Raw genomic sequence first — 50,701 nt, forward strand, 5'->3', positions numbered from 1 at the left:
TGGATTGAATTAAAATAGTTAAGGGCTATTTGAAAATTAAAATATATTCAGTTCAAAAATTCAAAAAATGTGTCTACTTTATTGACATAGATCCAGTATGTTCAATGTGAAGACATAGTATTCTTGATTTAAATGATATCTTATTTAATGGTAGATCATAACAAAAATGCTGGAATTTTTATTCATGACTTTAATTTTATGAGACATAAAATTAAAAAAGAAGTATACGGGGTCATGGCCGAGATTATTTTATAGGTGCGTACGAGAAATGAATGTAGTAGAGCTAGGATGCGGCGGAATTGTACTGCATTGAATATAAGGAATAGTGAAAGCGTCCTAAAGCTCTAAACAATGCCTTTTAAAAGATGGAAGTTGGCCTTCTATGTTCGGCACACAGGTGCAGATCATAAGACCGTAAATCAATTATGGGTATTGTAATCAAAAGTTATAATAATAAGTGCATAGTGTGAAAGCCAGCGTCATTTAGGCGCTGGAAATATCACGCCTTTGTATGGCTTATGCAAACCACTTCCTTTAGGAGCGGTTATGGATACAAATCTTTAAAAATTAGAAAATGTCTTCAGGAATTTTTAAAGAGCTTTACGGGATACCTTCATTATAGTTTTATATGTTATATTACTCTCAACAATATGAGGATAATTACGAAAAATTACATTAAAGTAATACTTAATTAAAGGGTATTGATCGTAATTGCCCAGGGAATTACTATTTTGTTTCTATTTTGCTAATTTTCGCAACTTCCATAGCAGACTGTACAACGGATTTAAGATGTGCTTTTAAAGTCATCTTACACTTATCCAAATTGTGCTCACGAAGGTAATGAATAATTTTTAAATGTTCATGATAAGAGAGTTCAGCACGCTTTTTATTTTTAGCACTAATATAGCGGATACGCTCTATTTGCGAATTTAAAATATTCATAAAAGCGATTAAACGTTTGCTGAGAGATTTATTAATAATAAGATTGTGAAGAGCTCGATCAGCTTGGTGTAAGGCCTCCCAGTCACTCTCACGGAAGGCAGTTTTGAAATCATGCTCCAAGTTGTCAAGTTCTTCCGATGTGATACGGGAAATACTGCGCTTTAAAGCCCAACTTTCTAATAATATCCGAAGTTCGTAAATTTCTTCAACATCATAGGGTGAAATGGAAGCAACAAAGGAGCCCTGCCCTGGATGACTAACAATTAATCCTTCCATCTCAAGTTCACGCATAGCCTCCCTAATTGGAGAGCGGCTCATCTTTAATTTTGATGCAATCTCCATTTCTATGATTGGTGTCTCAGGGCGAAATCTATTTGTAATGATTTCATTTTTTAAATATTCATATGCTTGTTTCTTTCTGTTCATGTAAATCCTCCATATACTTTAGTATAACACTATTTTGTATGCGAGCTGTCGATAAAGCATATATATATTATGGTATATAATTAAATAGAGATTGTCAAGAAAAAACATGTTCTATTTTCAAGTTTAAACATCAGTTATTTTTTAGGGCAAATTAAAGACTTGTATGTAGGATTTAATGTGAAAATAGTTTTTAAATTTTATGCAAAGTAAAATTTAATTGAAAAAAGTTAAGATACTATTGACAATCTACTGAAATGATGCTAGGATTTTTAATGTAGACAAATTGTCGACAATTGAATGCTAAAAGACAACTATAAAAATGAGTATGAAAAAGGGGGCATAATAATGGGTTTTATTGCTTTGAAGTAAACGGTTAAACGAATAAATGATTTGTAGCTATGACTGCTTAAAGAGTATTTTAGCTTTTTTACGCAATAAAAACATAGTTTACGTATTCAACTATATTATAAGATATTTGGTATAGTAGGATGTTCTAATTGTATGTAATTGAAAGTACCAAACTAAAACTCTTTATCAGAGAAGAAATTTATTACATAGCAAATTTAATCTTATTCGAGGAAGCGAATAACGTATTTTGATGTCGACATATTGACGACAAAAATTAAAATTACAGAGCAAAAAATAAAAAACGTGATAATTGTAAATGAGAATAATTCAGTGAGCATTGATATGATATACCGAGCAATAAAATTTACAAATGAAAGATATTCGTAATGCTATCTGCTGGAGAGTATTATTATGAAAACTTACAATTAAAATAGGGGGAGTTTATCGTGAATAAATCGTCACAAATTGGAGAGCCAAATCAATTGACGAAAAAAACTAATATAAGATGGCTTGGCGGAAGTTTAGTTATGTGGTTATGTTTTGTTGCATATTTAGATAGATCAGCATTTTCTGTATCAGCAACACCTATTATGAATATATTTAAAATTTCGCCTATTCAGTTTGGTTTAGCAACTACTGCTTTTTCTATAGGATATTTTATTTTTCAAATTCCAGGAGCTATGCTTGTTGAAAAAAAAGGCTCACGAACTATGTTAACTATTTCACTGGTATTTTGGTCCATATTTACAGTGGCAACTGGTTCCGTATGGTCGTTTTTATCACTAATATTTGTTCGTTTTTTCTTTGGCATTGGAGAAGCTCCATTATTTCCTGCAGGAAATAACTTTTTTGCAAATTGGTTCCCTAAAAATGAAAGAGGCCGTGCTAATTCTTTGATGAATGGAGGATCATTCTTTGCCAATATTGTAGGGCCTCCAATTATCGTTGCCATTGTAAGTCTATTAGGATGGAGATCACCATTTTATGTTATTGGAATTATTGGCATTATAAGTGCAATCTTCGCTTATAAATTTTTACGTAATCATCCCGAAGAACATCCTCTAGTTGGAAAATTAGAGCTGAGTTATATTCAAGGAAATAATTTTGACAACAAATCTAAAGGAAACGAAAAGCCAAAATCCCAGTGGACAGCGTTTCTAAAGCAGCGTTCATTTTGGATGATAGCAGTTGGTTATTTTGCAACCCTATGGGTCGTTCAGTTTTTCATGTTTTGGTTACCATACTATCTGCAGGCAACAAGGAATCTAACATTTAAGTCGATGGGATTTTATACAAGTATTCCATGGATTGCAATTACAATATCTGTTTTTATTGCAGGTTTAATTAGTGATAATTTATTAAAGCGAGGTTTTTCTCGTTATAAATCACGAAATTTTATTTGCGCTATAACTCTTACTATTTCTGGAATTGCTTTATTATTAAGTCGTACAGCAATTACAGCAGTTGGTAATATTTTGTGGATTAGCTTAGCACTTGGTATGGCAGGATTTTCTCAAACTCTTGCTTGGTCTATTGCTACTGACATTGGGCAGAAATATACGTCAACAGTAAGTGGATGGATGAATATGTGGGGATTTATAGCTGCTAGTATTGTACCTACTGTTGCCCCAGTTGTTGCCAAACTGTGGGGTTGGAATTCTGTACTATTAGTTAATGCTGGCGTCACTTTATTAGGTATTGTAGGATATCTTACGATTAATACCGATAAACCATTATGTACTAGGTAAATAATATTTTGAAATTACAAAAATAACTGTAAGAAGATTTAGTAAAAAACAAAATATAATATTTTGAAGGGAGATTGTGTTATAAATGAATATAGCTGATTTATTTAAGGGAATACCAACTGGTAATATTTGCGATTCGAACAATAGAGAAGGAAGTATGAATGAGGAAATTAAACCTCTTCATTATAAATTTGAGGTTACAGGCTATGCTATGACAGTAACCTGTGTACCTGGTGATAATCTTACTATACACAAAGCGATTACAGAAGCTAAACCGGGTTCAGTTTTGGTTATTGATTGCAAAGGATATACCGGGGCAGGCGTATTTGGCGAACTTTTTGCTACTTCCTGTAAAGCTTATGGTATTAAAGGAGTTGTTATTGACGGAGCATGTAGAGACAAAAAAGATATAATAGAAATGAACTTTCCCGTTTTTTCAAGGGGTGTAAATCCAAATGGAACACTAAAGGAAACCTGTGGAGAGATAAATTCAGTAATTGAATGCGGAGGATGTATTGTAAAACCTGGTGATATTATTGTGGGTGATGCTGATGGTATAGTTGTTATACCTCAGGAAAAAGCTCAGGAAGTTCTAGAAAAGTCACAGACAAAGAAAGCCAAAGAAGACAAATTAAAGGTTCTTTTAACTCAAGGCAAAACAACAGCGGAGCTTATGGGATTCGATAAAAAATGGAATAAGTAATTAATAGAATAAAGATCACGATATTATTAATTTAGCTAGAAAAAAGCCAAATTTTATTATTATTAAAAGAGTTATCAAATAGATATATAGAAGAATGTAAAAGCTGGCTTTTTATCCTATATTCAAAGTATTAGCATTTTATCTTAAAAAAATTTGCTAAAAAGTTAAAAAAGAAAAGTAATAGAAGAGTTGACACTGATACAGGAATGATTATTAGTGTAAGAGCTAAGAAAATGAGAGATTCAATTTAAAATATATATAAAGAAATAAGGAGAGTATAAATATAAAATGAAAATTAGAAGATTACCAATAGAAATAATTAAAGAATATAAAAAATTAGACACATCATCTATTACTGATGCCCTCGATAAACAGGGGATTGTTGGAGGATTGCTTGGGATCAAAGGAGTGGTAAATGACACTAGAGCATGTGGACAAGCATTTACAGTACACTATGTGCCATGTGGAATAAATAAAGGTACTGTTGGAGATTTCTTAGATGATGTACAAGAGGGAGATGTTGTAGTAATTGATAACAGTGGTAGAGAATACTGTACTGTCTGGGGAGATATAATGTCACAAGTTGCAAAAGAAAAAAGAATTGCAGGGACAGTTATTGATGGTGTTTGCCGTGATGTAAAAACGATACGTGAAATTAAGTATCCTATTTTCACAAAGGGAATTTATATGATGACAGGTAAGGATCGTGTTGAAGCAGATGCTATAAACATTCCTGTTGGTATCTCAGGAGTTAAAGTATGTCCTGGCGATTTAATTGTTGCAGATGAAAATGGTGTTGTATGTATTCCAATATCATCTGTAAAAGAAACATTAGAAATTGCAAAATCAATTGAAGCAACTGAAGTTCATATAGTAAATGCAGTTAAAGGCGGAAAAACTTTAAAAGAAGCCAGGGCTGAAATGGGATATCATACATTGCAAACTAAGGCCATAGATTGATTATTAATGAATTTGTTAAATTTAGTGAATGTATATGTGCAAACAGGGAAATTATCAAAATCCTTAGAAATTAATTTATATGAAGGTCTTTGGATAATTGTACTCAACTTGTTTGGGGCTGTAGTAAAAAGAACTGCAGCCTCTTCTTAATTTTAATTGTATAATGCAGGATACAATATAACTCAAATAATAAAAGTGCGAAACCCTCGCACTTTTGCTTTAAATAGTAGAACCTAAATGTTATTCATCAAATGCAGATAATGCAATGGGTAATGCCTGAATTACAATATTTCCGACAGCAGGAAGTCCCACTAAAATACTACTTATAATTTCTTCTCTCGTTGCTCCTAACTTTTTAGCATGTTTAACATGAAATGGTATACCACTTTCAAGCCCTGTAGAGGCTAGTACTGCTAAATAAGCAAGTGCTTCTGTTTTCTTATCAAGTTTACACGCAGTACCAAGTTTCTCAATAAGTTCCCCCACGCTTTTTGCTGTTCAGGTGCTTCTTTGGCAAAAGTCAAAAATGAATTACTTATACTCATAATGAACATATCCTCCTAATTTACAATGTCTTATAAAATTCTTTTAATTCTTGTTTTATATCGTTAGACAGAGAATGCCATCTAATTCCTTTTATTGCTCCTTTCAAAGCGTAAAGCATATTAATACAAGTTGTATCATCTTCTAATCTAATTCTACTAAGCGCTTCCTTGCTTCCAATATTCATAAGTGATTGAGGTGTATCTACACCTGCTTCAATGAGTTTTTTCTCAATTACTTTACTAATATTAGGAAGTTCGTGAAGTGTATTCATAATTTTACCTCCTTTTAAAAAAGCTATCATAATGTTCTGTAAAAGGTGTTCTTTTTATTGTAATTAATTTTTCGTAAAGTGGCAAATTATATTTATATAAGCATTATATCAGCACTTGTGATCTTAACACAAACTTTATATCCATGGTGATAATATTAAAAATGAAAATTGAAGGAGGGATGGAATGTGCTGGATATTTTATTTATTGTCGTGATTGTAGCGGGATTTTTATCATTTAAATATTTTACAAACTGGTGCGAAAAACAAATCAGTAAAAAATAATTTTGGATGGGAGGCCAATTTATGATTTTATTGGGTATTGTAGTTATTTTATTGTTTGTATATTTGTGCTATGCATTGTTCAATCCTGAAAAATTTTAATTAAGAGGAGGTTGTTGGTAATTATGGGAATACTGGAAACTGTAATTATACTTATTATTTTTGTCCTGCTGTGTATTCCAATGGGAAAATATATTTATAAAGTAGCAGAACACAAGAAGACTTTTTTGGATCCCGTGCTTGATAAGGTGGACAATTGTATTTACAGGATTTCGGGAATAACAAAGGAAGAGATGACCTGGAAGCAGTATATAATTGCCCTGTTGATTTGCAATGCCCTTCCGGCTGTGATAGCCTATATAATTTTGAGGCTTCAGTTTGTTCATTTATTGAACCCCAACCATATAGGCAGCATGGAACAAGGGCTTACCTTCAATACTGTAATAAGTTTTTTAACTAATACAAATCTTCAGGACTACAGTGGTGAATGGGGTCTCTCCTATTTCAGCCAGATGATTGTTATTACGTTTTTTATGTTTATCTCTGCGGCTACAGGATTTTCTGTGGCGCTGGCATTTATACGGGGGCTTGCAGGAAAGAAAAAGTCAGTTGGAAATTTTTATGTGGATTTTGTGAGAATTATAACCAGAGTACTTCTTCCACTATGTATTGTAGTGGCCATATTTTATATTCAGCAGGGTGTTCCCCAGACGCTGTCACCTAATAAAACCGTCACTACCATAGAAGGCAAACTGCAGGATATTCCACTGGGACCCGTGGCAAGCCTTGAATCCGTAAAACTGATTGGAACCAACGGCGGTGGATTCTTTGGAGGCAATTCAGCCCATCCATTTGAAAATCCCACACCCCTTACCAATATTATTCAAATACTTTCAATGCTGCTTTTGCCAGGGTCGATTGTGGTATGTTTTGGACACATGATTAAAAAGAAAAAGCAGGCTGTCGCCATATTTGCAGCCATGGGAATACTGTTTATTATTGGTATAGCAGTTTGCTATGCGTCTGAAAAAGCAGGCAACCCAGTTCTTTCACAAATCGGGCTCAGTCAGTCCATGGGAAATATGGAAGGCAAGGAAGTCAGATTTGGCATACCCATGTCGTCACTTTTTACCACAGTTACCACAGCGGCTACAACTGGAGCTGTAAACAACATGCATGACTCCCTGACACCAATAGGCGGAACAGTACCACTTGTAAACATGATGCTCAATGTGGTATTTGGTGGAAAAGGCGTGGGCTTCATGAACATGATCATGTATGCCATACTCACTGTTTTTCTCTGCGGTCTCATGGTGGGAAGAACCCCGGAATATCTGTCAAAGAAGCTTGAGGGCAGAGAGATAAAATTAATTGCACTTGCCATAATCATACATCCATTTTTGATATTGATGTTTTCAGCCCTGGCGCTGGTACTGCCGCAGGGTGTGGCAGGTATATCAAATCCGGGCTTTCACGGGCTTACACAGATAGTGTACCAGTATGCAAGCTCCGCAGCCAATAATGGCTCGGGATTTGAGGGACTTGCGGACAACACCATGTTCTGGAACACTACGGCAGGTTTGGCAATGCTGTTTGGAAGGTACCTTTCAATAATAATTTTGATGGCAGTAGCAGGATCTTTGGCCTCGAAAAAGGCGGTGCCTGTCAGTGAGGGAACATTTAGGACAGATAATGCAGTATTTACTTTTACATTGATATTTATTGTGATTATAATTGGGGCTCTTACGTTTTTCCCGGCATTGTCTCTGGGACCAATTGCAGAACAGCTTACACTGTAAATATCAAAAGGAGTGATGTGATTATGAAGAATAATAAATCTAAGTTTATTACAAGTGATATATTAAAGGATGCCATTATTGAGTCTTTTAAAAAATTGAACCCCAGGTATATGTTTAAGAACCCTGTTATGTTCGTAGTGGAAATTGGTTTTTTCATATCCCTGATAAGTATCATCTTCCCCGGTATATTTGGAGATGTGGGGAATAACCTGAGAATTTATGATTTTATAGTAGCTGTAATTCTGTTTATAACTCTTCTGTTTGCAAACTTTGCTGAAGCAATAGCTGAAGGTAGAGGAAGGGCGCAGGCGGAAACCCTGAAGAAAACCCGTAAAGATACCAAGGCAAAGCTTTTGGATTCCAGGGGAAATATAAAAGTTATAAGTGCTGGAGAACTTAAAAAGAATGATATGGTTCTAGTGGAAAACGGGGATATAATTCCCAATGACGGTGAGGTTGTAGAGGGAATAGCATCTGTTGATGAATCTGCAATTACCGGTGAATCGGCTCCTGTTGTAAAAGAATCAGGAGGAGATTTTGCCTCGGTGACAGGGGGTACCAAGGTTGTAAGCGACTGGTTCAAAGTAAGAATAACAGCAGTTCCGGGAAAGTCCTTCCTTGATAAAATGATAAGTCTTGTGGAAGGGGCCTCGAGGCAGAAAACTCCCAATGAAATTGCACTCAATACTGTACTTGTAAGTCTTACTCTTATTTTTCTCATAGTGTTGGTGGCTCTTTATCCTATGGCCGCTTATATGGGAGTCAGTATTCCAATGTCCACATTTGTAGCACTGCTTGTTTGCCTTATACCCACTACAATAGGGGCACTTTTATCTGCTATCGGCATAGCAGGCATGGACAGGGTTACCAGATTCAATGTAATAGCCATGTCCGGAAAGGCGGTGGAATCCTGCGGTGATGTGGATACCACGATACTTGACAAAACGGGAACCATAACCTTTGGAAATAGGTTGGCCGCAGAATTTATCCCGGTTAAGGGTGCAGATAAAAAGGAGCTTATAGATTATTCTGTCATATGTTCCTTTAAAGATGACACGCCGGAGGGAAAATCCACAGTAGAGCTTGGCTATAAACAGGGTTCCAATATAGATGAAACTGAATATGATGGTGCAGAATTTGAAGAATTTACGGCCCAGACAAGGATGAGCGGAGTGGATTTGAAGGATGGCACTTCTATAAGGAAAGGTGCCTATGATGCTGTAAGAGACAGGGTAGAAAAATTGAAGGGAAGTATTCCAGAGGATCTTCAATCAATAGTTGATAAAGTGGCAAGTCTTGGTGGTACACCTCTTGTACTATGTGTGGACAATAGGATATATGGAGTTATCTATCTCAAGGACACGGTTAAACCAGGACTTGTGGAGAGATTTAAAAGACTGCGTGAAATTGGAATCAAGACCATAATGTGTACAGGGGACAATCCGCTTACTGCAGCAACCATTGCCAAGGAAGCCGGAGTAGATGGATTTATTGCCGAGTGTAAACCGGAAGACAAAATAGTGGCAATAAAAAAGGAGCAGTCAGAAGGAAGGCTTGTAGCCATGACCGGAGACGGTACAAATGATGCACCGGCATTGGCCCAGGCTGATGTTGGCCTGGCAATGAACAGTGGAACCACTGCTGCAAAGGAAGCTGCAAATATGGTGGATTTGGATTCGGATCCCACCAAAATACTTGAAGTGGTTGAAATAGGAAAACAGCTTCTTATAACGAGGGGGGCGCTGACTACCTTCAGTATTGCCAATGATGTAGCCAAGTATTTTGCCATAATACCTGCCATGTTTATGGTTGTTATACCTAAAATGCAGGTCCTAAATATAATGGGATTGTCAACACCTTATAGTGCCATACTGTCAGCACTGATATTCAATGCAGTAATAATTCCATTGCTTATACATACTGCCATGAGAGGTGTAAAATATAAGCCCATGAAATCAGAGGCAATGCTTTTGAGAAATATGTTTATTTTCGGACTTGGCGGGATAATTGCACCTTTTATAGGAATAAAAATTATAGATATGATTATAACTCCGCTGGTTAGAGTTCTCAACCTGGGTTAGATATTTATGAAAGGATGGTTTTAAAATGAAAAATTTTCAAAAGGCCCTTCGGGTGACCATTGCAATGATGATAATTTGTGGAATTATCTTTCCGCTTTTTATAACGGTGGTGGGTCAGGTTTTCTTTCACAAGCAGGCAAATGGCAGTATTGTAACTGTGGGCGGCAAAGAGGTAGGCTCTGAACTACTGGGCCAGAATTTCACCGATCCCAGATTTTTTAGAGGAAGGGTTTCATCTGTAAATTACAATACTTATACAAAAGAGGATACAAAACCGGGTAAAGACGGCAAAGCAGCTTATTCCGGAGTATCCTCCGGATCACAGAATCTGGCACCTTCCAACAAGGCACTGAAGGAAAGAGTTCAAAAAGATATAAATGATTTCTTGAAATTGCATCCAGGAGTGAAAAAAGAGGATATACCTACAGATCTTCTTACAAGCTCAGGTTCCGGGCTTGATCCGGACATAAGTCCTCAAGCTGCGGAGATACAGATACCTGCGGTATCAAAAGCAACCGGTATAGATCAAAACAGGCTGCGTCAGATAGTTAAAAAGTACACTAAAGGTGATACTTCCGTAAGCTTAGGTGAACCCAGAGTAAATGTACTTAAAGTAAATCTTGAAATAGCTTCAATTTTAAATAAATAATATTCATATTTAAAAATTGTGAGGAAAGTAAGTGAATGCCATTATGAAAAAGATCATCATTGTATTGCTCTTTTTAACTGTAATTGGTTGTATTTTGATTTTTTCCAATAGAGGATATTATAAAAATGACTACACAGGAAAGTATGAATGTCCTAAAAATAATGTACTGCTTATATTGTCTGCGAATAATAATTGTACTTTGATAAACACCTTATCTAGAGGTGCGGTATATATTGAAGCAAAATACAGCATAGAGGATAATGATATCAAGTTGATTCTAAATGAAGGAAGCTTGGGTTCATATAGAAAAATATACCTTAATGGCAGGATTAAAGGGCATAGTATTGAACTGTATAATTTTTATAATAACGGCACTGCTGTGTTCTATCTGAAAAATAGATTTGTACTGTTTAAGTGAAACGCTAGTGATATAATTGGATGTGCGGGTAAGGGTTAATTTTTAAATAATAGGAGTTGTTTTTTATGAACCAGTATAGAGGTCCAGATCCTGACTATCTTTTAAAGGAAGTTCAAAAAGATCAGATTGAAAATAAACGGGGAAAATTGAAAATATTTTTTGGATATGCGGCAGGAGTGGGGAAAACCTATTCAATGTTGAGGGAAGCCCGTGAAGTAAAGCAGCTTAAAAAAGATGTGGTAATAGGATATATAGAGCCTCACGGAAGAAAAGATACCATGGAACTGACCAAAGGGATTGAAAGTATAGCTCCAAGGGTGATCAATTACAGAGGTATGATCCTAAAGGAATTTGATTTGGATAAAGCGCTTTTGAGAAAGCCTGATATAATACTTGTGGATGAACTGGCTCATACCAATACAAAAGGCAAGAGAAACAAAAAGAGGTGGCAGGATGTATATGAGCTTCTGGATGCGGGAATTGACGTATACACCACACTTAATGTGCAGCATATTGAAAGTTTAAATGATGTAGTGGAGAGCATAACTCACGTGACTGTGAGGGAGACTATTCCCGACAAGGTATTTGAAGATGCAGACAAGGTGGAAATAATAGATATAGAACCAGATGAGCTCTTGAAGAGGTTCAGCGATGGAAAAATATACGGCAGGGATCAGGTAAGAAGGGCTTTTGATCATTTTTTCACCAAAAATAATCTGTATGCCCTGAGGGAAATTGCACTCAGGAAGATTGCAGACAGGGTAAATTATGAGGTGGAAATTGACAGACTTTCCAGGGGTCAGATTACCGTAGTGCCTACTTCGGATCAGATAATGGCATGCATAAGCTCTTCTCCTTCTTCTGCCAGAGTAATACGTACTGCGGCCAGAATGGCTGAAGTCTATCACTCAAAGTGGATAGTGCTTTATGTAAAAACTACCCAAAATCATGAAAATGAAAAGGATGATGTAAAAAGGCTGAATTCTTATTTCAATTTAACAGAACAGCTGGGCGGAGAAGTAGCTACCATATATGGAGACGATATATCTGACCAGATAATAGAATATGCCAAGTTCAGGAATATAACAAAAATTATAATAGGAAAGAACAATAAAAAGACCAGCAGATTGTTTCACTTTTATGCCAAAGATGTGGTTGACAAACTCATGGATTCCAATTCTTATATTGATGTCTATGTTATACCTAATTCATTATATGAGGAAAAAAAGAAAAGATTCTTTACAAAATTGAGTTTTAATTTTGATCTATCTCTGAGGGATATTTTGGAAGCCGCTGTAATTATACTGATTACAACTTTTATTGCCCTGTTTTGTGAATATGTTGGATTTTCTGAATCAAATGTATTTATGATCTTAATTTTGGGCGTTATAATTGTATACATTAAGACAAAAGGGTATTTCCTGGGAATAATATCGTCAATAATAGGGGTGGCCCTGTTTAATTATCTCTTTATTGAACCGAAGCATTCATTTCAATTTTATGATAAAAACTATTTGATTACTTTTGTAATAATGCTTGTCGTGGCATTTATTATTGGAAATTTAACCAACAGAATTCAAAAGAATGCTTCCGATTCGAATACCAGGGAAAGAAGGACACAGACCCTCTATAGAGTCAGCAGTAAGCTGCTCAGTGCAGTTGGGAATTCGGATGTGGCGTCAATAGGAATAAAGTATATTTCCAGGCTTATAGCAAGGACTATTGTGTGTTATCTATCAAAAGATGGAAAGCTATCTGCCCCTTTTGTTTATAATGATGATAATGGAAAATCTAAATTTTCTTTTTCAGATAAAAACGAGAATGCTGCAGCCTATTGGAGCTTTTTAAAGGGAAGAGAGGCTGGGGCAGGTACGGATACCTTTTATGGGGCTCAGGGGTATTATATACCTATAAAAGTCAGTGGAAAAATATTGGGAATCATAGGGGTGTCTTGCTCTGAAGGACTCCTTGAGCCGGATCAAAAATTCATAATTGAAACTATTACGAGTCAGATGGCCATTGCACTTGACAGGGAAATTCTTGTAAGCCAGCAGGAGGCTTCAAAGGTGGCTATCGACAGGGAGAGGCTTAGAAGCAGTCTTTTAAGGTCTATTTCTCATGATTTGAGAAGTCCGCTGGCGGGAATTAAAGGTGCTGTGAGTACAATTTTGGAGGATGGCAAATCCATAACTGAAGAAGTCAAGCAGAATCTTTTAAAGGGTGTTTATGACGATACTGAATGGCTTATAAGGCTGGTGGAAAACCTGCTCAGCATGACCAGATTTGATGATGGCAGTGTGAAAATCAATAAGAATTTGGAATTGGTGGAGGAAGTTCTTGCAGAGGCAGCACAGAGAAGTTCCAAGTATTTTAAAGATCATGAAATAAAAATAAGTGTTCCCGGTGAAATGATAATGGCCCCTATGGATGGAAAATTGATTGAACAGGTACTTATAAATTTAATAGACAATGCTGCAAAATTTTCTCCAAAGAAATCTCTTATACAGGTAAAGGCTTATGGAAAGGACAATGATGTATTTTTTGAAGTCATTGATGATGGAATAGGTATAGATGATAAAATATTACCACATATATTCGACAGGTTTTTTACAAATGGAAGTAAGATATCTGATTCCAGAAGGGGAGTTGGATTGGGGCTTGCTATATGTAAATCCATTGTGGAAATTCACGGTGGAAAAATTGTGGCTTTTAATAGAAAAAATGGAGGTTCCATTTTTAGATTCAATATTCCCGGTAAAAAGGTAATAGAGTAGAGAAAGGAGAATGACAGGTGGATAATAAACCGTATATTCTAGTAGTTGAAGATGACAAAATTATAAGAAGATTCATAACTACGTCACTGTCAGCTCAAAATTACAAGTACATTGAAACGGATAAGGGAAATGAGGCTGTGGCTCTTTCCATGTCAAATAATCCGGATCTCATAATACTTGATCTTGGCCTTCCGGATATTGATGGAATTGAAGTTATATCTAGAATAAGGGAATGGTCAAAAGTTCCCATTATAATTGTTTCCGCTAGAGAAAATGAAAGACAGAAGGTTGAAGCACTGGACAGAGGAGCAGATGATTATCTGACAAAACCTTTTGGAATAGGAGAGCTGCTTGCCAGGATTCGCGTGTCATTGAGACACAGTGGTATGAACAGTGTTCAGGGAAAAAAGATGAAGGAATTTAGAGTTAAGGATCTGTATATTGATTTTGAAAAAAGAAAAGTGGTTGCAGCAGGCAAAAATATACATCTGACTCCTACGGAATTCAAAATAATGGAACTTTTATGCAGATATTCAGGCAAAGTGCTGACCCATAATTTTATTATAAACGAAATTTGGGGATCCGTTCTGGGCAGTGAAACCCAATCTCTCAGAGTATTTATGGCAAATTTGAGAAGAAAACTCGAAAAAGATCCTACACGACCTGAATATATATATACGGAAGTTGGAGTTGGTTACAGGCTTGTTGAGCAATAAATATGAAGCAAATTAACAATTAAATAACAAAACCCCGCTGTAAATTTTTATAAAAAAGGAATATAATTTAAAAAGAGAAGTCAATATTAAATAGGGGGTTTTCTTATGTTAAACGGAAAAAAAATTCGTGATATAAGGGTAGGCTTAGGATATACTACCTTAGATATTCAAAATCTTACTAAGGATACCAGTTTTGAAACTTCAATTTCAAAATCTTATTTAGAAGAACTGGAGAGGGGAGATAAGAAAAATCCAAGTCTTGACAAAGTTTCAGTAATAGCAAAAGTACTTGGCTGTAAGGTTGACGACTTAATATTGAGTGCATGATGGCTAGAAACTTCTCATAAATTTATTTGAATATTTTCAGAAATTTAAACAAAGAAAACAGAGCAGTTATAAAGTTGTATAGGAGATTTTATAGCTGCCTTTTATATTTTAATCTGTATTTTATTGTTAATTGACTTTTCCCAATATTTATTCTATAATATGGATAATAATTAGTAATTATTTATATTCTTACATAATTGAGATGATTTCATGTATGAGAAAAATACGGTATATGTAGTGGGCAATGCCAAAACAAATACCGACAATGCCATTACACTCAGATTTAATTCATTTTATATAGGTTTTGTAGTGGATTTAAAAACAGATAGGATAATTGATTCGAGTTCATCTTCTACACTGAGGACTACAGATGAATTTATAAAATCCCTTTTGATGGGCAGAAGCCTTAAAACCTTTGATGATAAGTTGAAGGAAGAGGTTATAAAGCGATATCACGGCTCTTCTCAAAAGGCTATTATTGTAGCCTACAAAGATGGAGTCAAAAAATATAATGAAATGAAGAAAAGATATTTTTGATTTACTGTTTTATTTATGGTAAATGAGTTATCCTTATTTTAAAGTAAATGAAAGCCAGTAAAAGCAACAATGTGTGCTTTTGCTGGCTTTTTTGTATTATTTCAAGGAGGTATTTTAAATGAAAATACAAGATCTAAAAATAAAAAAGATATCCGTTCCACTTAAAACTCCCTTTAAAACAGCACTTCGCACTGTGGAAAAGGTAGAAGATGTTATAGTTGAAATATATACGGATACGGGGAATATAGGTTTTGGAGAGGCTCCACCTACAGGAGTAATAACCGGTGATACTACTGGAGCTATAATGGGAGCCATAGAGGATCACATAAAAAAAGCTATTGTAGGTATGGATATAGAAAACTTTGAAGCTGTAATACGGAAATTGAATGGGTGTATTATAAAAAACACCAGTGCAAAAGCTGCAGTGGACATAGCTCTTTACGATTTATACGGGCAGCTGTATAGAGCACCGTTGTATAAACTTTTGGGAGGATTTAGGAAAGAGATAAGTACAGATATAACGATAAGTGTAAACGATATTGAAAAAATGGTAAAAGATAGTTTGGATGCTGTAAAAAGGGGATACAAAACCTTAAAAATAAAAGTCGGAGAGAATTCTGAAAAAGATCTGGAAAGAATGAAAGCTATAAGACAAGCTGTAGGATATGATATTGACCTTAGAATAGATGCAAACCAGGGATGGAAACCCAAGGAAGCTGTAAAAGTATTGAGAAAAATGGAAGATGCAGAGCTCGATCTTGAATTTGTAGAACAGCCTGTTATAGCACAGGATATCGAGGGGCTAAAATTCGTCACAGATAATGTGTCCATTCCGGTTTTGGCAGATGAAAGCATGTTTTCACCAAGAGATGCTCTAAATATATTGCAGAAGAGGGCAGCGGATATGATAAATATAAAACTTATGAAAAGTGGTATGCTTCATATGTTGTCCTTATAGTTGATATGTGTTCGCTTATATGGATTCCACTTTCAAATTTAATATTTGGCAGAGATATAACAGCCACATGGGGGTTCTGGGGACTTAAATCCACTCAGGTTATAGGAATTTTCAGTATTATTTTTATAGTAACCATGACATTTATAGCTACCAAGGGACTGAAAAATATTTCGAAAGTTACTTCAGTTGGAGGTACTGCAGTTATGCTTCTAAATGTTCTCTTGATCATAGGTGCTCTGATTGTTCTTGCGGCAAACCATGGACAACTTGCACAACCTCTTAGTTTTACAGTATCTCCAAATCCTAAATATCACAGCACTCTTTCAATTTTATCTTTTATAGTTTTTGCCATATTTGCCTATGGAGGAATTGAAGTTGTAGCAGGGCTTGTAGATCAGACCGAAAAACCCGAAAAAAATTTCTCAAAGGGTATGACTATATCTGCGATAGTAATAACATTGGGCTATTCCATAGGTATATTTATGTGTGGAATCTTTACAAACTGGAAACAGGTACTTTCAAATCCGGATGTTCATTTGGCCAATGTTGCATATGTCATAATGCAGAATTTGGGTTATCAGCTTGGTATCAGTCTGAATTTAAGTCAGTCTGCAGCACTTTCATTAGGTGCCTGGGTAGCAAGATTTGTTGGCCTATCCATGTTCCTGGCATTGACGGGAAGCATTATAACACTGTTGTATGGTCCGCTTAAGCAGATAATAGAAGGTACTCCAAAAGGACTGTTCCCTGAAAAAATGACTGAGATAAAAGATGACATGCCCAAAAATGCAATGTGGATACAGTGTATTATAGTTGTTTTGCTTTTAGGACTGCTTACAGTTGGAGGGGAAGGTGCATCCAAGTTTTTTAACATAGTTGTAAGTATGACAAATGTGGCGTTGACAATTCCCTATATGTTTATAGCAGGAGCTTTTGTACCTTTTAAAAGGAAAAAGGAAATCAACAAGCCCTTTGTAATTTTTAAGAGCCATAGATCATCTCTGATCTGGGAAATAATTGTTGTATTTACTATAGGTTTTGCAAATTTGTTTACCATAATTACACCGGCATTTCAAGGTGATATGCAAAGCACCATATGGATGGCTGTAGGCCCTATATTTTTCTCTATTGTGGCATTTATAATGTATTCCAATTATGAAAAAAAGAATAAAATTTCAAAACAAAAAGTAGAAAGTCAGGAGGAATAAAGAATGCTGTATGAACAAATGCTAAGTGCAATGGATTTTAAAAAATTGAATTGTGCATTTATGGTGGAAAATCTTAAGACAGGAGAAAAAGCTGCCTATAATGAAAAAGTGGTTGTACCTTCTGCAAGCCTTATAAAAATACCTATAATGATGGAAGTATTTAAACAAGTTAAGGAGGGCAAACTTTCACTTAAGCAGAGAATAACAGTAGAAAATGATGTAAAAGTACCTTTTAGCATACTCAATCTTTTGGAAAGCGGCAGCAGTTATACTTTAAAGGATATAATAACTTTGATGATAATTCAAAGCGATAATACTGCAGCAAACATATTGATAGATCTTGCAGGCATGGATAATGTAAATGATTATATCAAAAGTTTAAAAATCAAAGATACGACGCTTCAGAGAAAAATGATGGATTCGTTGGCTAGAAAAGAGGGAAGAGAAAATAAAACAACTGCCTCAGATATGGTAAAATTTTTTGAGATCATCTATAGAGGTGAGAAGTCTGGAGAACCTTACAGTATTATGATGAAAGACATATTGATAAATCAGCTGGATAATAGTGTTATGAGGCTTGATGTTCCAGATGAAACTACTATTGCCCACAAGACGGGAGATTTGGATGGAATAAGCCATGATGTGGGCATAGTGTATCTTCCTAATGTGGATTATATTTTCTGCGGGCTTACCTGGAATGCTGTCACCAATAATTTTGCAAGGAAGACAATTGGAAGAATTTCCAGGATAGCTTATGATTATTTTATATCACTACAATAAGATTTAATCTAATAACTGGCTGCTGTTAAAAAGAAGCCAGTTATTAATATTTAAAGAATATGGGAAATTAATTTGAATTTATGTTATTATGTTATATACTAAATTCAGGAAGAAGGTAGGCTTATGTTGGATTTATGTTTACTTGGATGTGGAGGAAGTATGCCGGTCCCGGGCAGATACCTTACTTCAATGATAGTTTCCTATAAGGGAAGAAAACTTCTTATAGATTGTGGTGAAGGTACACAGCTGAGCTTGAAAATTTTAGGGTGGAAAATAAAGAATATAGATGTTATTTTATTTACACATTTTCATGCAGATCATATAGCAGGATTGCCGGGGCTGTTACTTACAATAGCTAATTCAGGAAGGACGGAACCCATTAGCATAATAGGACCTGAGGGCCTTTTGAAAGTGATAAATGGACTTAGGGTTATAGCACCCGTGCTTCCGTATAAAATGAATCTGATTGAACTTTATGGAAAGGGCAGCTGTTATAAAAAAATAGGAGACTTTAATATAAATATATTATCGGTAGATCACGGTATACCCTGTCTTGCATATTCTTTAGATATAGTTAGAAATAGAAAGTTTGACAGAGAAAAAGCTATTAAAAATAAAATACCCAGGAGATTTTGGAGTAAACTTCAAAAAGGGGAGGTTGTAAGGAATAAGGACTATATATACACTCCAGACATGGTGCTTGGACATAAGAGAAGGGGACTAAAGATATCCTATTGTACGGATTCCAGGCCCGTCGAAGAACTGGTGAAATTTATTCAATATTCTAATGTGTTTATTTGTGAGGGGATGTACGGTGATGATGAAAGCATTGAGAAGGCCATTCGGTATAAACACATGGTATTTTCAGAAGCGGCACTTCTTGCCAGAAGGGCAGAAGTAGGGGAATTGTGGCTTACTCATTTCAGCCCTTCCATGCCTGAACCACAGCTGTATTTGGAAAATGCCAGAGAAATATTTGAAAATACTATAATAGGAGAAGACAGATATGTAAAAAGTATCAACTTCGAGGATTCACAAGAATAACTAAATGTAAAATAAATAGATTTAATCCTGTAGAAATATTGTATATTTTACCGTATAATAGAATATGTAATTATCAGAAATAAAATAATGCCAGTCCTGAGGTGATTTTACTGTGATAGAATATCATAAGGATATAGAAAGTTTACTGGAAAATTTGAAGGATGATGTGATTTCTTCAAAAAACAGCTCCCTGATGACTATTAATAAGAACATGTTTATGCTTTACTGGAAAATTGGAAATTTAATTTTAATGAGGCAAAACGAAGATTGTGAAGATGAGTTTATAAGTACTGCAGCTCAATATTTTAGAACTCAATTCCCAAATAATTTAGGTTTTTCAGAAAAAAATTTAAAAAATATGCTTAATTTTGCTGTGGAGTATGAGTCTCAGAATCTTGTACAAAATATAGCCTCTAAGATAAGCTGGTCTTGCAGCGTAGTTCTCATAGATAAGATAAGATATGCAGATAAAAGAATGGAGTATATGAATGAGGTTATAAAAAAAGGTTGGACCATGGAAAGATTAGTTAAGGAAATAGATCTACACTGTGGTATGGCAGGAAATGACGAAGAAGATACTCATGAAGAGAAAAAACAGGATGGAGAAGAACAGTTTTTTGAAAATAAAGATATTATTACATCAAAAGTGGACAACTTTTCCCAGAATGACGATAATGATAAAAAGGAAAGTATAAACGATTCACCTTTCATAAAAGATATAATTTCAAGTGAAGAGATGGATCAAACATCTAAAAATGAAGTGAAGGATTATTCTTTAATATTAAGGGATGAATATTTAATAGATTTCATGGGTTATTTAAATGAGGGAAAAAGAGAATATTTTCAGGAACAATTCATAAAGTGCACAATAGAATTTTTTTTAGGATTAAATTCTGGATTTGCATTAATTGGCAGCAGATACCATGTGGAATTTTCTGGAGGAGATTATTATATAGACTTACTTTTCTATAATTTAAAGCTGAAATGCTACATAGCAGTTGAATTGAAAATTGGAAAATTTAGGCCTGAATATATGGGCATTTTAACTTTTCATCTTTCCATATTGGATGAGTCAGTCAAAGGTAAAGATGATAGCAGTTCCATAGGCATAATTATCTGCAAGGATGATGAAAAATTAATTGTACAGTATGCTTTTAAGGATATGGAAAAACCTGAAGATGCCGAGTATAGGTTGAATGAAGATATCCCACCACAGCTTCAGGGAATGTTGCCTACAGTAGAGGAAATAGGCTGTGAAATTAGGGAGAGATTGAAATTTGTATAATTTTCAAGCAAGTATATTGATGTCAGGCTTCAGGTAAATGTATAAACCTGAAGTTTTTTTATCCGAATTAGCAAACTCCATCTAAACCTAGGAATTACTTGATTAAAGAAAGTAGGATTTAATATGGAATCAATGAAGAGAAATATAATTATTGCAACAATGGTGGCCATGTTTCTTGCAGCTGTAGAAGGGACTGTGGTAACTATTGCTGTTCCCACCATAATAGAAGATTTAAACGGATTTGCGCTCATAAGCTGGGTGTTTTCCAGCTATCTGCTTACCTCTGCTGTAACAACTCCTATATATGGTAAGCTGGCGGATCTGTATGGTAGAAAAAATACCTTGACAGCTGGAATAGCAATATTTTTAGTTGGAAGTTTTTTATGTGGACTTTCTCAGAATATATATTCACTTATAATGTTTAGAGCTCTGCAGGGAATTGGAGCAGGTTCCATATTTACGATTACATATACCATAGTGGGAGATGTATTTTCAATTTCGGAAAGGGCAAAGGTTCAAGGGTGGCTGAGTACGGTATGGGGTATAGCTAGTTTGATAGGTCCTTTTTTTGGAGGATTTTTAATAGATACTTTATCCTGGCACTGGATATTTTTTATAAATATACCATTTGGTGTAGTATCCATAGCTCTTATTCAAAAAAATCTTCAGGAGAATTTTGAAAAGAGAAAGAGAAAAATTGATTATCTCGGCGCTGTAATTTTGACAGCTGCCATTGTACTCCTTTTATATGGATTTTTAGCAGGAGGAGATGGTAAGAACGAAAATATAATTTTATCTGTGATATGCATAGTATTGTCTTTGATTTTTTTAATTCTTTTCTATTTTAAGGAGAAAAAATCAGAAGAACCCATTGTTCCCTTTGAAATATTTACAAGACTCAATATTATTGCAAATATTATAAGTTTTTTGGAATCTGCTTCATTAATGGCAATTGATGTTTATGTACCCTTGTACATTCAAAATGTACTGGGATTTGGAGCAACTATCTCGGGACTCTGTATGTCGCCTATGTCGTTTACATGGCTTTTATCTTCAATATTTTTGGCGAAATGTATAGAAAAATATAGAGAAAGATATATTATTTTGATATGTTCAATTATAGTACTTGTGGGCAGTGTACTGATGCCTGGATTTAATATTGATTCCTCTCTATTTTTAGTCATGCTGTGTGTATCTGTTCTAGGGTTTGGTTTTGGTGGAAATTTTACTACACTCACTATAGTAGTACAATCTTCTGTGGGTTATTTTATGAGAGGTGCTGCCACTGCATCCAACTCACTTTTGCGTAATTTAGGTCAAACTATAGGAATAAGTGTATTTGGAAGCATATTTAATTTGAATATACTGAGGTATTTTAACAATATGGGCATTTCGGGGATAGATTCAAACAACTTGTATTCCAATGCAGCTGTCCATATTAAAGTGCCTTTACAGCTTGTAAAGGAATCTTTGAATTCAAGTCTTTACGTAGTCTTTATAGGTGTTATTGTATTAAACGTGGTATCTTTACTTCTTTCTTTATTTTTACCGAAGGATTTTAAAAAATGTGATTAAAAATTTGAATCTAATAAAATGAAGCCGGAAAGATCTTTACTTTCTGGCTTTTTATTTAAGTTATTATCAAATTATTGCACTTAGGTTCATACAATATAATAATAGCAATTATAGAAAGGTTTGTTTATGGGCAAAAGAGATGGTTACTATATTGAACTGGATGAAATAGCTGAAAATATGCTAAGAGGTGCAAATTTTCTTGGCTGTGGTCATAATGGTATAGTTTATTTACTTGAAGATAATAAAGTCATTAAAATATTTAGAAATAAATATGTGTGTAAAAATGAGTATGATATATTGAAAAAAACAAGTAAAAGCAAGTATTTTCCTGAAGTATATTTTCACGGGGATTACTATATTGTGAGAAGTTATATAAGTGGAGAAAGGCTTGATTATTATATTAAGCAGAATGGATTGAATAAGGAGATAGCAGTAAATATAATTCAGCTCATAAAAGAATTTAAAAAATTAGGATTCACCAAATTGGATATAAGATGCAAGGATTTATATTTAGATGATGATTTTTCTATAAAAGTGATAGATCCAAAAAATAATTATTCCAAGAATTGCGATTATCCTCGACATCTTATGAAGGGATTGAGCAAATTGGGAGTACTTGATAATTTTCTAGAGATTGTAAAGAAAGAGTACAGTGAGGATTATGGAAAATGGAATTTCAAGATACGGAGATACTTAAGAAGAGGGATAAAATAGATAGAAGAATAAATTGGATTTTATTATAAAATATGCTATAATTAGCATGGATATTTTGTCAATTTAATTATTTATTTAATAGTATAAAAAAAGTATCAAAAAAGACCTTGTAATAGGACTAATTTATTCAAAAATTTTCCACATATGTATAATAACATACAAAAGAGGAGGGTAAACAGTTATGGAAAATAATAATGAGCAAAGAACTCATCTGAAATTCAAAATTTTGTCTGCACCTATGATTATAATAGCTGTAGTTATTGTATTAATAGCATCTATATCGATATGGATAGCCAGAAGTAAAGTCATGTCGCAGTTGGAAACTGACGGGGTAATGATTACTAATCATATATCAAGCAGCATGACCAGTAACGCAGATGCTGTAGAAACGTTAAATAGTTCTATAGAGACCAGGATAAGTACTTTGGCAGGATTTATAAAAGACAATAGAGATAAAATAAATAATAATTATTTAACTGTCCTGGCAAAAGAGTTTCAAGTAGATGAGATAAATGTAACAGATCCGAAGGGGAAAATAATATATTCAAATCTACCTGCCAGTTTGGGCTATGTGTATAAAGATGGAGATGCTTCTTATAAAATATTAAAGGGTGGACAGAATGTTGTCATGGAGGATATGAGGAAGAGTACTAAGGGTGACAATTATTATAAATATGGGGCTATAAAAAATGCAGATGGTGGAATTATTCAGATAGGAGTGCTGGCAAATAAAGTACAGAGTTTAACATCTGAAATGCAGCCGCAAAATATAGTGAATATGTTGGGCAAGGATGAATCCATAGTATATGCACTTTATATGGACAATAATTTAAAGGTAGTAGCTCATACGGATAAAAGCAGAATAGGAATCAAGCTAAACAACGTAGGGAGCAAGACTGCTGCAGTAGATGGAAAGCCTTACTCATCTAAATTTAAATATAAAAATCAAGTTTCTGTATACGATGTGATATACCCTGTAAAAGTCGATGGAAAAACAGTTGGCGCCATAGATGTAGGCATTTCAATGGAAAATGCCAATAAAGCTGTTTATAACATCATTGGAATAATTGCAGTGTTATCCATTATAGCTTTTGCTATCTGTGCGTTTATATTGATTAAAATATCCGGAAGCATAACAAAACCATTGGAGGAGTTAGTTGGTGTATCTAAAAAGATATCAGAGGGAGATTTGGATGTTAAAATAAAAGTGGACAGCCATGATGAAATTGGAATACTGGCAGATAGCTTTAAGAATATGAGTGAAAGTCTTAAAAATACCATTGGAACTATAAAGAATAATTCACTGAAGGTAAGTTCAATGTCTTCGGATCTGAAGACAAATGCTGGTCAGATGACCGGGGCTGCAAATGATGTAGCGAGTGCAGTACAGGAGGTAACCAAAGGCACTACCCAGCAGGCAAACGATTTGGTAGGCATATCAAACAGCATGGCAGGGCTGGCAGATGAGCTGCAGAACATATATGGTAAACTTTCAGAGGTTAAGGAGAGCTCAAATACAGCTGATGCTGCAGTGGGAGAAGGAAGGCAGCAGATAGATCGTCTTCTAGAATCGATAAATGATGTAAGAGAATCCTTTGGAGTGGTTTCTGAGAAGATAAATGGACTCGGAAGCAGTGTATCAAAAGTTGGAAGTATAACGGATGTAATAAATGGAATACTGGATCAGACCAATTTGCTGGCATTAAATGCAGCGATAGAAGCTGCAAGAGCAGGAGAAGCGGGAAAAGGGTTTGCAGTAGTGGCAGAAGAAGTAAGACAACTGGCAGAGAAATCCAAGGAATCCACGGAGCAGATACAACATATCATACAGTCCATAAGCAGTGAAACAAAAGATGTAATTTCGACTTCAGATAAGGTAAAGGGCCTTGTTGAAAATCAGGAGGGTACGGCAAAAGTAGCTAAGAACTCTTTTGAAAAAATATCGGATGCAGTTGGGAACATAAGGCCTCTTCTGGAAAACACTTATAATTCCTTGAAAGCAACTGTCAAATCAAAAGATGACGTTTTGAGTAAAGTTGAATCCGTAACTGCGGTTTCTGAGGAAACGTCTGCCTCTTCACAGGAAATATCTGCCTCTTCAGAGGAGATGTATGCATCTTCGGAAAATGTAGATAAATATGCATCCGAGCTTAATGATATTGTAGATAAATTGAGTGAAGAGACAAATAAGTTTAAAATATAAATAATTAAATTAGCTTATTTTGTAAAAAAGAACCTTGAATTTATTGGGGTTCTTTTTTATCATATATTGTAGAACTCATATTCTCAAATATAAAAGATCGGAGGAAAGAATCTTGATTTTTATATCAACAACATTGTACTGTGAGGCAGAGCCATTCATAAAGAAATTTTCTCTAAAAAAATATAATGTTATAAAAAAATTTCAGGTTTTTAAAAATGATGAAATTGCAGTTATAATAAGTAAAAGAGGTGCTTTAAATATAGCCAGTGCCTGTGCTTATATTGCGGGCAAGTTTGATATAACTGAGTATGATACTTTTATAAATATAGGACTGTGTGCAAGTAAAAATAAGAACTTAAAAACAGGCGCCACAGTGCTTTGCAATAAGATAGTGGACAGTGGCACCAATAGAGATTTTTATCCTGATATGATATTTAGGCACCCTTTTGAGGAAGGATGCCTGGAAAGCTGTTCTGGAATTTTAAATAATGAGCGGTTTGAGGAATTAAAAGGGGATATTGCAGATATAGAAGGAGAAGGAGCTGCTTTTTTTCAATCTGTATCTATATTTCTGCCACCTCATAGGATTTATTGTTTGAAAATAGTGTCTGGACAATTAGGAGACAGTGAACCGGAGTCAAAAAAAACAAGTGGTTTGATTGAAGAAAATTTAGAGAAAATTTGCAGCTGGATACTTGATATTGCCTGTGGGTGTGCAGAGCCCAGCGATGTATTGGATGAAAACGACATGAATTATATAAATGAAATTGCATGTAATTTCAATTTGTCGGTGTCTATGCAGCAGAAACTTAAAAAATTGGCAAAATCCTATAAAATAAGAAATGATAATTTATTACTTGCCCTTGAGCCTTTTACCCAGATTTACTGTAAAAACAAAGGAGAGAGGAAGATATATTTTGACAAATTGGAAGAACAACTTAAATTTATCTAAGTTTTCTCATATTTATGTAGAAGATAGAGTTCTTCAGCATGAAAATACTAAAATCATTCTTTCAAAGCTAAAAAATTCAAAGATAATAAGGATAAAGCATTATAAAGATGTTTTCTGCAGACACAACCAAACTTTTTCAGTGCAGAAAAGGTCTGCTAAATTGATATTGGCATATAATGATGGAAATTTAATTTATGAAGGTGCTAAAGTCTGTGATGATTTTGGAAACAAATATTTTTATTATACATCATCCATAATGAATTGTGTGTATAATTGTGAATACTGCTACCTTCAGGGCATGTATTCTTCGGCCAATATAGTTGTATTTGTGAATATAGAGGATGTTTTCTATCAGATAAGCTGTATTTTAAAGAAACATCCTGCATATATATGTATATCCTATGATACGGATATGATGGCTCTTGAAGGCATAACAGGATTTTTGAAAAAATGGATGAAATTTGTTGGGGAAAATGATAATTTAAAAATAGAAGTTAGAACTAAAAGCTCTAATTTTAAAAGTATAGAAAATATTAAGCCCATGGATAATGTGATACTTGCATGGACAATTTCGCCTAATGAAATTGTTCGGAACTATGAGGCAGGTACTCCAGACTTAGATTCAAGGTTGAAATCCGCTAAGAATGCGCTGGATAATGGGTGGAGAGTTAGAATATGTTTTGACCCCATATTGTATGTTGAAAATTGGGATAAATATTATAAAAAGTGTATAGAAGAGACCTTTAGGGTTATTCCGGCAAATAAAATACAGGATGTGAGTATAGGGGTTTTCAGGGTTTCAAAAAATTATTTTAAAAATATGGTAAGGTTGAATCCCAGATCTCTTTTGCTGGCCTATCCTTTTGAGATACAGGATGGTGTGTGTACTTATTCAGAGATGCATCATAGGAAAATGACGAATTTTGTATACAGCATAGTTTCGAATTATGTCGATAGGAATAAAATATTTGTGCAATAGCAGGCAGTCTTGAGATCTTGTATTCATCCATTGAAATGAAAAAGTCAAAAATTTCTGTATTTTATAAAAATATATTTTGGTATATAATATATATAGATTGTTAAAAATAACCGTAATCAAAGGGGTGATTAAAAATGTCAAGAATTATCATTTCCACAGGGAAATATATACAGGGAAATGGAGAACTCAATAGAATAGCTAGCTATGTTAAGGAACTTGGAGATAACTTTTTTATAATAGCCAGTGAAAATGGAATCAAGAGAACGAAAGAGAAAATAGAGGAGAGCTTTAAAGGAAAAAACTGTTCGCTGTATTTTGAAGCTTTTAATGGAGAGTGTTCTAAGAATGAGATAGACAGACTACAGGGAAAATTAAAACAGAATAACAGCAATGTTGTAGTTGGAATAGGCGGGGGTAAGATATTTGACACTGCAAAGGCAGTGGCTTATTATTCAGGCACTCCAGTTGTAATAGTTCCAACTATAGCAGCTACTGATGCACCTTGCAGTGCGCTTTCTGTGATATATACAGATGAAGGTGTATTTAGTGAATACCTAGTACTTCCCAAAAATCCAGATATGGTACTCGTAGATTCATCAATAGTGGCAAAAGCCCCAGTGAGGCTTCTTGTTTCAGGAATGGGGGATGCTATGGCAACTTATTTTGAAGCCAGAGCCTGCGTTAGATCAGGAGCGGTTACTATGGCAGGGGGTAAAGCTACAAAGGCTGCTTTTGCACTTTCGAGGTTGTGTTATGATACATTATTGGAAGATGGACTTAAAGCTAAATTATCTGTTATAAATAAAGTACCTACAAAGGCACTGGAAAACATAATTGAGGCAAACACTTATTTGAGTGGAGTTGGATTTGAAAGCAGCGGCTTGGCAGCTGCCCATGCTATTCACAATGGATTTACAGCAATCAAAGAGTGTCATAGTCTATACCATGGAGAAAAAGTTGCCTTTGGTACTTTAGTCCAACTGGTTTTAGAAAATAGCCCTATGGAAGAAATAGAAGAGGTAATGGATTTCTGTGTTGAAGTCGGGCTTCCAATTACTTTGGCGGATCTGGGAATCAATGAAATAAATGAGGAGGATATAATGAAAGTGGCGGAGATTTCCTGCGATAAGAATGATACTATGGGAAATATGCCATTTGAAGTTACAAAAGAAGATGTCTATTCGGCAATACTTACTGCTGATGAGCTCGGAAAGGTGTATAAGTAGATAATGACAGCCATTGTATAACAAATAACCGCCAGCTTCTGATCATACTTTAAATCAAAAGCTGGCGGTTATTTGTTTGTAGATTATGTTGTCAATTAACTACAAATAAATGCTTATTACTGCAAAATGTCCAGAGTGAGTTCAGTTATTATTTTTGCAAGCACGCTTTCAGCACCTTCATTTAAATTTACATGGTTCTTCATTATTCCATCATAGCTTCCATGAGTGAATTCATCTACCAGAGTTTTGCCGCTTGAGTTTTTTCCAAGAAACCATTCATAGCAGGCATAGGCTTTATCCAGATATTTTTGATCTTTGAATATGTTATAGGCTTCTGTATACATGATACATGTTCCACATGCCTCTAGCGGCTGTTCGTCAAATTCGGAGGGAGTTGCATCTCCCTTTTTAAACCAGGTATTGCTGCCAATAGGTTTGAAATAATCTTTTGCAAAACAGAGTTTTTCTAAAAAATTTAAAGACTCAATTGCTGTATCCAAATAGCTCTTGTTATTTAAAGTGCTTCCGCTTTTTAATAAACTCAAGGGAAGTATGGCGTTTCCGTAAGTTAAGCTATTCTCGAACCAATGCCAGGAATTTTCAGAATGAGTTTGAAAATTATCCATAAGGTATTGACATATTTCTACTATCTCGTTTTTTAAAATATCAATTAGATCGTCCGTGCTTCTTATTGGGGTATTGTTGACCTCTACAATTTCAATGCCATTCAAATACTTATCTAGAAGCTCGTTACTTATTGAAGAGTGTTTTTTCTCCAGAAGAGCTTTGTAAATAAGATTTAGTCCCAGCAGGGAATAAACTTTTCCTCTCATGTGAGTTAATGAAGATATATTGGGAATCGCCCTATATATCATAGTTAAAATTGCAGATTTTATGGATTCTGGTACACCTTTTGATTTAAAGGTATATCCCAGTGCCCACAAACATCTTCCAAAGCAGTCTTCAGATCCTTCTTCTTCCATGAAGTTTCTATTATAATCCATGAAATTTTTAAAAGTTCCTTTTTTGTTTTGAGCATATAATAAAAAGGAAGTATATGTGAAGATTAATTTTAAATATTTTTTACTTTTGAATTTTTCATAGAGCATTACAGCCGCAATTAAAGCTCTCGAGTTGTCATCTGTAGTATAACCGGAATTTGGATCTGGCGCTGAAAATACACTGTGCTGAATAATTCCAGTATCATCAGTCATTATAAAAATAGGTATTGAATGTTCCTCCTCAAAAATACGCATGTAATTTACACCACCTGTTTTGTAATTTTACTAGCTTTAATTGTATTTAAAAATAAATTTTCATATTGTTTTGCAACATAGGGCCATTTCATTTTTTTACCTAAGTTAGACATATTTTTTTCCATGTTTCTCATGACTGTTGGATTGTCTAGTAAATATGTTATAGCCTGGGCTAGGGAAGTTGAATTCTTGAATTTTGCAAGTATTCCCCTATTGTCATTTAACATTTCCTCTGCATATCTATAGGGAGTGGATACTATTACTTTTCCATATCCAGCAGCATAGGCCAGTGTACCACTTACGGCCTGCTCACTTGCCAAATATGGTGTCATATATATGTCTGATAAAGTTAAATACTGTACTATTTCTCTCTTGGTAAGATATTTGTTAACAAATTTTACGTTGTTCTCTATATGAAATTTTGAAACTAAATTCTGCAGCTTGTTTCTATAAGCTTCTCCCTCAACTTTTTTTACACAAGGATGAGTCTGACCAAGTATTAGATAAAGCACTTCAGGATGGGTTTTAACCACTTGATTTATAGCTTCTATGCCGTATTCTATACCTTTTCCGGAGCTTAAGAGCCCAAAAGTACTTATGATATTTCTGCCATCATACCCCAAACTCCTCTTTAAAACATCTTTATTTTCTACAGTAATATCCGGTACTCCATGGGGTATTACTATGATTTTATTTTCCGGTATATCATATACTTGATTTAAAATTTTTATGGAATTTTCTCCCATGGTAATAATTTTTTTGCTTTTACCGCCCAGTATTTTAAGTATTTCCCTCTGCTTTTCATTTGGATTTGACAGTATGGTGTGAAAAGTTGTTATGAAAGGAATTTTTAAGCCCCTAATAAAATCCAGTAAATACTCCCCGCAGTCTCCACCGTATATTCCATACTCGTGTTCTATTACAACTAGATTCGTATCGGAATTATTTATCAAATTTGCAAGATGTATATAGGTTTTTCTATCAAATTGATTTACAGTAAACCATATGTCATTCCCATATTTATAATTTTCGTCATTGACAGCAGCTATTTTATAATTGTTAGAGGGAAATGCATCTCCCAGATTTTTAATTAAATCAGCAGTAAAAGTAGCTATTCCACATGCCCTGGGTGGATAAGTACTTAAAAAAATTATGTTTTTATCCAATGGTATCACCTCTTTAGTTTTCTTATATAGCAAGCAGATTATTATCATAATCCTTTGAAACATAGGCTGTATTGAGAAGGTTACAATATTTGTCTATAATGCAATCTGAGCCTATTACAGAATTTGTTATATTTACATTCTCGTTTATTTTTATTCTATCCCAAAGTATACTTCTACTTATGGTGCTCATTTGGTCTATTAGACAATTGTTTCCTATAACGGTGTAAGGGCCTATTTGGGCATTGGAGTCTATAATAGAATTATTGCCAATAAACACCGGTCCTATTATTTTTGCATTTGGATGTATTTTTACATTTTTACTTTTAAAGATTATGTTCTTTATATCTGAAATATTATTGTTTTTTATAAATTTTTCACAGCTGCTGTGAAGTATATCTATATGTGCCTGTATATATTTCTTCAAAGTTCCAATGTCAATCCAATAGTCGTTGTATTTATAAGCAGCCATTTTGTAATGTTTTTTAAGTAATAGAGGATAAACGTCCTTTTCTACAGAAACCACTTTGTTTTTTGGAATTTCTTTAAAGACATCTGGTTCAAATACATAGACTCCAGCATTTATCCATTTTGAATCTGTTTCCCCTTCTTTAGGTTTTTCTTTAAAAGCATTTATATAATTATTTTTATCAAATTCTATTACTCCATATTGAGAAGGATCTTTAACCTTTGTCATAGCTATGGAAACTGAGGCTTTCTTTTTTTTATGATATCGTACAAGCTCTCTGTAGGATATGTTATTTACTATATCAGAATTTAAAACTATAAAAGTATCGTCAAAAAATTTTTCGGAATTTTTTATGGCACCGCCTGTGCCCAGGGGAATATCCTCAGATACATAATCTATTTTTATTCCTAATTTTGAACCATTATCCAAATAATTTTTAATGTAATTTGATTTGTAGCACGTACTCAGGACTACTTCAGTTACTCCAGCTTCCTTTAACTTTGTTATCACCCTTTCTATAAGCGGTTTTCCCATAATTGGAACCATGGGTTTTGGCAACTTGTTTGTTAGAGGTCTTAGTCTGGTACCTTTACCCCCAGCTAAAAGTAATGCTTTCATGTTGATTCCTCCCTTATGTTAATTAAATTTCTTATATTGAATAAACACTCTTATTTTATAAAGAATGTTATCTATCAAGTAAATTTAAATTATCACATATAATTGTATATATTAATGGAAAGCATATAATATTCATGAATAGTATCTTCAGGTAGCATTTATAACTATTGCTGAGTCTTCTGTATATAGTAGAAAGACCAGTTTAAGATATGAATTTACAGCTATGAAATTAAGAGTTTTTCAAATCATCACGATATTATCACTATTTACTGCCATGAATTGCTAATAAACATATTGTAATATAATAATATTATTATGTCAACAACAAATTTTTCCTTTACTGGTTATTTAATTCTCTATTTTTAATTTTAGCACTTCACTGTAATTGGAATTTAAAAATAATGTTATAATAAAGTAAAGAATAGTAACTATGTTTACAAAATTATATTGTTTAAGGGGGATTTTTATGAAAAAGAAAATAAGTGTATTTATTATGGCATTAGTACTTATAGTATCAACTTTATTTGCAGCAGGTTGTTCCAATGGATCCGACAGTACTTCATCTGAGCCTAAAAAACAGGCAATTAAAATTGCGGCTTTGAAGGGCCCTACCGGGATGGGAATGGCAAAACTTATGGAAGATAAGCAGGATTACAGCATAACCTTATATGATTCACCGGATCAGATAACATCAAAACTTATAAATGGAGAGATAGACGGGGCAGCAGTCCCTTCTAACTTGGCTTCTATTTTATATAATAAAACTAAAGGTGCAGTGAGACTAGTTGGAATAAATACTTTAGGTGTCTTATATATTGTTGAAAATGGCAGTACAGTAAAGAGCATAGAGGATTTAAGAGGGAAAACCATTTATTCAAGTGATAAAGGTGCTACTCCTGAATTCATATTGAACTACATATTGAGAAAAAACGGTCTGGAACCAGGGAAGGACGTAATTGTTGACTATAAGATGAATCACAGCGATCTGGCGGCAGCAGTGGCATCTAAAAAAGTAAATTTGGCAGTACTTCCGGAGCCTTTTGTAACTACTACAAAGATGAAAGACAGTAGTTTGCAAGTCCCCATAAATCTTACTAAGGAATGGGATAAGGCCTCCAATGGACAGAGTAAGCTGGCTATGGGTACTGTTGTCTTTAGAAAATCTTTTATAGATAAAAGGGGAAAAGATCTAGATAATTTTTTAAATAAATATAAGGAATCTGTGAATTTTGTAAATTCCAATAAGCAAGAGGCAGGAAAGCTTATTGAAAAATATGGCATAATACCAAAAACTAAAGTGGCTGAAATGGCTATCCCAGGCAGCAATATAGTATTTATAAATGCCAAAGATGGAAAACAAATTCTTCAGAAGTTTTATGAAGTTTTATATGACAGTGATCCAAAATCTGTTGGAGGAAAGGTACCAGATGAAAATTTCTATTACATTGGAGACAAGGACAATTAGAAGATCATGCATACTATTGTTTTGGCTGTTTATATGGGAGCTCTGCTCTCTTTTTATAAATAATCCCCTTATTTTGCCATCACCTTTTGAAGTTATAAAAACACTTTTTATTCTGGCGAAGGGAATTTATTTCTGGAAAAGTGTTTTTAATAGCATAATAAGGGTGATTTCAGGAATCCTAATATCCATAATTGTAGGCATTGTGCTGGGAGTAGCCGCAGGTTTGAATAAATTTATAGAGGAAATTCTGGATCCCATTATAATTACCATGAAAGCGACTCCCGTTATGTCTATAATTATTATAGCTTTAATTTGGTTTACTTCATCCTATGTAGTTATTTTTACAGCTATTTTAATATGTTTTCCAATAGTATATACGAATGTAATTCAGGGAATAAAGTCGGTGGACAAAAATTTAATTCAAATGGCGAGTGTGTATAGGGTTAAGAAAAAATACTTATTAAAAGATATATATCTTCCAAGTATAAAAAATTATGTTGTATCAGGTATACTCATGTGTCTTGGAATTGGATGGAAAGTTTCGGTGGCATCAGAGGTATTGAGTACACCTAATTACTCCATAGGATTGAATCTTTTGAATTCGAAGAACACACTTGAGACCCCTGAACTGTTTGCCTGGACTATTGTAGTTGTAATACTGAGTTTTGCTTTCGAAAAGATATTTAAGTATTATTTATCAAAGAGGACGTTTATATGAAAGATGATGGTAAATATGAAGTTATAATTAAAAATTTGAACAAATCCTATGGGAAACTTCCTGTGTTTATAAACTTAAATCTTAGCTTTTTAAAGGACAAAATTACAGTTATATTTGGACCCTCGGGCTGTGGGAAAACCACTCTTTTAAATATTATAAGTGGAATTGAAAAAGATTATGATGGACAGGTATATTTGAAAAGCGATAGATTGTCTTATGTTTTTCAGGAAGATAGGCTTATCTCCCATTTGACAGTATATGAAAATGTGGCTTTTGTACTAAAATCTGTAATGAATAGAGATGAAATAGAATCGACTGTAAATAAATTTTTAAATATGGTGGAACTGTCAGATTGCAGAGATAAATTTCCCGGGGAATTAAGTGGAGGTATGAAGAGAAGAGTTGCACTTGCCAGAGCTTTTGCCTATAGAAGTGATCTGCTCCTGATGGATGAACCTTTTAAGGGCCTGGATAATAGGTTAAAGGGTGACATAATAGAGAAGTTTTTATTGCTTTACAGGGAAAATAAAAGAACAGTTATAATGGTGACTCATGATAAAGAAGAAGCCAGAGAACTAGGTAATGTAATTTATTCGCTAGAGTAAATACGACGGAAATATTGATTAATTTCAATTATTGTAGTAATATAATTGGTGTCTGTGCAATATATAAAATTAAATAGTTTTATATATCCCAGGGGTGCTGGTGTTACCGGCTGAGAGTGAGGATTGAATCCTTAGACCCTAGTTGTACCTGATCTGGTCAATGCCAGCGTAGGAAGAGGTTGCAATATAATTTAGTCGATAAAGGTACAAACATTTTTTTAAAAGTTTGTACCTTTTTTATGAGAATAATTGTGCATTGTGAATTGAAAAGGCGGGATTGTATGAGAACATCTATAAAATTATATGATAGTGTAAAGGTTATATGGGATTCTTATTACGAGCATCCTTTTATAAGGGGAATAGCAGATGGAAGTTTGAATGTGGAGAAATTCAAATTTTACATGATTCAGGATTATATATATCTTCTGGATTATGTAAAAGTATATGCACTTGGAATAGTTAAAGCCCAAGATGAGAGTATCATGCGGGGTTTCTCGAAGATGGTGGACAATATATTGAATGGAGAGATGAATATACATAGAAATTATATGAAAAGATTGGGCATAAGAAAAGAGAATATAGAGAATACCGAAGCTGCCATTGAAAATATTTCCTATACAAATTACATGCTGTCAGTGTCGCAGATGGGAGATCTGATGGATTTAACAGCTTCCCTTCTAGCCTGTATGTGGAGTTATCTTTTGATTGGTAAAAGACTGAGTAAAATAGAGGGAGCCGTGGAAGATAAATTTTATGGACAGTGGATAAGGGGGTACTCTTCAGAAGATTACGAAAGGGAAACGAGGTGGCTGATTGAACTGTTTGATCAGTTGACTGCAGATATATCGGAAAAGAAATTTGAGAGATTGAAAGAAATTTTTATAAATACCAGTAAATATGAAAGTATGTTTTGGGATATGGCTATGACAGGAGGATGTAATTGTGCTGGAATTTAAAAATATAAGCTTTAAATATGATGAAGACCCGGATTTTATAATAAAAAGTTTGAGTTTCAGAGTAGATAAAGGGGAGTTCATAAGTATAGTGGGTCCCAGCGGATGCGGAAAAAGCACTGTGTTCAGGCTTATCTGCAAATTGGAGAGACCTTTTGAAGGAGATATATTTTTAGAGGGCAGAAATATAAACGTTTTGGGAAAGGGCTACATAGGATATATGCCTCAGAATGATCTTTTAATACCCTGGAGAACCATACTTCAAAATTCTTCACTGCCCCTTGAGATCAAAGGTGGAGATATGAAAAGGGTCAGGAACGAGGCAGAAGAAATGCTGCAAAGTTTCGGCCTGGAAAAATATAAAGATAAATATCCCAGGGATTTGTCCGGAGGTATGCGCCAGAGGGTAGCCTTTACAAGAACTCTTCTTACAGGCTCAGAACTGCTCCTTTTGGATGAGCCCTTTAGTGCACTGGATGCAATAACAAGACTCTCTATGCAGGAATGGCTTTTGGATAAGTGGTCCAAATTAAACAAGACTGTATTGTTTATAACTCATGATGTGGAGGAAGCACTTTTTTTGTCTACAAGAATATTTGTAACAGATGGAAGTCCTATAAGAAAATTTAAGGAAATAAAGGTTGATTTAAACTATCCCAGAACAAGAGATATGCTTGACAATCCTGATATTTTGAGGATAAAGGCACAGCTTATAGAAGAACTTAAAAGGGGGATAAGGTTGTGAAAAAATACAGATCCTCCATAATAATATGCCTGTTGTTTTTTGCAGTCTGGGAAGCAATTGCCAGATATATAGATGCTATGTACATCCTCCCATCTCCTACAGCAATTGTGAAAAAAATATGGGAGCTGAAGGACATCTTATTTTTGGTACATTTGCCGGCTACCCTTGCTGTGACTTTTGAAGGGCTTGGAATATCCATAGTATTTGGGGTTCTTCTTGCTGCGGCTATGAATATAAGTGAAAGAGTACAGAGAGCTCTTTATCCTATTGTAATTGTAACGCAGACAGTGCCCATAACTGCACTTGCTCCTATATTTGTGCTGTGGTTTGGATATGGCATATGGAGCAAAGTGCTGGTAACCATACTCATAACTTTTTTCCCAATAACCATAAATGTATATGACGGACTTCGTTCCACTAGGAGGGATATGGAGGAACTTCTGTTTACCTATGGTGCCAGCAAAGGAGATATATTTATAAAATTGAAGTTTCCAGCATCACTTCCTTACTTCTTTTCCGCCCTTAAGATAGCAGTACCATTGAGTGTGGTAGGTGCAGCCATAAGTGAGTGGCTGGGAGCCCAGGCAGGACTTGGATATTTTAGTAAGAGAATGATGACACAGCTGGACGGTGCTGGGGTTTTTGCACCTATTGTAATATTGTCTGTAGTCGCATTGATTATGGTTAAAATTATAAGCATACTCGAAAATAAAATAGTAAAGGGGAGGAATGAAATTTGAGGAAAATAAAGATCTTAGCTTTTATAATGTCAGTCTTAATGTTGGTGGGTTTAGCAGGGTGCGGCAGTAAATCATCACAAAATGGCAATGGACAGCTTGAAAACGTGGATTTGGTGCTTGACTGGTATCCAAACGCCATACACAGTTTTATATATGCAGCTATTGAGAAAGGGTATTTTAAAGAGGAAGGACTTAAAGTGAATATAAAATTTCCGTCGGATCCTACAGATCCACTCACTCTTCCAGCAGCAGGAAAGGCGACACTTGGGATTTACTATCAGCCGGATCTTGTAATTGCAAGAGCTAACCAGGGAGTACCTGTAAAATCTGTTGGAGCGGTAGTACATACACCTTTGAATGTTATAATAGCACTGAAGTCAAATAATATAAATTCACCTAAGGATCTTCAGGGAAAAACCGTGGGCTATTCAGGGAATCCGCTGAATACCGAGTACGTAAAGACCATGGTTAAAAAAGATGGTGGAAATCCGGATACTGTTAAGATGGTGGATGTAGGATTTGATCTTCTGTCATCCATGGTAACTAAAAAAGTAGATGCCACTACAGGTGGACTTATAAATCATGAAGTTCTCATGATGGAAAATGAAAATCATCCTGTAAATTATTTTGATCCTTCCAAATATGGAGTCCCAAATTATTATGAAGAAGTACTTGTAACCAGCGATAAAACTCTAAAGGAAAAGCCTGAAACCATTAAAAAATTTATGAAGGCCGCCCAGAAGGGATTTGAGTATACCAAAAATAATCCGGATGAGGCCCTGAAAATACTCATGGACAATCAACAAAAAGGCAGTTTTCCTCTTAAGGAAGCTGTTGAAAAGAAAAGTTTGAGTATACTTTTGCCTAAGATGGAATCAAAAAATGAGCCTTTTCTGAGTCAGGATAAAGGCGTATGGCAGAACAATATAAACTGGCTTAAAAAACAGGGACTTTTAAAAAAAGATGTAAATGCTGAGGATTTTTATGTGAATGTTCTGGAAAATGATAAATGATGGGAAAGAGGAGTATCTAATATATAAAGGGTTAATAGGGTTAAATAATAAGTACCTATTAACCCTTTTATCAGTTTTTTGTAATTTTTTTAAGGTTAAAATACCAATTAGTAACAAGCTTGAACGCTGGCATAATATTTGCTCATTGTAATTATCGTAAAATAGTATGTCAGGAATGTTTTGTACAAGAGTTGGAGGAGGAAAAACATGATATTTAAGAATTTTACAGAACTGATCAAAAATGTTCAGGGTTTCCAAGAAAAAAGAAGGGCAGCAGTAGTTGCTGCACAGGATGAACACACCTTAAGGGTTGTATTTAAAGCAAAAAGAAATAATATTGTAGAACCTATATTAATAGGTGATAAGGTGAAAATAAAGAAAGTTTTAGACAATTTAAAAGAGAAGTTAGATAATAGTGCGATTATTGATGTGGAAAATGACAATGCTGCAGCAGAGAAGGCTGTAGAATTTATACATCAGAATAAAGCAGATTTTATTATGAAGGGAAAAATCCAGACTGCGGATATTTTAAGAGCGGTAGTAAATAAAGAAAAAGGACTTGAAACAGGAAATGTCATGTCTCATTTTGTTTTTAATGAAGTGCCTAGCTATCACAAGTTAATGGTAACTACAGATGGTGGAATGATGATGTACCCAAATTTGGATGAGAAAAGGCAAATTATTGAAAATGCTGTTAACACACTTATTACTATGGGATATGAAAATCCCAAGGTTGCCGTTTTAGCCGCTGTTGAAAAGGTCAATCCTAAAATGCCCGAATCTGTTGATGCAGGTCTGTTAAAGGAAATGAATAAAAACGGAAAAATCAAAAATTGCATTGTAGAAGGGCCTATTTCTTATGACTTAGCTGTGAGCAAGAAATCAGCTGAATTAAAAGGTTACAATAGCCCTGTGGCAGGAGATGCAGATATTTTAATCTCTCCTAATATCACAGCAGGAAATATATTGGGAAAATCTCTACTATGTTCTGCAGGTGCAAAAATGGCAGGATTTATTGTGGGGGCCAAAGTTCCCATTGTTTTAACATCAAGAGGCTCCTCTGCTGAAGAAAAGTACCTATCTCTGGTATTGTCTGCGGCAGCCCTTAAATAGTAAATTTATTGATACAGGGATGAAATTAGCAGATCAATTTTAATTATACCTACCAAGAAAGGAGTATAGTTACGTCTTATCATGATATTCGTAACTAGATAAAAAATGAGTTATAAAATATTGGCAATTAACCCTGGTTCTACTTCTACAAAAATAGCTTTATATGAAGATGAAAAAGAAGTATTATGTGAAACACTGGAACACCCAGTTGAGGAAATTGAAAAGTATAATAAAGTTGCAGATCAATTTGATATGAGAAAAGAAGTCGTTCTTTCGTTTTTAAAAGAAAGAGAATATGAAGTTCATGAATTAGATGCAGTTGTGGGAAGAGGAGGAATGCTTCCAAAAGTAAAGTCGGGAGCTTATATAGTCAATAAAGCAATACTGGATAGGTTAAAAAATAAACCAGTAGTGGAGCATGCTTCAAATTTAGGAGCACTAATTGCTTATGAGATAGCAAATTCCATTGGAGTATCGGCCTATATATATGACTCAGTCAGGGTGGATGAGTTGAGAGACATAGCCCGTATATCAGGTATGTCGGATATACCAAGGGAAAGTACTAGTCATGCGTTAAACTCAAGAGCAATGGCAATGAAAACTGCAAAAAAGTATGGAAAAAAATACAGAGACATGAATTTTATTGTTGCCCATTTAGGCGGCGGAATATCGTTAAGTGTTCATGAAAGAGGGCGAATGGTTGATGTAATGCCTGATGATGATGGACCATTTTCCCCTGAAAGAGCTGGGAAAGTTCCCTGCAAGGCGCTTATAGACCTTTGCTATTCTGGAAAGTTTAATAAAAAAACCATGCATAAAAAGCTTAGGGGGAATGGTGGATTAAAGGATTATCTTAATACAAATGACGCTAGAAAAGTTGAAAAAATGATTGACAGTGGAGATCAAAAGGCAAAATTGGTGTATGAGGCTATGGCTTATCAAGTTGCCAAGAGAATAGGTGAGCTTGCAACAGTGGTAGAGGGAAATGTAGATGTCATTATTATTACAGGTGGTATAGCATATTCAAATATGCTGACTACCTGGATAAAAAAAAGAGTGGAATTTATTGCACCGGTAGAAATTATGCCTGGTGAGAATGAAATGGAAGCTTTGGCATTGGGTACACTTACACTTAGAGTGCTAAAAGGTGAAGAAGATGCCAGAGAATATGATTTGGATTAAAAATTTGGTCAATTAACGCTTGTGAAATTTTGCAGGCCGCTGGCTATTAGGCCGTTTAAAAGGAGTGATATGATAATGGTATCAAAAGAGATGTATGAATTAGGAGCAAAACGCTCTGTAATCAGAGAGCTATTTGAGTATGGAAAGCAGCAGGCTGCAATTGTTGGGAAAGAAAATGTGTTTGACTTCAGTATTGGAAATCCAACTGTTCCAGCACCGAAATGTGTAAGAGAAGCTATAATAAATTTGTTGGAAACAAAAAGGTCAGATGAAATTCATGGTTATACTTCTGCACAGGGAGATTTTGAAGTGAGGAAAGGTATAGCTGATTATATGAACAGCAGATTTAATTGTCAGCTTAAAGCAGAAAATTGTTATATGATGGACTTAGTAAAATGGATTATCAATGTGTTAGACCAGATGGCGCATTTTATTTGTTTATAAAGTCACTAGAAGAAAATGCAGTTAATTTTTCTGAGAATGCAAAGAAATTCAACCTTCTCATCGTGCCGGTAGATGATTTTGGATGCCAAGGATATGTAAGAATATCTTATTGTGTTGACCCAGAGATGATAAAAAGATCTTTTAGTGCATTTCAGAAATTGAGAGATTTATATAAAAGATAATATTTTATCTTAAATTGCTTTTAAAAACAGGTAGTTCCAAACTACCTGTTTTTAGTAATGTCCTTTAGAGCGTATCAAAAGAATACCCTTGTGAACGGAAATACTCTATAATCTGTGGGAGAGCTTGTACAGTAGTAACCTTTTCGGGTGCGTCATGCATCAATATAACCAAATGATCATGATTAGCATACTGCTTAACCTTACTAATTAAGTTTACTACAGGAACTATGTTATGTTCAGCATCGCCAGTTAAGTCATTCCAATCGACATATCGGTACCCATTTTTTTTTGCTTCTTCTCTAAATGGCTCCAGTTTTCTGCCGAAAGATCCTCCCGGAAACCGTATAAGCTTTGAATTATAATTACTGCCCAAAATGGATTTTAACACTTCATCACATTTTTTAATATTGCTTATAAATACTTTTGGATCTGAATATATATACCTCATATTATGAGAATAGGTATGGTTCCCAATCGCATGCCCTTCTGCAGCTTCTTCTTTTACGAGTTTCTTATTTTGTTCCGCATTTTCTCCGATTAAGAAAAATGTAGCTTTTACATTATAATTTTTCAATACAGCCAGTATTTTAGGTGTATTATTTGAAGAAGGTCCGTCATCGAAAGTCAGATATACCACTTTTCTTCCATCTGATTTATAAGGGTTAAAATTGCTTAAATCCTTTGAATTAAAAGTTTGTACCTTACTTTCCCTTTTATTCATGTATTTTTGAGATTCTGTGGAAGAGCTCTTAGTTGAATTAGAAATATTGCTGGGTGAACTAGAAATATTGTTGGCTGCCACAGTTTTTGATTTTTTGTAAGACACGCTTGCTCCAGAAATAAATCCAAGAGAAAATAAAAATAGAATTGATACTGAAAGTATTAGTATATTTTTCCTCTTTTTACTGGATATTTTTTTATGTTTCATTATTCCATCTCCCCTATGTACATTCATATATATTATATATCGTAAAGTGCCGTAATCTATTAAATTTCATTAATTATTTTAAATTGAAGGTTAAGTTTAAGTTAAGATATTGGAAATATTTAAATACCACAAAAGTGAAGCTAATATCTAATAATAATTATTATTAAGTGTGTTGATAGATTCTGACAAATATGATATTATAGATCTGAAATGGAAATATTACAAGGAGATGATTTCATGAGTAAGGTTGATATATTTACAACCAGTACCTGTCAATACTGCCATAGTGCAAAAGAGTTTTTTACAAAGCATAATATAGATTTTACAGAACACAATATAACTACGGATCCAGATGCCAGAAAACAACTTATGGCAAAGGGATACAGATCTGTTCCAGTTATAGTGATAAATGGCGAATACCTGGTGGGATTCAATGAAGCAAAAGTAGCAAATCTTTTGGGTATTTAGATATAGATATACTTGTCAAACTTGAAAGGGACCTATCAAGGAAGAAAAAAGGAAGTAATAACAGAAAAAAAACTAGATTAAAATTATCTAAATTACACGAGAAGATAGTGAATCAAAGGGCAGATTTCTTAAATAAGTTATCAATAAAACTAATCAGAGAAAACCAATCTATAGTTATTGAGGACTTAAAAATTAAAAATATGCAGCAGAATCACAGGCTGGCAAAGGCAATAAGCGAAGCAAGCTGGAGTGAATTCAGAAGAATGCTGGAATACAAGGCTGGATGGTACGGCAGAAAAATAATAGTGGCACCCGGTAATTATGCAAGTAGTCAATTGTGTTCAGTTTGTGGATATAAAAATAGAGAAGTAAAAAATCTTGCACTCAGGGAATGGACTTGTCCTAAATGCGGCACATACCATGACAGGGATATAAACGCCAGCAAAAATCTGCTGAAATTAGCCATATAATTTTGGTAATACACTGAGGTTGGTTCGACCTTTAGAGCTTAGGTAAACTTGTTCCATTAGGAATATTGACTAAGAAGCCATCCACTTCTATAAGTGGTGGTAGTTCACAATGAGATAAATGTACTTTTGGCCGCGATTTGGAGATAACTCCAAGCAGTCTAGGATTCTGCTAAAGCGTATGATAATGCCGCTTTACAGTGAAGCTTGAGGGTGCCAATCAGTGGGAGTTTCATATCTTTCTGATTTAGAAGCAAGGGTAATTCGGTACAGCCTAAAATTACACCATCCACATCATAGCTGGACAAGATTTCCCTGAAATTTTCTCTGGTATTTTCCGTTACCCTATTTAAAACAAGTTCACTGAAAATTATTGAGTTTATTTTATCCTGATGTTTTTCTGACGGGGTCAATACCTCTATGCCGAAGGATTCAAATCCCTTTTGATAAAAGGAGCTTTGCATGGTGTACTTTATCCCTGTCAATAATACTTTTTTCAATTTAAGTCTGCTGCATTCTTCAGCAGCTGCATCCACAATACTCAGCACAGGCAGATCTATTTGCTGCTTTATACTGTGAAATACTGAGTGGGGGGAGTTTGCAGCCATTATGACGAAATCGGCACCGGATTTTTGTAAGCTGTTTATACCGTTTATTATATAATTTATATATTCAGAGGTTTTATGCTCATTTTCTAAATCCGTAAAATATTGAAAATTCAAACTGTTGATTATTATTTCAGGGTAATAGTAATCCGAGAATTTTTTATAGTACATATCAAGTATGGTTTTATAATATTGAATTGTGGAGGCGGAACTGATTCCGCCCAGAATTCCTATTTTTTTCATAATTTCTTATACTCCTTTGTTTTTTAGATAGAAGGATCTGTTGTCTATAGCTCTCATTGTTGCCAGTATTCCATCCAGGTGATCATATTCATGCTGTATCAGTTCTGATAGATCTCCTTGAAATTTTATTGTTTTATCCGTGAAATTTATATCTTTGTACATCACGGTACATTCTTTATAGCGTTTGACTTTTACCAGCAGATTTGGAAAGGACATGCAATCATCCATAACTTCCATCATCTGGTTATTGTCAAATTTAAGTATGGGATTGATAAAAACCATGGGCCTGTGAATATACATGTATATCAGCCTTTTAAATATTCCAATCTGCGGAGCTGCAATTGCTCTTCCTGCATTATATTTTTTGCGGAAATCAATTAAGGTATCATGCAAATCCGAAACAGTCTTCTCTACTGCATCCATTTCCCCCTTCTCAACAGAAAGACTTTTTTTGTATAGATCCTCATTTCCAAGTAACAATATTTCTTTTATCATAAAACGATCTCCTTTACATGTGATATATATTTGATACAATATTACTATATAATTGTTACTGTAAAAAGGTATAATTTTTATAAAAATTATGGGGATGATTTTATGGAAATACCGGTGTTCATCGAAAAGGACAGTAAAAAACCGCTGTATATCCAGATATATGGATGCTACAAAAAAGCTATACTGGAAGGGATACTTAAAAAAGACGACAGGCTGGAATCTATAGTACAGCTTAAGAACAGGCTTTGTATCAGCAGAAATACAGTTCAGGAGGCTTATAACCAGCTGCTGTGTGAAGGATATGTTTATAGTAGAAAGGGCAGTGGTTATTATGTGGAAGCTATAGATAAGCAGATAAAAACCGTCAAGAGAGAAAATATACCCTTAAAGCTTAAACCGTTGAGAAGTATTCATATAGATGATAGAGCATATCCCTGTAATTTTAAACCCGGCTCGGTGGATCACGGCAGTTTTCCATTTGCAAGCTGGAGAAAAATTGAGCAGGGTATTATGAAAAAAGAAAATATAGACATATTGACCTATTCGGATCCCAGAGGTGAATTTGAATTAAGAAATCAGATTGCAGATTATGTCAAAAGTTCAAGAGGAGTGGCCTGCTGTTCTGAACAGATAATTGTAGGTGCGGGGACACAGACTTTGATGGCTATATTATGTGACCTGCTTAGTGAGCGTTGTAATAGGAACGTTGCTTTTGAAGAACCGGGCTTTTCTCCTGTGAGAAAGGTTTTTGAATGGTATGGATATAACATAGAGCCTGTTGAATTAACGCAGTCCGGAATGGATATAAAAAAACTTGAAGGCCTTGAAACAGTTCCAGGGTTGATATATGTAACACCGTCCAATCAGCATCCCATGGGTATGATCATGCCTGTCTCAAGCCGCATAAGACTTCTCAATTTTATTGATAGATGCGGTGGATATGTTATTGAGGATGATTATGACAGCGAATTTAGATATAATGTAAATCCAATACCTTCACTTCAAAGCCTGGATAATGAAAATAGAGTGATCTATCTTGGAACTTTTTCAAAAACTCTTTTTCCAGGAATGCATGTTGGATACATGATTTTACCTGAAAGCATAATGAATCTTTTTATTGAAAAAGGAAGCTTTATAAATCAAACTGCATCCAAAATTCATCAGCTGACAATTGCAGAATTTATGAGAAAAGGATTATTTGAAGCCCATCTCAGGAAAATGAGAAATATATATGCTAGAAAACAGCAGTTTCTTATAGATTGTATAAAAAATGAATTTGGAGAAAATGCTGCCGTCTATGGCGAGAAAGCAGGGCTCAACGTTGTACTTCAGGTAAAAAACAAGCTGGATGAGTCGGAATTGATAAATGCAGCCCTGGAAAAGGGGGTCAAAGTCTATCCTGTATCCTTTTACTATTTTGATAAAAATAATTATAAAAAACATAATATGGTGTTGATGGGATATGGACATCTGAGTTTTGAAGAGATGGGAAATGGAATAAGGTCTTTAAAAAAAGCCTGGTTTTAAATTGAAGATTTTTATAATGTTAGGATAATTTAAAATAAAAAGAGTGGACACAAGTCCACTTCTGTCCATTTAATATACAAATATATAGACTCTGATTAAGCAGTACCAAATCCCTTTCCATAGGCCTCATAGGAATTTTGTATTAAAACCAAAGCATTTATATCAACTTCTTTTACTATTTTCTTAAGTTTAACCAGCTCTGTATTTGTTACAAGGCACATCAGTATATCGCGTTTGTCATCTGTGTATCCGCCTCTTGCCTCGATTTTGGTAGTGCCCTCGTGAAGTCTGGTCAAAATCAAATTATTGATTTCTTCGGTTTTATCTGAAATTATAAATACGGATTTGGAATCGGTAAAGCCCTTGATATATATATCCACCACTCTTCCAATTAAATATACTGTGACCACACCATATAGAGCTTTTTCTATACCAAAGACAAAACAGGTAAGCATTACTATGGACAAATCCAAGCTCATCATTACTTTGCCAACAGGTTTGTGGGCGTATTTGCATATGACTTTAGCTATAGTATCTGTACCTCCTACGGAAGATTGCTTACTTAAAAGCATTCCCACGCCGATTCCCGTAAGAACTCCTCCAAGTAGGGATGATAGCAAGGTATCATTGGTAAAAGGAGCAGTATTGCTGGTTAATTCCACAAATATTGGAATGAGAAGAGCGCCTAAGGCTGTATTTAGTACAAATTTTTTCCCAAGTGTCAATAACCCTATGATAAAAATTGGCACATTGAAGAAACCTATTATTATTGACTTTTTTATGTGCAGTATAGATTCCAGTACAATAGCCAGTCCAGAAACTCCGCCTGGTACAATTTTATGCGGCGCAAGAAAAACATTTAAAGCAAAGGAAATTAAAAATAATCCTAATAAAATTACGGCTAAATCCCATACATTTTGTTTCATTCCACTCTCCTCCTATTTTTAAAATAATGGCACTATAAAAGCCCTCCGTCCCTTTTGGGATGAAAGACTCTCTTCACAGGGTAGATTTTGTATGAAAATAAATTGATACCGCTATGAATATAGATATATATTTTATATTTAAAAGTGCGTCTAATTAAATAAATCATCAATTATCAATTATAATACTCATTATAATGAATTATAGTGCATATATCAAGATAATATTCGTTAAATCTCATAATATTTTCATATAAGTATTTTACACATATGTTTTGGGTTAGGTGACAACTTTATATGGTATAATTTTTTTAAAAGCATAACGATATAGGGGTGAAGTCATTGATTAACAGCGCCTTAAAAGCTTTAAATAAATATTATGGATACGATAATTTTAGGGGAGATCAGGGTAAGGTGATTGAAAGCATATTGAATGGAAGAGACACCATGGCCATAATGCCTACAGGAGGCGGAAAATCCATATGCTACCAGATACCGGCACTACTTTTTAAGGGTATAACTATTGTAATATCTCCTCTTATTTCTCTTATGAAAGATCAAGTGGACAGTATAAAAGCTCTGGGAATAAAAGCTGCTTATATAAACAGTTCCATCTCTCAAAGTGAAATTTTAAATATATGTTCTTCCTTAAAAAGTGGAGATATAAAAATATTGTATGTAGCTCCAGAAAGACTGGAATCTTCTGAATTCTGCAGTATAATCAAAAATCTGCGGGTTTCGCAGGTGGCAGTAGATGAAGCCCATTGTGTGTCTCAATGGGGTCATGATTTTAGAGTGAGTTATACATATATCTGGAAATTTATAGCTGGATTTTCCAAAAGGCCTGTTGTTACAGCATTTACAGCTACTGCTACGGAGAAGGTACGAAAGGATATTGCAGAGCAGATAAAATTGAATAACCCTGTGGTTTTTATATCTGGATTTGATAGAAAAAATTTAAAAATAAGCTGCTTGAAGGTGGGAAATAGGTTTAGATACATACTTGATTATATAAGGGCAAATGCAGGACAGTCAGGTATAATATATGCAGCTACTAGAAAAGAAGTGGATAGTTTATATGAAAAGCTCAAGGCCAATAATATATCTGCAGGAAGATATCATGCAGGATTATCAATAGAGGATAGGAAAAAAAATCAGGAAGATTTTGTCTATGACAGGGTGGATGTCATAGCTGCAACTAATGCTTTTGGAATGGGTATTGATAAATCAAATGTAAGATTTGTAATTCACTATAATATGCCCAAAAATATAGAAAGTTATTATCAGGAAATAGGGAGGGCAGGTCGTGATGGTGAGAAAAGCGAATGTATACTCATGTTTGCTCCACAGGATATAATTACACAAAAGTATTTGATAGAAACTAGTATTCAGTCTTCAGACAGGAGAATAAGTGAATATAAGAAACTCCAGTGTATGGTGGATTTTGTCCATTATAATGGATGTTTGAGAAAATATATATTAAATTACTTTGGAGAACAGGTGGATTACGAGGAATGTGGAAATTGCAGTAACTGTATAAGAGAAGGAGAATATGTAGATAAAACAGTGGATTCTCAAAAAGTTCTTTCCTGTATCTATAGAATGAAAAGGGAATTTGGCGTAAATATGATAGTGGATGTGCTCAGAGGTTCTTCACAAAAAAAAGTACTTCAATACGGCTTTGATAAGATATCCACTTATGGAATAATGAAGAATTATTCAAAGGAGGAACTTTCGAATTTTGTAAATACACTTATAGCTCAAGGTTATATTTCCTTGAAAGAAGGGGAATATCCTACGGTAATGTTGAATTCCAATTCCGTAAAGATATTAAAAGGAGAAGAAAAGGTAATTTTAAAGGAATCTACTAAAGCGGAGAAAATAACCACAAACAGTGATCTGTTTGAATTACTGAGAAGCTGCAGGAGAGAAATAGCTAAAGAAGAAGAAGTCCCACCATATTTGATATTTTCGGATACTACTTTAAGAGAAATTAGCAGCAGGTATCCTGTAACTCCTCAACAAATGCTTGATATATCTGGAGTTGGTGAATTAAAGCTCAAAAAGTATGGAAATGTATTTTTAAAAATTGTGAAGAAATATGTGTATGAGAATAAAATAGAACCCAACTGGGTTTTTGAAATGAATTTGCAGAAAAACAATACTGGGAAAAATAACAAATTAAAAACTTTTGAGATTACTGTAAGTATGCTTGAGGACAATATGAATATAGAGGAAATTTCAGAAAAGAGGAGCCTTACCATATCAACAGTACTGTCTCATATAGAAAAATATGTGGAACAGGGAAAAAAACTAAATGCAGAGATAAAGTTCTATAATTTGTTTACGAGAGATGAGGAAAGTAAGATTCTGAAAGCTATAAAAAAATTGGGGATGTCCAGGTTGAAGCCAATCAAGAAATCCCTTCCAGACAGTATAAGCTATGACAAGATAAAAGCAGTCATACTTAAAGATTTCATCATGGAGAATAATAATTAGATTTTTCAATTTTAAAACTATAAAATGGGGTGGTAATATGAAATTTGTAACTTATGTTTATGAAGGAGAAGAAAGTATAGGTATTTTGCAGAATAATGAGATCTTTAATATAAGAAACCTACTGGAGAAAATGGGGGAAAAGGATATACCTAGAACTATGCAAAAATTTATAGAGTATCTGAATGAAGATAATTTAAACAGAATAGAGCGTTTTTTAAATGATAGAGGCGTTGAATCCGTTTTGCTGGATTCAGTTAAATTGAAAGCCCCAATACCTTATCCAGAGAGAAATGTATTTTGTCTTGGAAAGAACTATATAGAACATGCCAGGGAGATAAAAATAACCAGAATATCGGGAAATGGCATACCAAGCGCACCTATATATTTTACTAAAGTTGCATCACCTGCTGTAGGGACTGGAGATAATATTGAGTTTTCCACTAAAGTTACAAAACAGGTGGATTATGAAGCTGAACTAGGGGTGGTAATAGGGAAAGACGGCGTAAATATAAGGGCGGAAGATGCAGAAGAATATATTTTTGGATATACCATAATAAATGATGTGTCTGCCAGGGATCTTCAGGGAAAGCATACTCAATGGTTTAAGGGGAAGAGTCTGGATACTTTTTGTCCTATGGGTCCCTGTATAGTCCATAAAAATGAAATACCATTTCCGGTTAGTTTAGATATCAAATGTATGGTGAACGGTGAAATCAGGCAAAATTCAAATACTAAAAACTTGATTTTTAATATACCATATATAATAAGTGATCTATCAAAGGGAATGACTTTAAAGGCGGGCGATATTATATCCACAGGCACTCCCAGCGGTGTAGGTATGGGATTTGAACCTATCAAGGTATTGAAAAATGGGGATGTAGTGGAATGTTACATTGAAAAAATAGGGAGTCTTGTAAATCATGTGGTGGAAACTTTATAGGATTTGAATATATAGATCCTGCGGGACATCCGTTTTGCCTTTGTGAGCAATATAATAAAGCATGTTAGAAAGTAAAAATTGCTAATATACAGGTAATGATAAGATGAAGGCAATAGCAAATTACATATCGTTTAGTAGAATAATTTTATCTTTGATTCTAGTTTTTGTTGGTGGTTTAAATACAGCTTTTTATGCAATATATATTATTTGTGGATTCAGTGATATTATTGATGGGGTTATTGCCAGAAAGACAAAGACAACTCAGAAAATAACGGAATCTCTTAGAATTGATAATAAAACAAAGTTGATTATTAAAAACATGAAACGTAAATAACCATAGGAATACGTAGTGAATTAGATAATCAAATCTCATGTTCCATAGCTAAAAAATCCATTTAACAAAAAGGGCGTAATTCTCCTATCTTCTATAAGTGGGAGATGAATAGTCCTTGTTATTTTAGGTTCGATGCCTAAAATAATAACTACTTGACG

At 34.4% G+C, this 50,701-nt stretch carries 48 protein-coding genes, 2 pseudogenes and 1 riboswitch; of the genes and pseudogenes, 40 read left to right on the forward strand and 10 right to left on the reverse strand.

Going from position 1 to position 50,701, the window contains the following annotated elements:
- Positions 1-726: 726 nt before the first annotated feature.
- Positions 727-1,368 (reverse strand): GntR family transcriptional regulator, encoded by a 642-nt coding sequence (locus LN736_RS15340; protein ID WP_229981914.1) that lies wholly within the window; start codon positions 1,366-1,368, stop codon positions 727-729.
- Between the two features lie 794 nt (positions 1,369-2,162).
- Here LN736_RS15340 and LN736_RS15345 point away from each other — a divergent pair.
- The 3 genes from LN736_RS15345 to LN736_RS15355 all read left to right on the forward strand — a co-directional run bounded on the left by LN736_RS15345 (position 2,163) and on the right by LN736_RS15355 (position 5,127).
- Positions 2,163-3,464, forward strand: a complete 1,302-nt coding sequence (locus LN736_RS15345; RefSeq protein ID WP_229981915.1) for an MFS transporter — start codon at positions 2,163-2,165, stop codon at positions 3,462-3,464.
- An 85-nt stretch (positions 3,465-3,549) separates the two neighbouring features.
- Entirely contained in the window at positions 3,550-4,167 is a 618-nt protein-coding gene (locus tag LN736_RS15350) for a 4-carboxy-4-hydroxy-2-oxoadipate aldolase/oxaloacetate decarboxylase (protein WP_229981916.1), read from the forward strand.
- 288 nt (positions 4,168-4,455) lie between these two features.
- Positions 4,456-5,127, forward strand: a complete 672-nt coding sequence (locus tag LN736_RS15355; protein ID WP_229981917.1) for an RraA family protein — start codon at positions 4,456-4,458, stop codon at positions 5,125-5,127.
- 240 nt (positions 5,128-5,367) lie between these two features.
- Here LN736_RS15355 and LN736_RS15360 read toward each other — a convergent pair whose 3' ends face one another.
- Positions 5,368-5,613 carry a carboxymuconolactone decarboxylase family protein gene (locus tag LN736_RS15360; RefSeq protein WP_378061542.1) on the reverse strand — a complete coding sequence of 82 codons (246 nt, stop codon included), beginning with the start codon at positions 5,611-5,613 and terminating at the stop codon, positions 5,368-5,370.
- A 79-nt stretch (positions 5,614-5,692) separates the two neighbouring features.
- Positions 5,693-5,944 (reverse strand): TfoX/Sxy family protein, encoded by a 252-nt coding sequence (locus tag LN736_RS15365; RefSeq protein ID WP_229981918.1) that lies wholly within the window; start codon positions 5,942-5,944, stop codon positions 5,693-5,695.
- Positions 5,945-6,247: 303 nt separating this feature from the next.
- Between LN736_RS15365 and kdpF the strand changes: the two genes are divergently transcribed.
- The 20 genes and pseudogenes from kdpF to LN736_RS15460 all read left to right on the forward strand — a co-directional run bounded on the left by kdpF (position 6,248) and on the right by LN736_RS15460 (position 28,448).
- Positions 6,248-6,325: a K(+)-transporting ATPase subunit F gene (kdpF, locus tag LN736_RS19245; RefSeq protein WP_407647191.1), complete on the forward strand. Its 78-nt coding sequence runs from the start codon at positions 6,248-6,250 to the stop codon at positions 6,323-6,325.
- 23 nt (positions 6,326-6,348) lie between these two features.
- On the forward strand, positions 6,349-8,022 hold the full coding sequence (gene kdpA / locus LN736_RS15370; protein WP_229981919.1) for a potassium-transporting ATPase subunit KdpA: 1,674 nt from the start codon (positions 6,349-6,351) through the stop codon (positions 8,020-8,022).
- A gap of 23 nt (positions 8,023-8,045) precedes the next feature.
- Positions 8,046-10,103, forward strand: a complete 2,058-nt coding sequence (gene kdpB / locus LN736_RS15375; RefSeq protein WP_229981920.1) for a potassium-transporting ATPase subunit KdpB — start codon at positions 8,046-8,048, stop codon at positions 10,101-10,103.
- 25 nt (positions 10,104-10,128) lie between these two features.
- Entirely contained in the window at positions 10,129-10,752 is a 624-nt protein-coding gene (locus tag LN736_RS15380; protein WP_229981921.1) for a K(+)-transporting ATPase subunit C, read from the forward strand.
- Between the two features lie 31 nt (positions 10,753-10,783).
- A complete protein-coding gene (locus tag LN736_RS15385; RefSeq protein WP_229981922.1) occupies positions 10,784-11,170 on the forward strand; it encodes a hypothetical protein in 387 nt (128 codons plus the stop codon).
- A 65-nt stretch (positions 11,171-11,235) separates the two neighbouring features.
- Positions 11,236-13,944 (forward strand): sensor histidine kinase, encoded by a 2,709-nt coding sequence (locus LN736_RS15390; protein WP_229981923.1) that lies wholly within the window; start codon positions 11,236-11,238, stop codon positions 13,942-13,944.
- A gap of 17 nt (positions 13,945-13,961) precedes the next feature.
- Complete coding sequence (locus LN736_RS15395; protein ID WP_229981924.1) at positions 13,962-14,660, forward strand: response regulator; 699 nt, start codon at positions 13,962-13,964, stop codon at positions 14,658-14,660.
- A 105-nt stretch (positions 14,661-14,765) separates the two neighbouring features.
- The gene (locus LN736_RS15400; protein ID WP_150355958.1) at positions 14,766-14,987 is read left to right on the forward strand and encodes a helix-turn-helix domain-containing protein; all 222 of its coding nucleotides are present in this window, start codon (positions 14,766-14,768) and stop codon (positions 14,985-14,987) included.
- A 210-nt stretch (positions 14,988-15,197) separates the two neighbouring features.
- Positions 15,198-15,524: a DUF3870 domain-containing protein gene (locus tag LN736_RS15405; protein WP_150355959.1), complete on the forward strand. Its 327-nt coding sequence runs from the start codon at positions 15,198-15,200 to the stop codon at positions 15,522-15,524.
- A 118-nt stretch (positions 15,525-15,642) separates the two neighbouring features.
- Positions 15,643-16,467, forward strand: a pseudogene (locus tag LN736_RS15410) (dipeptide epimerase); the annotation flags it as partial.
- A gap of 20 nt (positions 16,468-16,487) precedes the next feature.
- Positions 16,488-17,690, forward strand: a complete 1,203-nt coding sequence (gene yjeM, locus LN736_RS15415; RefSeq protein ID WP_229981925.1) for a glutamate/gamma-aminobutyrate family transporter YjeM — start codon at positions 16,488-16,490, stop codon at positions 17,688-17,690.
- Between the two features lie 3 nt (positions 17,691-17,693).
- Positions 17,694-18,470 carry a serine hydrolase gene (locus LN736_RS15420; RefSeq protein ID WP_179977628.1) on the forward strand — a complete coding sequence of 259 codons (777 nt, stop codon included), beginning with the start codon at positions 17,694-17,696 and terminating at the stop codon, positions 18,468-18,470.
- Positions 18,471-18,593: 123 nt separating this feature from the next.
- A complete protein-coding gene (locus LN736_RS15425) occupies positions 18,594-19,514 on the forward strand; it encodes a ribonuclease Z (RefSeq protein WP_150355963.1) in 921 nt (306 codons plus the stop codon).
- 112 nt (positions 19,515-19,626) lie between these two features.
- Positions 19,627-20,799 carry a PDDEXK nuclease domain-containing protein gene (locus tag LN736_RS15430; RefSeq protein WP_150355964.1) on the forward strand — a complete coding sequence of 391 codons (1,173 nt, stop codon included), beginning with the start codon at positions 19,627-19,629 and terminating at the stop codon, positions 20,797-20,799.
- Positions 20,800-20,922: 123 nt separating this feature from the next.
- A complete protein-coding gene (locus tag LN736_RS15435; protein WP_229981926.1) occupies positions 20,923-22,374 on the forward strand; it encodes an MDR family MFS transporter in 1,452 nt (483 codons plus the stop codon).
- A gap of 126 nt (positions 22,375-22,500) precedes the next feature.
- Positions 22,501-23,088, forward strand: coding sequence for a serine/threonine protein kinase (locus LN736_RS15440; RefSeq protein ID WP_150355966.1), 588 nt, complete (start codon positions 22,501-22,503; stop codon positions 23,086-23,088).
- A 181-nt stretch (positions 23,089-23,269) separates the two neighbouring features.
- Positions 23,270-25,291 carry a methyl-accepting chemotaxis protein gene (locus LN736_RS15445; RefSeq protein ID WP_229981927.1) on the forward strand — a complete coding sequence of 674 codons (2,022 nt, stop codon included), beginning with the start codon at positions 23,270-23,272 and terminating at the stop codon, positions 25,289-25,291.
- 112 nt (positions 25,292-25,403) lie between these two features.
- On the forward strand, positions 25,404-26,243 hold the full coding sequence (locus LN736_RS15450; protein ID WP_229981928.1) for a hypothetical protein: 840 nt from the start codon (positions 25,404-25,406) through the stop codon (positions 26,241-26,243).
- Positions 26,209-27,222, forward strand: coding sequence for an SPL family radical SAM protein (locus tag LN736_RS15455; RefSeq protein ID WP_179977621.1), 1,014 nt, complete (start codon positions 26,209-26,211; stop codon positions 27,220-27,222). The genes LN736_RS15450 and LN736_RS15455 overlap by 35 nt, the downstream gene beginning before the upstream one ends.
- 134 nt (positions 27,223-27,356) lie before the next feature.
- Complete coding sequence (locus LN736_RS15460) at positions 27,357-28,448, forward strand: glycerol dehydrogenase (protein ID WP_150355970.1); 1,092 nt, start codon at positions 27,357-27,359, stop codon at positions 28,446-28,448.
- Positions 28,449-28,564: 116 nt separating this feature from the next.
- Here the strand turns inward: LN736_RS15460 and LN736_RS15465 are convergent, their stop codons facing one another.
- From LN736_RS15465 to LN736_RS15475, 3 genes are read right to left on the reverse strand one after another with little or no spacing between them, the layout of a single operon-like run.
- Entirely contained in the window at positions 28,565-29,704 is a 1,140-nt protein-coding gene (locus tag LN736_RS15465) for a glycosyltransferase (RefSeq protein ID WP_179977620.1), read from the reverse strand.
- Positions 29,705-29,709: 5 nt separating this feature from the next.
- Complete coding sequence (locus LN736_RS15470; protein WP_229981929.1) at positions 29,710-30,870, reverse strand: glycosyltransferase family 4 protein; 1,161 nt, start codon at positions 30,868-30,870, stop codon at positions 29,710-29,712.
- 22 nt (positions 30,871-30,892) lie between these two features.
- Positions 30,893-31,954, reverse strand: coding sequence for a sugar phosphate nucleotidyltransferase (locus LN736_RS15475; protein ID WP_229981930.1), 1,062 nt, complete (start codon positions 31,952-31,954; stop codon positions 30,893-30,895).
- Between the two features lie 466 nt (positions 31,955-32,420).
- On the opposite strand from LN736_RS15475, the gene LN736_RS15480 reads away from it, so the two are divergent.
- The 11 genes from LN736_RS15480 to LN736_RS19250 all read left to right on the forward strand — a co-directional run bounded on the left by LN736_RS15480 (position 32,421) and on the right by LN736_RS19250 (position 41,114).
- Positions 32,421-33,419: an ABC transporter substrate-binding protein gene (locus tag LN736_RS15480; protein ID WP_229981931.1), complete on the forward strand. Its 999-nt coding sequence runs from the start codon at positions 32,421-32,423 to the stop codon at positions 33,417-33,419.
- The gene (locus LN736_RS15485; protein WP_150355975.1) at positions 33,382-34,137 is read left to right on the forward strand and encodes an ABC transporter permease; all 756 of its coding nucleotides are present in this window, start codon (positions 33,382-33,384) and stop codon (positions 34,135-34,137) included. The genes LN736_RS15480 and LN736_RS15485 overlap by 38 nt, the downstream gene beginning before the upstream one ends.
- Positions 34,134-34,742: an ABC transporter ATP-binding protein gene (locus LN736_RS15490; protein WP_150355976.1), complete on the forward strand. Its 609-nt coding sequence runs from the start codon at positions 34,134-34,136 to the stop codon at positions 34,740-34,742. Before LN736_RS15485 ends, LN736_RS15490 begins: the two co-directional genes overlap by 4 nt.
- A gap of 80 nt (positions 34,743-34,822) precedes the next feature.
- Positions 34,823-34,934: riboswitch (TPP riboswitch) on the forward strand.
- 89 nt (positions 34,935-35,023) lie between these two features.
- Complete coding sequence (tenA, locus tag LN736_RS15495) at positions 35,024-35,698, forward strand: thiaminase II (RefSeq protein ID WP_150355977.1); 675 nt, start codon at positions 35,024-35,026, stop codon at positions 35,696-35,698.
- The gene (locus tag LN736_RS15500) at positions 35,685-36,440 is read left to right on the forward strand and encodes an ABC transporter ATP-binding protein (protein ID WP_179977617.1); all 756 of its coding nucleotides are present in this window, start codon (positions 35,685-35,687) and stop codon (positions 36,438-36,440) included. The genes tenA and LN736_RS15500 overlap by 14 nt, the downstream gene beginning before the upstream one ends.
- The gene (locus LN736_RS15505) at positions 36,437-37,180 is read left to right on the forward strand and encodes an ABC transporter permease (protein ID WP_150355979.1); all 744 of its coding nucleotides are present in this window, start codon (positions 36,437-36,439) and stop codon (positions 37,178-37,180) included. The genes LN736_RS15500 and LN736_RS15505 overlap by 4 nt, the downstream gene beginning before the upstream one ends.
- The gene (locus LN736_RS15510; RefSeq protein WP_229981932.1) at positions 37,177-38,193 is read left to right on the forward strand and encodes an ABC transporter substrate-binding protein; all 1,017 of its coding nucleotides are present in this window, start codon (positions 37,177-37,179) and stop codon (positions 38,191-38,193) included. Before LN736_RS15505 ends, LN736_RS15510 begins: the two co-directional genes overlap by 4 nt.
- A 207-nt stretch (positions 38,194-38,400) precedes the next feature.
- Positions 38,401-39,306, forward strand: coding sequence for a bifunctional enoyl-CoA hydratase/phosphate acetyltransferase (locus LN736_RS15515; protein ID WP_179977616.1), 906 nt, complete (start codon positions 38,401-38,403; stop codon positions 39,304-39,306).
- A 105-nt stretch (positions 39,307-39,411) separates the two neighbouring features.
- Positions 39,412-40,488, forward strand: coding sequence for a butyrate kinase (gene buk / locus LN736_RS15520; RefSeq protein WP_179977615.1), 1,077 nt, complete (start codon positions 39,412-39,414; stop codon positions 40,486-40,488).
- Positions 40,489-40,563: 75 nt separating this feature from the next.
- Positions 40,564-40,932: an aminotransferase class I/II-fold pyridoxal phosphate-dependent enzyme gene (locus tag LN736_RS15525; RefSeq protein ID WP_407647189.1), complete on the forward strand. Its 369-nt coding sequence runs from the start codon at positions 40,564-40,566 to the stop codon at positions 40,930-40,932.
- Positions 40,884-41,114, forward strand: a complete 231-nt coding sequence (locus LN736_RS19250; protein ID WP_407647190.1) for an aminotransferase class I/II-fold pyridoxal phosphate-dependent enzyme — start codon at positions 40,884-40,886, stop codon at positions 41,112-41,114. Before LN736_RS15525 ends, LN736_RS19250 begins: the two co-directional genes overlap by 49 nt.
- A 64-nt stretch (positions 41,115-41,178) precedes the next feature.
- Here the strand turns inward: LN736_RS19250 and LN736_RS15530 are convergent, their stop codons facing one another.
- Positions 41,179-42,042, reverse strand: coding sequence for a polysaccharide deacetylase family protein (locus LN736_RS15530; RefSeq protein WP_229981933.1), 864 nt, complete (start codon positions 42,040-42,042; stop codon positions 41,179-41,181).
- Positions 42,043-42,279: 237 nt separating this feature from the next.
- Here LN736_RS15530 and LN736_RS15535 point away from each other — a divergent pair, with 237 nt between their 5' ends.
- A complete protein-coding gene (locus tag LN736_RS15535) occupies positions 42,280-42,510 on the forward strand; it encodes a glutaredoxin family protein (RefSeq protein WP_150355983.1) in 231 nt (76 codons plus the stop codon).
- A gap of 11 nt (positions 42,511-42,521) precedes the next feature.
- Positions 42,522-42,980, forward strand: a pseudogene (locus tag LN736_RS15540) (RNA-guided endonuclease TnpB family protein); the annotation flags it as partial.
- 158 nt (positions 42,981-43,138) lie between these two features.
- Here the strand turns inward: LN736_RS15540 and LN736_RS15545 are convergent.
- Complete coding sequence (locus tag LN736_RS15545) at positions 43,139-43,825, reverse strand: aspartate/glutamate racemase family protein (protein ID WP_229981934.1); 687 nt, start codon at positions 43,823-43,825, stop codon at positions 43,139-43,141.
- A 6-nt stretch (positions 43,826-43,831) separates the two neighbouring features.
- Positions 43,832-44,320, reverse strand: coding sequence for a peptide deformylase (locus LN736_RS15550; RefSeq protein ID WP_150355985.1), 489 nt, complete (start codon positions 44,318-44,320; stop codon positions 43,832-43,834).
- Between the two features lie 102 nt (positions 44,321-44,422).
- On the opposite strand from LN736_RS15550, the gene pdxR reads away from it, so the two are divergent.
- Positions 44,423-45,847, forward strand: coding sequence for a MocR-like pyridoxine biosynthesis transcription factor PdxR (gene pdxR / locus LN736_RS15555; protein WP_179977612.1), 1,425 nt, complete (start codon positions 44,423-44,425; stop codon positions 45,845-45,847).
- Positions 45,848-45,942: 95 nt separating this feature from the next.
- On the opposite strand, the gene LN736_RS15560 is transcribed toward pdxR, so the two are convergent.
- Positions 45,943-46,773 carry a YitT family protein gene (locus LN736_RS15560; RefSeq protein ID WP_150355987.1) on the reverse strand — a complete coding sequence of 277 codons (831 nt, stop codon included), beginning with the start codon at positions 46,771-46,773 and terminating at the stop codon, positions 45,943-45,945.
- A 342-nt stretch (positions 46,774-47,115) separates the two neighbouring features.
- On the opposite strand from LN736_RS15560, the gene recQ reads away from it, so the two are divergent.
- From recQ to LN736_RS15575, 3 genes are all read left to right on the forward strand, one after another.
- Positions 47,116-49,269, forward strand: coding sequence for a DNA helicase RecQ (gene recQ / locus LN736_RS15565; protein WP_150356011.1), 2,154 nt, complete (start codon positions 47,116-47,118; stop codon positions 49,267-49,269).
- A gap of 37 nt (positions 49,270-49,306) precedes the next feature.
- Positions 49,307-50,209 (forward strand): fumarylacetoacetate hydrolase family protein, encoded by a 903-nt coding sequence (locus LN736_RS15570; protein WP_229981935.1) that lies wholly within the window; start codon positions 49,307-49,309, stop codon positions 50,207-50,209.
- A 103-nt stretch (positions 50,210-50,312) separates the two neighbouring features.
- The gene (locus LN736_RS15575; protein WP_229981936.1) at positions 50,313-50,543 is read left to right on the forward strand and encodes a CDP-alcohol phosphatidyltransferase family protein; all 231 of its coding nucleotides are present in this window, start codon (positions 50,313-50,315) and stop codon (positions 50,541-50,543) included.
- The last annotated feature ends 158 nt before the right edge of the window (positions 50,544-50,701 follow it).

It is taken from the genome of Clostridium aromativorans (assembly GCF_020908015.1).
GTDB lineage: Bacteria > Bacillota > Clostridia > Clostridiales > Clostridiaceae > Clostridium_B > Clostridium_B aromativorans.

Coding starts and splice junctions, on each gene's coding strand:
- LN736_RS15535 (WP_150355983.1), top strand. CDS start 42,280: ATGAGTAAGGTTGATATATTTACAACCAGTACCTGTCAATACTGCCAT.
- pdxR (WP_179977612.1), top strand. CDS start 44,423: ATGGAAATACCGGTGTTCATCGAAAAGGACAGTAAAAAACCGCTGTAT.
- LN736_RS15340 (WP_229981914.1), bottom strand. CDS start 1,368: ATGAACAGAAAGAAACAAGCATATGAATATTTAAAAAATGAAATCATT.
- LN736_RS15350 (WP_229981916.1), top strand. CDS start 3,550: ATGAATATAGCTGATTTATTTAAGGGAATACCAACTGGTAATATTTGC.
- LN736_RS15475 (WP_229981930.1), bottom strand. CDS start 31,954: ATGAAAGCATTACTTTTAGCTGGGGGTAAAGGTACCAGACTAAGACCT.
- yjeM (WP_229981925.1), top strand. CDS start 16,488: ATGTGTTCGCTTATATGGATTCCACTTTCAAATTTAATATTTGGCAGA.
- LN736_RS15440 (WP_150355966.1), top strand. CDS start 22,501: ATGGGCAAAAGAGATGGTTACTATATTGAACTGGATGAAATAGCTGAA.
- tenA (WP_150355977.1), top strand. CDS start 35,024: ATGAGAACATCTATAAAATTATATGATAGTGTAAAGGTTATATGGGAT.
- LN736_RS15560 (WP_150355987.1), bottom strand. CDS start 46,773: ATGAAACAAAATGTATGGGATTTAGCCGTAATTTTATTAGGATTATTT.
- kdpA (WP_229981919.1), top strand. CDS start 6,349: ATGGGAATACTGGAAACTGTAATTATACTTATTATTTTTGTCCTGCTG.
- LN736_RS15435 (WP_229981926.1), top strand. CDS start 20,923: ATGGAATCAATGAAGAGAAATATAATTATTGCAACAATGGTGGCCATG.
- LN736_RS15570 (WP_229981935.1), top strand. CDS start 49,307: ATGAAATTTGTAACTTATGTTTATGAAGGAGAAGAAAGTATAGGTATT.
- LN736_RS15380 (WP_229981921.1), top strand. CDS start 10,129: ATGAAAAATTTTCAAAAGGCCCTTCGGGTGACCATTGCAATGATGATA.
- LN736_RS15525 (WP_407647189.1), top strand. CDS start 40,564: ATGGTATCAAAAGAGATGTATGAATTAGGAGCAAAACGCTCTGTAATC.
- kdpB (WP_229981920.1), top strand. CDS start 8,046: ATGAAGAATAATAAATCTAAGTTTATTACAAGTGATATATTAAAGGAT.
- LN736_RS19250 (WP_407647190.1), top strand. CDS start 40,884: ATGGATTATCAATGTGTTAGACCAGATGGCGCATTTTATTTGTTTATA.
- LN736_RS15480 (WP_229981931.1), top strand. CDS start 32,421: ATGAAAAAGAAAATAAGTGTATTTATTATGGCATTAGTACTTATAGTA.
- LN736_RS15515 (WP_179977616.1), top strand. CDS start 38,401: ATGATATTTAAGAATTTTACAGAACTGATCAAAAATGTTCAGGGTTTC.
- LN736_RS15405 (WP_150355959.1), top strand. CDS start 15,198: ATGTATGAGAAAAATACGGTATATGTAGTGGGCAATGCCAAAACAAAT.
- LN736_RS15355 (WP_229981917.1), top strand. CDS start 4,456: ATGAAAATTAGAAGATTACCAATAGAAATAATTAAAGAATATAAAAAA.
- LN736_RS15575 (WP_229981936.1), top strand. CDS start 50,313: ATGAAGGCAATAGCAAATTACATATCGTTTAGTAGAATAATTTTATCT.
- kdpF (WP_407647191.1), top strand. CDS start 6,248: ATGATTTTATTGGGTATTGTAGTTATTTTATTGTTTGTATATTTGTGC.
- LN736_RS15420 (WP_179977628.1), top strand. CDS start 17,694: ATGCTGTATGAACAAATGCTAAGTGCAATGGATTTTAAAAAATTGAAT.
- LN736_RS15490 (WP_150355976.1), top strand. CDS start 34,134: ATGAAAGATGATGGTAAATATGAAGTTATAATTAAAAATTTGAACAAA.
- LN736_RS15465 (WP_179977620.1), bottom strand. CDS start 29,704: ATGCGTATTTTTGAGGAGGAACATTCAATACCTATTTTTATAATGACT.
- LN736_RS15545 (WP_229981934.1), bottom strand. CDS start 43,825: ATGAAAAAAATAGGAATTCTGGGCGGAATCAGTTCCGCCTCCACAATT.
- LN736_RS15445 (WP_229981927.1), top strand. CDS start 23,270: ATGGAAAATAATAATGAGCAAAGAACTCATCTGAAATTCAAAATTTTG.
- LN736_RS15460 (WP_150355970.1), top strand. CDS start 27,357: ATGTCAAGAATTATCATTTCCACAGGGAAATATATACAGGGAAATGGA.
- LN736_RS15530 (WP_229981933.1), bottom strand. CDS start 42,042: ATGAAACATAAAAAAATATCCAGTAAAAAGAGGAAAAATATACTAATA.
- LN736_RS15390 (WP_229981923.1), top strand. CDS start 11,236: ATGAACCAGTATAGAGGTCCAGATCCTGACTATCTTTTAAAGGAAGTT.
- buk (WP_179977615.1), top strand. CDS start 39,412: ATGAGTTATAAAATATTGGCAATTAACCCTGGTTCTACTTCTACAAAA.
- LN736_RS15365 (WP_229981918.1), bottom strand. CDS start 5,944: ATGAATACACTTCACGAACTTCCTAATATTAGTAAAGTAATTGAGAAA.
- LN736_RS15400 (WP_150355958.1), top strand. CDS start 14,766: ATGTTAAACGGAAAAAAAATTCGTGATATAAGGGTAGGCTTAGGATAT.
- LN736_RS15485 (WP_150355975.1), top strand. CDS start 33,382: ATGAAAATTTCTATTACATTGGAGACAAGGACAATTAGAAGATCATGC.
- LN736_RS15425 (WP_150355963.1), top strand. CDS start 18,594: ATGTTGGATTTATGTTTACTTGGATGTGGAGGAAGTATGCCGGTCCCG.
- LN736_RS15550 (WP_150355985.1), bottom strand. CDS start 44,320: ATGATAAAAGAAATATTGTTACTTGGAAATGAGGATCTATACAAAAAA.